General features: G+C 62.3%; 40 protein-coding genes. 11 read left to right on the top strand and 29 right to left on the bottom strand.

Translation table 11 applies throughout. The features are described from left to right. The 15 genes from BFP93_RS17915 to BFP93_RS17845 all read right to left on the bottom strand — a co-directional run. Positions 1-878, bottom strand: an 878-nt coding sequence (locus tag BFP93_RS17915) for a filamentous hemagglutinin N-terminal domain-containing protein (protein ID WP_141687943.1), incomplete at its 3' end; no start/stop codon positions are given. Positions 879-909: 31 nt separating this feature from the next. Beyond that, positions 910-2,619: a ShlB/FhaC/HecB family hemolysin secretion/activation protein gene (locus tag BFP93_RS17910; protein ID WP_065894073.1), complete on the bottom strand. Its 1,710-nt coding sequence runs from the start codon at positions 2,617-2,619 to the stop codon at positions 910-912. Between the two features lie 535 nt (positions 2,620-3,154). Beyond that, complete coding sequence (gene pgaD, locus BFP93_RS17905) at positions 3,155-3,637, bottom strand: poly-beta-1,6-N-acetyl-D-glucosamine biosynthesis protein PgaD (protein WP_065894072.1); 483 nt, start codon at positions 3,635-3,637, stop codon at positions 3,155-3,157. A gap of 2 nt (positions 3,638-3,639) precedes the next feature. Continuing rightward, positions 3,640-4,980 (bottom strand): poly-beta-1,6-N-acetyl-D-glucosamine synthase, encoded by a 1,341-nt coding sequence (pgaC, locus tag BFP93_RS17900; RefSeq protein ID WP_065894071.1) that lies wholly within the window; start codon positions 4,978-4,980, stop codon positions 3,640-3,642. A gap of 2 nt (positions 4,981-4,982) precedes the next feature. After that, on the bottom strand, positions 4,983-6,980 hold the full coding sequence (gene pgaB / locus BFP93_RS17895) for a poly-beta-1,6-N-acetyl-D-glucosamine N-deacetylase PgaB (protein ID WP_065894070.1): 1,998 nt from the start codon (positions 6,978-6,980) through the stop codon (positions 4,983-4,985). Between the two features lie 12 nt (positions 6,981-6,992). After that, positions 6,993-9,473 carry a poly-beta-1,6 N-acetyl-D-glucosamine export porin PgaA gene (pgaA, locus tag BFP93_RS17890; RefSeq protein WP_065894069.1) on the bottom strand — a complete coding sequence of 827 codons (2,481 nt, stop codon included), beginning with the start codon at positions 9,471-9,473 and terminating at the stop codon, positions 6,993-6,995. 739 nt (positions 9,474-10,212) lie between these two features. Then, the gene (locus BFP93_RS17885; RefSeq protein ID WP_065886635.1) at positions 10,213-11,709 is read right to left on the bottom strand and encodes a YdgA family protein; all 1,497 of its coding nucleotides are present in this window, start codon (positions 11,707-11,709) and stop codon (positions 10,213-10,215) included. 253 nt (positions 11,710-11,962) lie between these two features. Beyond that, positions 11,963-12,595 carry an NADH:ubiquinone oxidoreductase subunit N gene (locus BFP93_RS17880; protein WP_065894068.1) on the bottom strand — a complete coding sequence of 211 codons (633 nt, stop codon included), beginning with the start codon at positions 12,593-12,595 and terminating at the stop codon, positions 11,963-11,965. A gap of 81 nt (positions 12,596-12,676) precedes the next feature. Then, positions 12,677-14,119 (bottom strand): efflux transporter outer membrane subunit, encoded by a 1,443-nt coding sequence (locus BFP93_RS17875; RefSeq protein ID WP_065886633.1) that lies wholly within the window; start codon positions 14,117-14,119, stop codon positions 12,677-12,679. Further along, the gene (locus BFP93_RS17870; protein ID WP_065894067.1) at positions 14,116-15,006 is read right to left on the bottom strand and encodes an efflux RND transporter periplasmic adaptor subunit; all 891 of its coding nucleotides are present in this window, start codon (positions 15,004-15,006) and stop codon (positions 14,116-14,118) included. Before BFP93_RS17870 ends, BFP93_RS17875 begins: the two co-directional genes overlap by 4 nt. Continuing rightward, positions 15,003-15,212 (bottom strand): DUF1656 domain-containing protein, encoded by a 210-nt coding sequence (locus BFP93_RS17865; protein ID WP_065886631.1) that lies wholly within the window; start codon positions 15,210-15,212, stop codon positions 15,003-15,005. The genes BFP93_RS17870 and BFP93_RS17865 overlap by 4 nt, the downstream gene beginning before the upstream one ends. Then, positions 15,209-17,287 (bottom strand): FUSC family protein, encoded by a 2,079-nt coding sequence (locus BFP93_RS17860; protein ID WP_065894066.1) that lies wholly within the window; start codon positions 17,285-17,287, stop codon positions 15,209-15,211. Before BFP93_RS17860 ends, BFP93_RS17865 begins: the two co-directional genes overlap by 4 nt. Then, complete coding sequence (locus BFP93_RS17855; RefSeq protein ID WP_065894065.1) at positions 17,284-17,703, bottom strand: MarR family winged helix-turn-helix transcriptional regulator; 420 nt, start codon at positions 17,701-17,703, stop codon at positions 17,284-17,286. The genes BFP93_RS17860 and BFP93_RS17855 overlap by 4 nt, the downstream gene beginning before the upstream one ends. Positions 17,704-17,790: 87 nt before the next feature. Next, positions 17,791-18,438, bottom strand: coding sequence for a hypothetical protein (locus BFP93_RS17850; RefSeq protein ID WP_128875910.1), 648 nt, complete (start codon positions 18,436-18,438; stop codon positions 17,791-17,793). 91 nt (positions 18,439-18,529) lie between these two features. After that, a complete protein-coding gene (locus tag BFP93_RS17845) occupies positions 18,530-19,453 on the bottom strand; it encodes a hypothetical protein (protein WP_130138986.1) in 924 nt (307 codons plus the stop codon). A gap of 350 nt (positions 19,454-19,803) precedes the next feature. Here BFP93_RS17845 and BFP93_RS28930 point away from each other — a divergent pair, with 350 nt between their 5' ends. Genes BFP93_RS28930 through BFP93_RS17830 form a run of 3 tightly spaced genes read left to right on the top strand, consistent with a single transcriptional unit; the run spans position 19,804 to position 23,783 of the window. Beyond that, positions 19,804-22,632 (top strand): hypothetical protein, encoded by a 2,829-nt coding sequence (locus BFP93_RS28930; protein WP_176717573.1) that lies wholly within the window; start codon positions 19,804-19,806, stop codon positions 22,630-22,632. Next, positions 22,629-23,270, top strand: a complete 642-nt coding sequence (locus tag BFP93_RS17835) for a tail fiber protein (RefSeq protein WP_205901652.1) — start codon at positions 22,629-22,631, stop codon at positions 23,268-23,270. The genes BFP93_RS28930 and BFP93_RS17835 overlap by 4 nt, the downstream gene beginning before the upstream one ends. A 60-nt stretch (positions 23,271-23,330) precedes the next feature. Continuing rightward, positions 23,331-23,783, top strand: coding sequence for a hypothetical protein (locus BFP93_RS17830; RefSeq protein WP_065886625.1), 453 nt, complete (start codon positions 23,331-23,333; stop codon positions 23,781-23,783). Here the strand turns inward: BFP93_RS17830 and BFP93_RS28570 are convergent. The 5 genes from BFP93_RS28570 to BFP93_RS17805 form a co-directional block, all read right to left on the bottom strand. Beyond that, positions 23,780-24,886: a glycoside hydrolase domain-containing protein gene (locus BFP93_RS28570; RefSeq protein WP_122463611.1), complete on the bottom strand. Its 1,107-nt coding sequence runs from the start codon at positions 24,884-24,886 to the stop codon at positions 23,780-23,782. The two genes, BFP93_RS17830 and BFP93_RS28570, sit on opposite strands and share 4 nt — an antisense overlap. Positions 24,887-24,970: 84 nt before the next feature. Then, positions 24,971-25,546: a hypothetical protein gene (locus BFP93_RS17820; protein ID WP_065894062.1), complete on the bottom strand. Its 576-nt coding sequence runs from the start codon at positions 25,544-25,546 to the stop codon at positions 24,971-24,973. Positions 25,547-25,555: 9 nt separating this feature from the next. Then, positions 25,556-26,215 (bottom strand): hypothetical protein, encoded by a 660-nt coding sequence (locus tag BFP93_RS17815; RefSeq protein WP_065894061.1) that lies wholly within the window; start codon positions 26,213-26,215, stop codon positions 25,556-25,558. After that, positions 26,212-26,877, bottom strand: coding sequence for a hypothetical protein (locus tag BFP93_RS17810; RefSeq protein ID WP_065894060.1), 666 nt, complete (start codon positions 26,875-26,877; stop codon positions 26,212-26,214). The genes BFP93_RS17815 and BFP93_RS17810 overlap by 4 nt, the downstream gene beginning before the upstream one ends. 120 nt (positions 26,878-26,997) lie before the next feature. Next, positions 26,998-27,612 (bottom strand): hypothetical protein, encoded by a 615-nt coding sequence (locus BFP93_RS17805; RefSeq protein ID WP_065894059.1) that lies wholly within the window; start codon positions 27,610-27,612, stop codon positions 26,998-27,000. Between the two features lie 575 nt (positions 27,613-28,187). On the opposite strand from BFP93_RS17805, the gene BFP93_RS17795 reads away from it, so the two are divergent. Together BFP93_RS17795 and BFP93_RS27650 are read left to right on the top strand one after the other, a co-directional pair. Then, positions 28,188-28,460 (top strand): antitoxin of toxin-antitoxin stability system, encoded by a 273-nt coding sequence (locus BFP93_RS17795; RefSeq protein ID WP_065894057.1) that lies wholly within the window; start codon positions 28,188-28,190, stop codon positions 28,458-28,460. Positions 28,461-28,462: 2 nt separating this feature from the next. Further along, positions 28,463-28,756 (top strand): type II toxin-antitoxin system RelE/ParE family toxin, encoded by a 294-nt coding sequence (locus BFP93_RS27650; protein WP_083203129.1) that lies wholly within the window; start codon positions 28,463-28,465, stop codon positions 28,754-28,756. Between the two features lie 117 nt (positions 28,757-28,873). Here the strand turns inward: BFP93_RS27650 and BFP93_RS17785 are convergent, their stop codons facing one another. After that, complete coding sequence (locus BFP93_RS17785; RefSeq protein WP_065894055.1) at positions 28,874-30,454, bottom strand: glycosyltransferase family 39 protein; 1,581 nt, start codon at positions 30,452-30,454, stop codon at positions 28,874-28,876. A 191-nt stretch (positions 30,455-30,645) separates the two neighbouring features. Here BFP93_RS17785 and BFP93_RS17780 point away from each other — a divergent pair, with 191 nt between their 5' ends. From BFP93_RS17780 to BFP93_RS17760, 5 genes are all read left to right on the top strand, one after another. Beyond that, a complete protein-coding gene (locus tag BFP93_RS17780; RefSeq protein WP_065894054.1) occupies positions 30,646-32,808 on the top strand; it encodes an outer membrane assembly lipoprotein YfiO in 2,163 nt (720 codons plus the stop codon). After that, on the top strand, positions 32,805-33,509 hold the full coding sequence (locus BFP93_RS17775; protein WP_065894053.1) for a DUF3142 domain-containing protein: 705 nt from the start codon (positions 32,805-32,807) through the stop codon (positions 33,507-33,509). The genes BFP93_RS17780 and BFP93_RS17775 overlap by 4 nt, the downstream gene beginning before the upstream one ends. Before the next feature lie 70 nt (positions 33,510-33,579). Beyond that, entirely contained in the window at positions 33,580-34,269 is a 690-nt protein-coding gene (locus BFP93_RS17770) for a hypothetical protein (RefSeq protein ID WP_065894052.1), read from the top strand. A 14-nt stretch (positions 34,270-34,283) separates the two neighbouring features. Then, positions 34,284-34,970 (top strand): hypothetical protein, encoded by a 687-nt coding sequence (locus tag BFP93_RS17765; protein WP_083205689.1) that lies wholly within the window; start codon positions 34,284-34,286, stop codon positions 34,968-34,970. Further along, the gene (locus BFP93_RS17760) at positions 34,967-35,575 is read left to right on the top strand and encodes a serine/threonine protein phosphatase (protein ID WP_065894050.1); all 609 of its coding nucleotides are present in this window, start codon (positions 34,967-34,969) and stop codon (positions 35,573-35,575) included. The genes BFP93_RS17765 and BFP93_RS17760 overlap by 4 nt, the downstream gene beginning before the upstream one ends. A gap of 122 nt (positions 35,576-35,697) precedes the next feature. Here the strand turns inward: BFP93_RS17760 and BFP93_RS17755 are convergent, their stop codons facing one another. From BFP93_RS17755 to BFP93_RS17720, 8 genes are all read right to left on the bottom strand, one after another. Then, a complete protein-coding gene (locus BFP93_RS17755; protein ID WP_065894049.1) occupies positions 35,698-37,140 on the bottom strand; it encodes an efflux transporter outer membrane subunit in 1,443 nt (480 codons plus the stop codon). Beyond that, positions 37,137-38,195 (bottom strand): HlyD family secretion protein, encoded by a 1,059-nt coding sequence (locus BFP93_RS17750; RefSeq protein ID WP_065894048.1) that lies wholly within the window; start codon positions 38,193-38,195, stop codon positions 37,137-37,139. Before BFP93_RS17750 ends, BFP93_RS17755 begins: the two co-directional genes overlap by 4 nt. 15 nt (positions 38,196-38,210) lie before the next feature. Further along, on the bottom strand, positions 38,211-39,746 hold the full coding sequence (locus BFP93_RS17745; protein WP_065894047.1) for an MFS transporter: 1,536 nt from the start codon (positions 39,744-39,746) through the stop codon (positions 38,211-38,213). Between the two features lie 222 nt (positions 39,747-39,968). Then, positions 39,969-40,898, bottom strand: a complete 930-nt coding sequence (locus BFP93_RS17740; protein ID WP_065894046.1) for a LysR family transcriptional regulator — start codon at positions 40,896-40,898, stop codon at positions 39,969-39,971. A 60-nt stretch (positions 40,899-40,958) separates the two neighbouring features. Beyond that, positions 40,959-41,825: a TauD/TfdA dioxygenase family protein gene (locus BFP93_RS17735; RefSeq protein WP_065894045.1), complete on the bottom strand. Its 867-nt coding sequence runs from the start codon at positions 41,823-41,825 to the stop codon at positions 40,959-40,961. A 229-nt stretch (positions 41,826-42,054) separates the two neighbouring features. Further along, positions 42,055-43,419, bottom strand: coding sequence for an HlyD family type I secretion periplasmic adaptor subunit (locus tag BFP93_RS17730; protein ID WP_065886609.1), 1,365 nt, complete (start codon positions 43,417-43,419; stop codon positions 42,055-42,057). Continuing rightward, complete coding sequence (locus BFP93_RS17725; protein WP_065894044.1) at positions 43,409-45,565, bottom strand: type I secretion system permease/ATPase; 2,157 nt, start codon at positions 45,563-45,565, stop codon at positions 43,409-43,411. The genes BFP93_RS17730 and BFP93_RS17725 overlap by 11 nt, the downstream gene beginning before the upstream one ends. 40 nt (positions 45,566-45,605) lie before the next feature. Further along, a complete protein-coding gene (locus BFP93_RS17720; RefSeq protein WP_368943714.1) occupies positions 45,606-46,958 on the bottom strand; it encodes a TolC family outer membrane protein in 1,353 nt (450 codons plus the stop codon). A gap of 343 nt (positions 46,959-47,301) precedes the next feature. Between BFP93_RS17720 and BFP93_RS17715 the strand changes: the two genes are divergently transcribed. Beyond that, the coding region (locus tag BFP93_RS17715) for a retention module-containing protein (protein WP_141687988.1) at positions 47,302-48,715 on the top strand (1,414 nt) is incomplete at its 3' end.

The following is a 48,715-nucleotide window of genomic DNA, read 5'->3' as shown; positions in this document are numbered from 1 at the left end:
GCCAGGGTGCCATCGAGCTTCACGCCCACACCGGCTTCGGTGCCCACCAGTTTGATCGCGCCGGCGTACATGCCGCCCAGGGCCGACGAGTCGATCGCAAGCTCGGGTTTGGCGCTGCCGTCATCGGCGCGGGCGGTGGTTTTCAGGCTTTGTGCATCGACGTCGTTGCGCCCGGCGATGACGTTGAGTTCGCGGGCGTTGATTTGTGCATTGATCTTGGCCGAGCGGGTGATGATGTCGAAGCGGTCGACGTTGCTGGCGTTCAGGCCTTCGCCATCGATGGTCACGGCGCCGCCATCGACCTGGTAGCTTTTCAGCTGGCCGGTGGGGTCGATGATGGGTTTGCCGGTGGTGAGGGTGACGTTGGGCGTGTTGATGAAGCCGCAACCGGCGCAGGTCACGCCGTACGGGTTGGCCACGATGACCTTGGCCGACTGCCCCGCCACTTCGGTATAACCGCGCAACTGACTGGCGCTGCCGCCGTTGACTTCGTTAAGAATGACGCTGGCCGCGCCGCCCTTGAGGTTGGGGTTGCCGACAATGATCCCGCCCAGTTGGGTGTTTTGCAGCGCGCCGTTGGCGTTGTTGAGAATCACGCCGTTGGGGCCGACGTTGTACTGCTGGAACTGGTTATGGGACAAGCCTGCGCCGTTGGGCGTGGCGATGTTCACCACCGGCACGCCATTGCCCGCCGCGCCCACAGTGGTACCCGGCGCACTGACCACGATGCCCTCGGCCTGGGCCAGCAGCGGTTGCCAGAACAGTGCGTTGGCGAGGATCAACGCCAGCCCGCGTTTGGGCAGGCCGAAGAACGCGTTTCGCGGTTTCAGGGTGGCGGAAGGTTGGCGGGCCAGGAAGGCAAATTGTCGAACGTCCATTTTCAGTTTCTCGCTGCGGCGCAACGTTGAATTACAGGAAGAAATCCAGGCGGAAGTAGATCGGCGCTTCGCGCTCGGTGACGACTCCGGGTCTTTCCAGCGAGTTGGCAAAGGTCACGCTGGTGCTGACGTTCTTGCCTCGGGCGAACAGCTCCAGGGAGTTGCTGGACACGCGGCCATGAACGTTGTCGTTGTAGCGGTCGTTGCGGATCACGCCCTGGTCGTAGCCGACGCTGGCGCCGTATTCGAAGAAGGCCGGGCGCATCCAGTCGAGGGTCACCGGGCGCGCCCAGCGCACTTCGTTGCGCCAGTAGCCGCCGCTGTCGCCGGTCAGCAACTGGTCCTTGAAACCGCGCACCGAAGCCGAGCCGCCGAGGCTCATGCGCTGGGGCGAGAACAGCGGGTCTTCACTGCGTTGACCGGTGGCCAGGCTGCTGAAGCTGAACGACTCGCCCCACAGACTGAACGGTTGCAGGTAGCTGACGGTGGCGGTGTATTTGCGGTAGCGCGAGTTCGGCTGGCGGCGGCCGAAGGCGTCGCGCTCTTCCTGGGACTGGGCGTCGAGCAGGCCGATGCCGTTTTGCATGCCCAGGTCCAGGTTGACGAAGGCCGTGCCGATACGCCGACCGTGGTTGACGCCCAATTGCAGTTCGCTGAGGCGGTTGCTGCTGGGCGCAGTGCGCACGTCGAGGATGTAGTTGTTGGTGCGCAGGTGCGCGAGGCCGACGTTGACCGAGGTCTTGCTCACGTCGTCGCGGTGGATCACTCGTTCGGCGCGCAGTTGGTGGTTCTGGTTGTCGCCGTCCTGCTTGTATTTGAAGTCGTCGGTCACGCCGAAGGTGCGGTAGTCGCTCTCGCTGTAGGTGTAGCTGAAGTTCCACCAGCCCCAAGGCACGTTGTAATAGAGCATGGTGTTTTTCGAGGTTTTTTGGTGGTCGCTGATGGCGTCATGGCCGCCGCGCAGAATCAACTGGTCGCCCAGGCCCAGCGGGCTGTCCCATTCAAGGCCGGCGCCCCATTGCTGTTCGCCGGTGCTTTTCTGGCCGTCGTTATTGCGCGACAGGCTGGCGCGCCAGGGCTTTTGCGCGGTGTTCTTGACCACCACGTCGCTGCCGCCGACTTGCTTGCCGGGGGTCAGTTCCATTTGCGCCTGTTTGGACGGCAGGCGGTTGAGCTGGTCCACCAGTTGCTCGATTTCACGCAGGTTCAGCGCTTCGCCGACCTTGCCGGGAAACGCCATGGCCAGTTCGCGTTCGGTCACGGTGCTGCCTTCGGCGCTGCGCAAGGCTTCGAGCTTGCCTTCCACCACCAGCACTTGCAGGTGGCCAGTGGACAGGTCCTGCTGCGGCAGGTAGGCGCGGCTGGTGACGCGGCCTTTGCCGAGGTAGTAGTCGGTGATGGCCTTGAGCAGGTCGTTGAGCTGGGACACGCCCAGGCATTGGCCGACGTAGGGCTTGAGCAGGCGCTCGCGCTCGGAGGCCGGCAGGCTGTCGGCGCCTTTGAGTTCGATGTCTTTGATCGGGAAGCAACGGGTGTCGGCGGGCGCGGTGGGCGCCTCGGGTTTGGCCGCTTTGCCGGGCAGGTCCTGAAGTTCCTGGAGACGCCGCTGTTGCTCTTCAAGCAGGCGGTTCTGCCGATCGCGGATCAGGTCCTGGTCCCCGGGCGTGGGGGCAGCGAATGCAGTGTTCAAGCTCAGGCAAGTGAGCAGGAGGGTGCATAGTAGAAACCGAGTCCGTGGCATTGGCATGTTCGATCCGTCGAAAATCAAGGGCCGGGAAGCTAACATCGAACGTCCGGCCGTCCTAGATGCGGAGGCTGTCGGGTGTTCGAGCGTGTTTCCGATTAACCTAATGATTAGTAACAAAAAATAATTATCGAACAGTGACCGGCCTGATTACTGAGACGTTTAATCCGACCGGCGGCAACTGTTTCGAGGGCTGTTCGACTGCCACACAGTGATCGCCATTATTTAGCCATCAGGTTTCGTCGAGTTAGGGTTAGTGCCGGGGATCGGAGGAAAGTTCGCGGCGGTTTTGTGATTTGGGTCCCATTTATCGGAAATCCAATCAGATTTTTTGAACCCGTGCGCACTCACAGCGCTGGAGATGATCGTTCCCACGCTGTGCGTGGGAATGCAGCCCGTGACGCTCTGCGTCACCTGTACGTATTGAGTTGTCGTCGGGACGCGGAGCGTCCCAGGCGGCATTCCCACGCGGAGCGTGGGAACGATCAACGATCAAACCACATCCACATTGGGTAGTGCAGGGCTGAAGATATCAGCCAAGGCCCTTGTCTTTTTCCGAGCCGGGCACCAGGGCCAGGCCGGGGCGTTCGACGTCGCGAGAGACGTGGGATTTGATTTCCCCCACGCCGCCCTCTTCGTCGTTGTGAATCACCAGCACGCCGGGGCGGCGCAGTTGTTCCAGGTCGCCCTCGCCCAGGTTGAAGCTTTCACTCAAGTGCTGGTCGCTGAGGGCATTCGCCTCGGCGCGACGCTGGGCGAATTTGCGGCCTTTGCGTTGCTGGTAGCGCGCCCAGGCAATCAGGATCACGGCGTTGAACAGGGCGATCCACAGGTAGATTTGCAAGGTGTTGAGCGCAGCGAAGATCGGCGCTTCCAGGCGCGGGCCGCCGTGGGTTTCGAGCATGGCGTTCATGCCCCGGGCCAGCAGCCAGACCAGGCCGGCCCAGGCCAGCAGGGTAAGCAACACATCGATAATCCACATCGCCAGGTTCTGGCGGGTTCTGACCAGTTTCATCGTCACGCCTCCTCTTGGGCAGGTTTGATACCACGGTCCGGGCTGACCCAGCGGGCGCGTTTCTGGTGCTGGTTGAACAACACCTTGGGAAAGCTGACCAGGGTGGTGAACAGGCTCACCAGCCAGAACACCATCGGGTACCACACGGTCCAGAACAGGGTTTTCCACAGGTCTTTTTCGTAGCGCCGGTCAATCAGGATGCTCACCGCGAACTGCAGCAGGCACACCATCGCCAGCACCAACCCGGTAAACGCCGGCGGCACCAAGGAGTCGACGGTAATCGCCTGCGGCAACACCATGAATTTGCCCAGGCCCCAGAACACCACCGAGAGCAGGAAGGTGAACGCCCAGCCGGTGGACAGGCAGTATTCGAACAGCAGCGGCCACAGGTAGCGATGGCGCCATTGCCAGATGCCACGGATATTCTTGAACAGCACCTCAGCGCCGCCCTGGGCCCAGCGCAGGCGCTGCTTCCACAGGCCGCCAACGGTTTCGGGCATGAGAATCCAGCACAGCGCACGCGGTTCGTAGAAGATCGCCCAGTGATCGAGTTGCAGCTTCCAGCTGACATCGATGTCCTCGGTGATCATGTCGGTGCTCCAGTAATCGATGCGGTCCAGCGCCTTCTTACGGAACGCCACCACCACACCCGACACCGTGAAGATCCGCCCGAATACGCGCTGGGTGCGCTTGATCAGGCCGATGATCGAAGAGAACTCGCCCACTTGTACCCGCCCGATCAGGGTCGACCGTGTGCGCACACGCGGGTTGCCGGTGACGGCGCCGAGGCGCGGGTTGTCGAGCATCGGCGCGACCATGTAGGCCGCCGCGTTTTTGTCGAGCAACGCATCGCCGTCGATGCACACCAGGTATTCGCTGCGCGCCGCCACCGCGCCCATGCGCAGGGCCACGGCCTTGCCCTGGTTCTGCGCCAGGTGCAGCACGCGCAGGCGTGGGTGTTGCAGCGCCAGCGCGTCGAGTACTGCGGCGGTGTTGTCGCTGGAGCCGTCGTTGACCGCGATCACTTCGATGTTCGTGTACACCTGGGCCAGGGCGGCCGCCATGGTGTCGGCGACGTTATCGCCTTCGTTGTAGCAAGGGACGATGATCGAGATCAGCGGGTTGCCGGCCAGGGTCGGCGCCGGCGTGTCTTCCTCCCACGGCCAGTGGCGTTCCCAGTGCAGCCAGAAGTACAGGCCGCCGGCGATCCACAGCGCGGACATGAACAGCGGGTAGAAAAACACGAAGTCCATCAGGAACTGCCCGGTGACCAGGAAGATCAGGCCCAGGGGCACACCCAATACCAGTGCCAGCACGAATATAGCCAGGATTCTGTCGAACATGATCAAGGGTTCCACTGGTTGGAAAGGGCCGGACGTACAGTCTTCAGGTCCGGGGAGTTTTCCAGGAAGTTGTCCGGGTAATAGCCAAAGCTCTTGACCCCCTGGCGTTTGAGCACGCCCATCCATTGCGCCAGTTGCTCAGCGCTGATATCCGGTGCGGCTTTGGTGCGCCAATCTTTGGCTTGCAGCTCGAAAACGGTTTTTTCCATGGCGCCGGGGCGTGCCTTGATTGTCGCCACCAGTTTTTCCAGCCAGGCATTGGAGGTCTTCACTTCCTGGCCTTCCATCAACGGCATGGCCATCGGCGCGGTCCAGTCATAGGCCTGCAGGAAGTCATCGAGGTTCTGCGCGAACCAGGCCTCGCTGTCCGGGTTGAGCATCGGCTCGGCGAAGATATTGCGCGCGGTCTGCACCTGTGGCCCGGCGATGGCGCGGACCTTGGTGGTCAGCTCCTGGGTGAAGTCGATCAGGTAGCGGCTCTTGAAGCGGGTCCAGCGTTGCAGCGTGGCGGGATCGGCGCGCAAAGCGGCGATAGTGTCCGGCAGACCATTGGCCGCGTACGCCTTGAGCGCGGCGGGGCTGGCGTCTTCGAAGTCCGAGAGCACGGCGTCGTCGTGGTACAGCACACCGTCGATGGCGCTGTTGCGGGCCAGGTCCTCGTAGATCTCGCCGATGATTTTGCGCACCTGCGGGTCGAACGGCGACAGGCGTTTGTACTGGTCAGGGTCAGGCCCCAGCCTGGCGGTTTGCGGGTCCCAACGGGTCACGCGTGGCAGCTTGGGGTCGAGGGCGAAACTGAGCACGGGCATCCAGGCATACACGGCGGCGTGGGCACGGGTGTGCAGTTGCCAGGCGACGCGGTTGAACAGGTCGGCGCGCACCGGCAAGTGACGGTTGGGGAAGTAGAGCGAGTGCACCAGGCCGTCACCCTTGGGGTCGGCGAAGGCTTGCAGGAATACGGTGCCGGCGCCCATGTCCACCACGCGCTGCACCAGTACGTCGAGGTTGCGCGCCTGCTGGGCCGGGTCCGGGTCGTAGACGTTGTCCAGGTCCACATGCAATACGCGCATCGGTGCCGGGGTCTGTGCGGCGACGATGCTGTTGGCGAAATGCTCGCCGTCCGGGTCGGACGCCACCAGGAAGCGCGGGCTGTTCATCAGATCACTGGCGCTGTCGAGGCCGTCTTCCAGGGTCAGGGCCATCTGATAGCCCTGCTCGCTGACGACGGCCAGGGAGGTGCCTTTGGCCGCGCCGTATGGCCATACCCATACCCGTGGCGCCTTGCCGGTCACTGTGCGGATTTTTTGCGTGATGGCCGCGACGTCCGCACGCATCCGCGCCTGGAATTGCGCGTCGGTTTCATAGCGTTTGGTCGCGGGGTCGTAGCGCAGCGAGGTCGCCGCCGGCTCGAGGTTGCCCTGGGGGTTGGCCAGAATACCGGTGTGGCTGGCGTCGGTGTGCGCGGCGATTTCCACCAGGCCCGACTGGGACACTTCACGGATCTGCTGCCAGGTGAGGAATTCTCCACGCGGGCGCGGTGAGCCGGCGAAGTCCACCGGTTTGTTCAGCGGCGTGTCGATCCAGTAGCCCACCGGCGCCAGTAACGCCGGCCAGTGGTAGGCGCGCAGTATCGGCATTACACGGGTGTAGAAGCTTGTATAACCGTCGTCGAAGCTGAGCATGATGGCTTTGGGCGGCAGCGCCGGGCCGCCGTTGCGCGCAGCCAGGATCTGGTCGACGCTGACCGCCTGGTAGCCGTTCTCGCGCAGCCAGGCCAGTTGCTCGATCAAGCGTTCGGTACGCACCGCCACCACCGCCTGATCCGGGTCGCGATCATTGACGTCATGGTAGGCAATGCCCAGGAAATGGTTTTTCGGCCACGGCGCTTCGTTGAGCGCGGTTGGCCGCTGCGCGGGTGGGGTATAGGGCGCGGGTTGCTGGGCGCACGCGGCGGCCAGCATTAGACCCAGGACCAACAAGCAACGGCTGAGGACGGTCATGGTCAGGCTCTTCTAGAAACGGTAAGTGAGGTCGACGAGCAGACGCAGATCGCGTTCGCGGTCGCCGTCATAAGGTCGGCTGATCAGGCTGAGGTTGGCGCCCATTTCCAGTACGTCGTTCCAGCGAAAGCGCTGGCCGTAACCGATAACGCCGATGCCGCCGGTGGAATAGTCGCGCTGGCTGTAGGTGCCCGCGCCGATCTGGAACTGCTGGCTCCACTGGGTCTCGTAGCGGTGATAGAGCACGTGGTTGACGTTGATCACGGGCAACACCGTGAAGTCCGACTTCGGGTTGAAGTACGCGGTGTCTTCCTTGCTGTTGCGGCTCGCGCCGACTTCCAAGCCCAGGTCGACTTGCACATGGGGCGAGCTGTAAAGGCCCTCGCGGCCGCTGAGCAGCGCTTCGACGCGGTCGTTGCCGTCACTGAAGTGCGACGGGCTGAGGGTCAGTTTCCACTCGCGGCTTTCATTGGCGCGCCAGCGGATAAAACCACTGCCGCCATTGGCCGTGACGCCGTCGTTCAAGGCGCGCAGCGGCGTGGTGGTGAGCAGGTAGCCGACGCTGCCGCCGTACTGCCAGTGGTCGTTGATGTCGCGGGCAATCGACACTGCCGCGCCTTGTTTGGCGCCGTCGCCGTAGGAGTGATTGGACACCTCGGCTTCGATCGTCATGTCGCGGGTGCGACGCTCCACGCCCACGCGCTGCCAACGGTGCTGGCCGGTGCCTTCGCTGAAGTCGGCGGTGGCGTAGCCGGCACCGGCGAACAGGCGCCAGTCTTCGTCGATGGGCGGCGTGTAGATCACGCTTTCAATTCCCCAGTCGCGGCTGCCGGCCACGGCGCCTGCGTCGTTGTTGTTGCCGCCGCCGTAGCTCTTGCCGGTGTAGGCCTCGACGCGCAGTTCGGCCATGTCATGCACATCGCGCAGGCGGTTGAGACGTTGCACCTGGCGGTTGTCCGGGTTGCGCGCGACCACGTCGTCGGTGAGGGCGTCCATCTGGCGCCACTCCTGCAGGTCCATGGCGGTGTAGGCCTGGGACACTTCCAGGCCGATGTCGCGGGGCGCCTGGGCTTCGGTTTCCTTGAGGGTGCCTTCGGCGCGGCGCGGCCAGTCACGGGCGCGGTACATGTCGGCCTGGGCGATGCGCAGGCCGATATTGCCTGGCGCCTTGGCCACCAGCGCTTCCAGGTTGGCTTCGCTGCCCGGCAGGTCGCCGCCGAAGGTGCCGGCCTGGGCGGAGAGTTGCTGCGCGTCCATCCAGTTGTCGTTGGGGTTGCCAATCGGCAAGCCCTTGAGTTCGACGCGGGGCTTCTGTTCTTTGGCCAGGGTGTCGGCGACCTGGCGGGCGTCCTCGACCTTGTCACTTTCCAGCAGGGCGTAGAACAACGCGGTGCTGTCGTCGACGCGGTAACTGGCGTCGGCATCCGGCGCACTCAACACCTGGCGATACAAGGGTTCGGCTTTTTCCGGCTGGCGCTGGTCGAGGTACGAGGCGGCCACCCAACGCAACGCGTAAGTGGGCAATTGCACGCCTTCAGCGTTGAAGGTCTGGTACTCGCGGATCACCTCGGCGGTACGTGCCCTGGCCTTCAGTGCGCCCAGGCGGTCGATGCGCCAGCGCACCACGTCGTCATGGGCGCCGGCGTCCGGGGTCCAGCGTGCGATCAGTCGGTCGTAGTCATTGAGCGCGCGGTCGGCGACCACGTAGCGTTCTTTTTCGGTACGCGTGGCGAACTCGGCGATGCGCACGCGCTCGGCGGCCAGGTCGCCTTCCAGGCGGCGCTGGGTCACCGCGTCCACCAGGCCCGGACGCCTGGCCGACAGGCGCAGGGCAGCTTCCGGCAGGCGGGCCTTTTGCAGCGCGACGATGTATTCACGCGCCACGTCGGGCTTGTCGCCGGCACGGATAAAGGCCTGGTCGAACTCGAACAGTGCGTCGTAGTTCAGGCCGGCGCGGGTCAGCGCATAGCCCAGGGCCATGCGGCGGTTGGGGTCATTCGGTTGCGCCGCCACCAGCGCGCGCAGGCGTTGCACCGCCTCATTGGCCTTGCCGCCATCGGCCTGGGTGAGCGCCAGGCCCAGTTGCAGGTCGATATTATTCGGTTCGCGCAGCAGCGCCTGGCGATAGACCGCCTCGGCCTGGGCCCACTGCTTTTGATTGCGATAGGTGCGCGCCACCGTGGCCAATGCCTGGGTGGTCAGGTTGCGATGCTTGCCCTGTGCCTCATACACCTTCACCACTTCCGCGTCCTGCCCGGCCCAACCGGCAATCACCAGGTGATCGCTGACCTGGCCTGGCGTCTGGCGCTCGGCGGACAATTGGCGCAGTTGGGTCAGTGCCGGCGTGAAGTGACCGTTGCGCGCCTGGATGATCAGGGCGTCATAGGCAGGGTCGGCCACGGCATAGGCAGGCATCAGCAATTGGCTGCACAGGCCTGCTGCGATGAGCAGCCGCAACCGGCCTGAAGCGCTGAGTGGAGGGATTGGCAACATGTCGTCGGCTTCCTTACAAGGAAAGCCGCAACGATGGGTGATCCTGAGCGATGTGCATCAGGGTGTCGGCGTCTCGGGACCCGACCTAGCTTTCCTGGGGCAACTATCTCTTAGCCAGGCAGGGGCAAGGGCAATTCAGAACAATTGTTCAGAATTGGCTGACACAGATTCTTTGCCAGGCACAAAACAACTGTGGGAGGGGGCTTGCCCCCGATAGCAGTGGGTCAGCCACAGATAAGTTGACTGACACTCCGCCATCGGGGGCAAGCCCCCTCCCACATTGTTAACTGCATTTCAGGGTTATTGCGCGCCGCCCATTGCACCGGCTTTGGACATCACGAAGCTGATGAACTGCTCGTCGGCCACACCGCTGACCGGCTGACAGGGACTTTTGCCAGGCACAAAACAACTGTGGGAGGGGGCTTGCCCCCGATAGCAGTGGGTCAGCCACAGATAAGCTGACTGATACACCGCCATCGGGGGCAAGCCCCCTCCCACATTGTTAACTGCATTTCAGGATTATTGCGCGCCGCCCATTGCACCGGCTTTGGACATTACGAAGCTGATGAACTGCTCGTCGGCCACACCGCTGACCGGCTGACAGGGACTTTTGCCAGGCACAAAACAAAATGTGGGAGGGGGATTGCCCCCGATAGCAGTGGGTCAGCCACAGATAAGCTGACTGATACACCGCCATCGGGGGCAAGCCCCCTCCCACATTGTTAACTGCATTTCAGGGTTATTGCGCGCCGCCCATGGCACCGGCTTTGGACATTACGAAGCTGATGAACTGTTCGACGGTCATCTTCTGGCCGTTGAAGGTCACTTCGTTGTTGGCGTAATGCAGCTTGGATACCACGTCGGTGCCCACCAGGGTTGCCAGTTGAGTGCCCACGGCCACGCCGCTGACCATCTCGGCCGCCATTTGCGATTGCTGTTCGATGGCTTTAGGGTCAGTCACGCCGCCGACCTGGGCTTGCAGCGCGGCCACGTCGCTGATCATCGGTTTGGACAGGGTGAGATTGGCGTCCAGCAGCGCAATCATCTGCTTGCCCAGCTCAACCGGTGGCAGTTCCATGGAAGCCGGCTTGGCCAGGTCCAGGACAAGGTTGAACTTGCTCTCGCCATGGGTAGTTTTCAGCGACAGGTTTTCCACGGCCACTTGCGGCTTGGCGGCCAGCACCTGGTTGACGTTGGCTTCAGCCAGGGTCTGTTCGGCCTCGGTCAGTTGCAGCTCGGGCGCGGGTTGACCGGCAGCGGCGGCGGCTTGCACCGGCTGCATCTTGTCCTGGTAGAGCTTGGTCAGCACCAGCATTGCCGGGATGTCGACGTTCTTCATACTGACGGCCATGGCGGCCGAGCCCACAGGCTTACCCTGATAACCGATCTCGTCGATCTTGTAGTCGACGCGGCCGGCCAGGTTGTTGTCCTTGGTCTCGCTGGAGTCTTTCTGCTCGAAACCCTTGAGGGTCAGCACAGACTTCTGCGGGCCGAAGGTGACCTTGGTGTCGGTCAGTTCGATGGTGTTCTGGCCGGTGTAGAAACCGAACGTGGATTTGGCCAGGTTGCTGGCAACGGTCAGGCCGGCCAGTTCAGCTGCGAACGCGTCGCCATTGGCATCGACGGCCGCGACCTTGAGGCTGTTCATGTAGCCGTCGGCCTTGACCTTCTGGCCTTCGGCGCTGCTGTCGAATTCCAGGTTGGCGCCGGAGAAGCTCACCGAGGACTTGTCGTCCTTGAATTCCAGGGGCAGCAGTTCGACGTTGCCGTTGACCGAACGGCTGTAACCGATATTGGCCACGCCTTTGAGCGGCGACACGTCTTTGGCGGCGGCGAACCATTGTTCGGTGGTGGCGTTCTTTTCCAGTTCGTAGTGACTGGTGGCCATCACCGGCAGCCATTTCAGGGTAACCAGGCGCGAGAACGGCAGCGGGCCGTGTTCGATATGGTCGACGAACAGCAGCTCGGGGTTGGGGTTTTGCTCGCCGAACACACGGCCCTGGCCTTTGAGGCGGTAATGGGCGGTGCTGCTGAACACACCACGGTCCAGGGAGACCAGCTCCAGGGACACGCTACCGTCCACGCCGGCCATGGAGGTCTGCAGTTCCTTGTTGGCGTTCTGGATCGCGGTTTGCAGGACCGGCTCCAGTTGTTTACCGGTGTACCAGGCGCCGCCTGCACTGACGACGCCAACGGCGACAACAAAACCCAAAAGAACGACTGCTGGCTTATTCATGAAGTGACCTGATCAAATCCTGTGAGAAGTGGGCTGTCTTCCTTGAACCCCGGAGGGGTCCTTGTAGGAGCGAGCTTGCTCGCGAAGAACTCATAGGCACCGCGTTTATTCAGAATGCACGCGTTATCGTTGAGGTTTTTCGCGAGCAAGCCCGCTCCTACAGTAGTGGCCCGTGTGGCCGAAAGGCTGGGGAAGATTAGCACTGGCGGGCGCAAACGGCCCAGCCTTTCAGAGGGATCCGTTCATCAGGAGTTCAGGAGTACTCCAGCTCTATTTCATCCAACTGGTGATCAAAACTCTTCAGGCGCGCCGTCCAGGTGTAGACCAACACCTCGAACTCACGGTGTATCACCGCGTTGCCGGGGGTGTCGGTCTTGGGGTCGCAGAAATCCAGCTGATAGCGCTCGCGGGCCATTTGCGTGGCGACATCGGACAATTCCCGCGCGTTATTCAGCCAATGCCTGCCGTCAGCGACCTGTCGATCCAACACGACGCATTGCGTCTTCAGCACTTCGAGGCTTTTTTCCAGGGGCGTGCCGGTGAGGTCGCCCATGACTTCCTGGAACGTGCGACCGGGTTGCCAGTAGCTGCCCCAGAAATAGCGGTCAAACACGGTTTCGACACGGCGCAGGGCCACCTTGGTGTCCCAGATTGCGACGCGGGTCTTGCCTTGTTCCAGCAACTTTCGCTTCACCCGTTGGTTTTGATAGGAGGCCCAGGCCACCACGCCGATGGACAAGGTGCCGATCACCAGGCAGGCGCTGTCGAGAAAGACCATAGCCTTGTCGAGTTGGTGGGCGAGCATGACCCCGTAGAAATACGCGGCCGATAACAGCACCAGTGCGAAGAGCACGCACCAGAAAGCGGGAGCATAAGGGTTTTTCATTATTGGAATCCCCATGAGCAAACGCGAGCAGTGTCGAGTGAGGCTTCACGACGCCTCACCTGACAAAGCATAGCTATCACCTCACGGTTTGCCGGGTTTTATCCCTTGCGTTCGTCCGCTTTCCCAGCCGCCGCCCAGCGCGAGGAACAGGTCGATCTGGCTCATCGCAACCTGGGTGTTGGCCGCCGCCAATTGCGCGCGCATGGCGGTGTAGGTGCGGGTCGCCTGCAGGTCGGCGAGAAACGACTCGCGCCCGGCCTGGAAGAAGCGGTGAGTCTGGTCCGCCGCCTCGCGCGCCGAACGCTCGGCGTCGGCCAGCGCTTCACGGCGCTGCAGCATCGCGGTGTACTGCGCCAGGCCGGTCTGGGTTTCGCGGATAGCGTTGAGCACCACCCCATCGAAATGCGCCAGGGCGCCCTGGGTCGCGGCTTCGGCTTCGTGAATGCGCGCGCGGGCGCCGTTGGTTGGCACTGTCCAGCTGATCATCGGGCCAAAGCCCCAGCGATTGGTCGCAGGCTGGCCGAGGTTGTCGAGCAGGCCCACCGTGCCCACCGTGGCGCCGATGGCGATGTCCGGGTACAAGGCGCCGGTGGCCACGCCGATGCGCGCGGTCGCAGCGGCCAGTTGGCGTTCGGCCTGGCGCACATCCGGGCGGCGCTTGAGCAACGTCGCACCGTCGCCCACCGGCAACAGCTGGGCGATGTGCGGCAACTCGGCGCAACTGCCGGTGCCGGCCGGCAATTGATCGAGGGGCTTGGCCAGCAGCATCGACAGACGGAACAACCCGGCCTGACGCGCCGCTTCGTAGCGCGGCATATCGGCGCGCAGGGATTTGTATTGGGTTTGCGAGCGCGTGACCTGGGTTTCATCGCCACGGCCGGCATCGCGCAGGCGTTGCGTGAGCTTGGTGCTTTGAGCTTGCAGGTCGAGGGACTCGTTGGCGATGGCCAGTTCTTCGTTGGCGGCGCAGACCTGGGTGTAGGCACGCACCACATCGGCCACCAGGGTAATGCGCGCGATATCCGCGGCCGCCTGGGCCGCATCGGCGTTGGCCTGGGCGCTTTCGATGCCGCGCTGCAAAGTGCCGAACAGGTCGAATTGATACGAGGTGGTGATGCCTACGCTGCCGATGTTGCCCACCGGCACTTTGTCCGCCAGCAGGAAGGCTTCGCCGGACTCCTGCAAACGCTGCGCTTCAGCCTTGGCCCCGGCACTCCAGCCGCCGGCGGATTCGGCCTGCTGGGTCTGGTAGCGCGCGCGTTGCAAGTTGGCCGCGGCCACGCGCAGGTCGGTGTTGGAGGCCATGGCCTGGCGCACCAGTTCATCCAGGCGCGGGTCTTTGTACAGCTTCCACCAGTCCGTAGGCACGGGCGCCGACACCACGTTATTGCCCTCGCCGGCGATGGCACCTTGCAGGTCGTCACGGTTGACGGCAGCCGCGTCCGGCAGCTTGTAGTCCGGGCCTACCGCCTGGCAGGCCGACAGCAACACCCCCAACGCAGCGGTGGCCAGCAGTTGCTTCATGGCGGGTCTCCGGCGCTGGCCTTGTCGTCGATGATCGACACGGTCGCGGTACGCCCGGCGATCATGCGGAAGTCCGCCGGCACGTCATCGAAGGCGATACGCACCGGAATCCGCTGGGCCAGGCGTACCCAGCTGAACGCCGGGTTGACGTTGGGCAGCAGGTTGGAACCGCTGCTGCGGTCGCGGTCCTCGATACCGGCGACGATGCTCTGCACGTGACCATGCAGGCGGGCGTTGTCGCCGATCACGCGGATATCCACGCCCATGCCGACATGGATGCCGTCCAGTTTGGTCTCTTCGAAATAGCCGTCGATATGGAAGGAGTTGCTGTCCACCACCGACAGCACCGGCCGGCCGGCGGTGACGAATTCCTGGGCACGCGGCGCGCGGTCGTTGACGTAGCCGTCCACCGGGCTGCGGATCACCGAGCGGTCGAGATTGAGCTGGGCCGAATCCACCGTCACCTGCGCCTCGGCCAGGGCCGATTGGGCACGGGCCACGCGGGACTGGCTTTCTTCCAGTTGCTCGCTGGGCACCAGGTTGCCCAGGCCACGGTTACGCTTGTACTCGCGCTGGGCCTGGGCCAGGGTTTCCTGGCGGTCGGCCACGGCGGCCTGGGCCTGGCGCAGGGCCAGCTTGAAACGGTCCTGATCGACGGCGAACAGCACCTGGCCTTTGCTCACCAACTGGTTGTCGTGCACATCGACACGCTGGATCAGCCCGGACACGTCCGGGGCGATCTGCACGATGTCGGCGCGAATGTGGCCATCACGGGTCCAGGGCGCAAACATGTAGTACATGACCATGCGCCACACCACGACGACCGCGAAGCTCACGATCAACAGCGTCAGGACGACACGGCCGATAGTCAAAAAAGGTTTTTTCATGTCATCAGATATCGACTGAGTGAGTCCACCGCGCCCAGCAACAGCGCGTACAGCCCCACATTGAACAATGCCCGGTGCCAGACCAGGCGATAGAAGTGCATGCGCGTCAACAGCCCGTGCAGCACCAGAAACAACACATAGGTAATGCCCATCAGCACCAGCAGCGTGGGCAGGAAGACGCCGCTGATATCCAGGTCACCGATCATAGGGGCGCTCCATCCGGTAACGGCGCTTCGATTTCCGTGCCGCCAATGAACTCCACGCCGGGCAACAGCGCCAGGCGCAGGCCAGCCAGGGCATGCAGCAGGTGCAGGCGCGTGTCATCGGCGTCTTGCAGGCCCTGGCCGTTGAGGGCGCGGCGCGTGCGGTCCAGGGTCATCAGCAGACCGCTGGGCGCGGGCAAGCGTTCACCGGCCTTGAGGCAGGCCTTGAAATAACCGCCCACACCTTCCACCACCTGGTTGAGCAGCACGCGCGGCACGCCGAGGATGCGCGGCGAGTAGGCGAGCAGATCGAGCAGGTTCAGCGCCACGCGCAAGTCGCGCAGGGCGGTGCCGGTGTCCTGGCCCGTGAGGCCCAGGCGCGGCAGGTGCTGCATCAGGCGGTCGAGCATTTGGGCGGCCATGTGCCGATGTTCGGCCAGGGTGGCGGGCTCGGTGAGGCTGACGATGTCGCGCCAGCTGAAACGGGTCAGGCGCTTGGCCGCCAGTTCGGCGCCGAAGGGCCGTGCGATCAGGGTCCATACGAAGGCAAACAGCAGGCCCACGGGCCCGGCCAGATTGACGTTGGCAAAGTTGAGGAAATCCGCGTCATAGGCGCCCTGGATGCTGATGAACGACGAGGTGTTGACCAGCGTCAGCAGCATGCCCAGGTAGAACCGTGGCTGCACGGTGAGGGTGCCGATGCAGATGAACGGCACGGCGAACGCCAGCACCAGCATGGGGAAATCGTGCAGGTTGGGCAGCACCAGGAACAGATAGAGGCTGGCGAACAGCACCGACATGGCGGTCCAGAAAAAGAACCGATAGATCTGCGGCGCGGGGTCGTCCATCGAGGCGAAAAAGCTGCACGCCACCGCCGCCAGGATCACCGCACTGCCGCCGTCGGTCCAGCCCAGCAAAATCCACAACACCGAGGCGACGATGATCGCGGTGACGGTGGAAAACGCCGAGTAGAACATCAGGCCACGATCCAGAAATGGCGTGAGCCGGCCCAGGCGCCAGTGGCGGTAGACGGCGCGCCAGGTGTCCTGGCTTTCGCACTGAATGGCGGCTTGCAGGCTGCGGCAGTCCTGCCACAGGTCGACCCACTCGCCCAGGCGGTACAGGGCGTTGGAGAACAGCAGCGTGTGGCGGTCGTCCAGCGCTGCGCCCTGGGGTTGCGCGGCGTCGATCTTGTCACGCAGCACGCGCCAGCGTTCCAGTGGCGCGGTTTCGGTGGTGCTTTGCAGCCAGGCGTTGGCGGCTTGCAGCAACGGCGTGAGCCGATCGAGAAATTGCGGCGCGCGATGTTCGATGGCATACACCGCATCGTCCAGGGCATCAATCACCGGCAACAGGTGAATCATGCGCCCGCGCAATTCCTTGGTGTTGCGCACCGTCTGCGGCCGCGCGCCTTCGTGGGGCAACTGGCCGATCATCAACTCGAGGGTGTTGAACGTGGCGACCATGCCGCCGCGCAGGCTGCTGACGGCTTCAGGCTCCACATCGCGGGTGAGAAAGCGCTGGCTGTAGACCTGGGCGTCGGTAAACCACTTGGCAACCGAGCCATCGAACACCGGCATCAGGCGACGCGGCCAGAACATCGCCCCCACCACGGCCGCCACGGCGATGCCGAGGAAGATTTCCTCGGTACGCGCCTCGGCCACATCCCACACCGCCAGGGGGTTGTCCACCACCGGCAGGGCAATCAGCGGCAAGGTGTAGCCGGCCAGCATCAGGGCGTAGCTGTTGGCCGTGCGCAGATGCAGGGAAAGGAACAGCAAGGTGCCCGTCCACAGGGCGATCACCACCACCAGAATGTAGGGTGACTGCACGAACATCGGCACAAAGAACACCGCCGCCGCCGCGCCCATCAAGGTGCCGATTGCACGGTACAACGCTTTGGAACTGGTGGGGCCGACAAACGGGCTGGAGACGATATACACCGTAGCCATCGCCCAATACGGACGCGGCATTTGCATGAGCATGGCGATGTACAGCGCGATCATCGACGCGGCGAAGGTACGCACCCCGTAGAACCAGTCGCGAGCAGGCGGAAAACCGGTAAAGAATCCGTTCAAGGCGCTGCCGCCTCGGCCGCCTCGAAGGCGCGCAGCACGCGCAGCGCGGCTTCCAGATCGGTGGCGGCGATGTCCACCAGGACTTCCTTGCGCAGGCGCACCAGTTGCGCTTCCACCGCCTGCACCAGCTCACGGCCGCGCTCGGTGAGGCTCAGGGCCTTGGCGCGACGGTCATGGATGTCTTCGGTGCGGCACACATAACCGTCGCTGCACAGCCGGTCGAGCAGGCGCACCAGCGACGGGCTTTCCATGCCTGAAGCCTGGGCCACTTTGACCTGATGCACACCGTCGCCCAGGCGGCCGATCATCAACAGCGGCACGGCGCAGGCTTCAGAGATGCCATAGCTCACCAGCGTGGCCTGGCAGATTTTGCGCCAGTTACGGGCGCCCACCACCATGCTGCTGCTGAGGTTCATCTGGAGTTGTTCGAGGGATTGGGACACTGGATAGTTCGCATACAGTTAGTTTGCTAACTATTAATATGGTGGATGCGTCCGAATGCGTCAAGTTTTGAAACAACTTGGCGGATGGGTGGTGGCGGCCCAGACATTGTGCGTGTCCAGGCTATAAGCCTGCTCATAAACCCCGTCAGGAAAAACCACCTCGAAACTGTTGATGTTGGCGGCGATATCCACCACAGCGCCCAGTTCAATTTCGTCGCACGCGGCGATCCAGTACTTGGGCGCGTTGTTCTCGAGTTTGAATGAGGCGGTCAGGTTCGGCCCGGTCGGTGTGAGGAAGGCATCTCTGCCGTCGATGGAGATGCCCACCACGAATCCTTTCTCCTGCACGGATGTGTCGCTGTGGATGACCATCGAGCCCGTCGGGCTGCCTGCAACAGGTTTGCTGAAGACGGGGGTGTGGTGCAATTCGGAAAACGTGACGGTGTTGTGCTCCTTCAAATCGCCAGGCATCTGACCCTCGGCGCTGAATTTGACTCCTCCAGAGAGCACTTCGTGCGCTTGCCACACGAACCCGTATTCAATCGTCCAGTTGAGGCTGACTTCAGCACCCGGTGCCACGTTGAAGGGGGTGACGTACCAAACCAGCGAAACGGTAGCGTGGTGCTGTTCGGGTAACGTCGGGTAGATATAAAACATCCACGGCATGGAGGATTTGTTGTGCAGTGTCAGCGTGTAGGACATTGTCATGCGGGTCTTTCCCCTGTGCCATTGAGCGTGCGTATGGGCCAGTATCTACAGCTATCGCAGCACCGCGACCATTACAGCGCCTTACACGGCATTACAGGCCGCGGTGTGCCGTTGCCAGGCAGATGCGGTGAGTGGATCGGTCAGCCGTTGAGAAAAAATAGCGCTCCAGGCCGGTGCAGATGGTCTGGGCCACATCCTGCTGCAACGCGATGCAGGGCTTGGTGTGCCGGTCCAGCTGTTCGGACCAGGCGATCGAGCCGGTCGCGGCATTGATCAGACGGACCGAAACGCGCATCAGCGCCCCCTCGATACGCACGCTACCCTCCAGCAGGTGGCTGGCGAAGGGCGCTTGGCTCTGTTCGTCACTGGTCTTTGCAAAAGAATAGGTGACGACCTGGTTGCCAAATTCCTTGAACAGTTGGCAGCTCAACTCTTCGTTCAATCCCGGCGCGAACAGCGTACAGGCGAAATCGTCAGTGAGATTCTTCAGGGGTTGAACGGCAAGGAGGTGGCGTGTTTGTGCGCGTGCCACAGCGTCATCGGCGCGTCGTATCAATGGCATGTAGCTTCCGATCGGGATGGAAATGACCACACTGCCGCCGCCGCCGGCGTCCCTGGAATAATAGGTTTTGAGCTTCTCCCGCAGGCGGCCGGCCTGCACGCGCACGATCGGGTCGTCTCCCGTGCTGTAAAAGGCCGGGTCGCGGTCGAAAACATCAATGCCGATCCCATATTCGGTGGTGTCCTGGAGCGTGTCGCTCAAATACCGTTCGACCAGGAAGCGCAGCAGGCGGCTCAGTCGGGGGGCCTTGCAAAACAAGGGGTTGGCCAGCACCTGTAGCAGCGTAGCGCGGATTTCTGCCTTGTCCGGCGGCGCACCCAGCGTGGTCGAAGGTGGTGTCGGCATGGCATCCGGGAGCATGGGGCGTTTTCTCGCGGTGCGGGTGCTGAAACCAGTGACGTTCTCCCGAAAGGCAGCCACAGGGTATTCGCTGGAATCGAGTAAGTCTGACATGGGTCTTACCTTCTGCATGTCTTCCGTTCGTGAACTTGTCCCTGTTAAATCGGACACCCTATTTTTGTGTAAGTGATGTCTGCAATCTAAGCACAAACTCCCTGGACCGGCGTTGTTTCGCAGGTACTTTAGGGCAACAGGCCATCACCCATAAGTATTGTTACGGTAACGTCGGGTCGCCTGTTACGTGGTGATACTTATTGCATGGCAGTGGCTGCAACTAGATTGCACGCTGGAACCGCAATCCGTATCCACGCCTGGGATGTCTTATGGAAAATGCAGCGGTAGCACACAGGGAAACTCCCAAGGGTGCGCTCAGTTTTGCCAGTGAATGTGAGACGAGTGCGGGCGTGTTGCTCGCGGTCAGGGTGCGCATCAGCCGGATCGATCATCCAAAGCAAGGTGATGTCATCGTCATTGAGTTCGATGCCGACGAGGCTGCGGGCGTGTCGATGCCTTTCAACATCCGCTTTGCTGGCGGTTACCTGGCCTATGGCAAGCTGCATTTGAAGCGCGAAGCGGGCACTGAAAGCGCTGTGGCGGTTCTGCGGGCGGAGGTGACACAGGGGGCCGAGGATGCAGCCGGCAAGACCAGCCATGTCGAGTTGGCGCGCTTTGCGGTAAACCGCCCCCAACCATCACCCGAACCGGAACCAGGGCCAGGGCCAGAACCAGAACCCAAACCACCCAGGCCGACGCCCGAGCCGATCAGGCCGCATGCGCTTGATAGTGCGCTCTTCCCCTATTTGTACATTCGCCAATGGCCGCTTATCAGTGCGGCCCAGAAACAACTGCGTTTCCTCACGTACGTGGTGCCGCAAAACGTGCCGGCCCAGAGTTTTTACGCCCAGTTTTCGGCCTGCTCCAATCGAATCGAGATGGACAGCCTGGCCCTGGGCTTTATTCATGGCGTAACGCCGTACGAGAACCAGTTTGTAACGCAGGCGGATCTCTGCACCGGCACTTATGCGCAGTTATCGCGCCTCAAGGAGACGGTGCTCACGTCGGATTACGATCCCTATACCGTCAGCACCTGGATCTCGGCCAACATGGCCTCTGGCGGGAGCCTGCCGCCCGCTTATGGCGCGGATGTGGAGCGCCTCTGGGAAAGTTATTTCGCCTTGGTCGTCGCGCCGTGGAGCGAGCCAGGGTTGCTGCCGCACCTGTGCGGGTCGCTGGTCATGTCCCATCTGCTGGATTATGTCTACGCGCCGCCGCCCGGTACGCCGCCGCTCACGTCAGCGGCACTGCATGCGTTGATGCAGGCGTCGATCACTTTGCCCGAAGGTTTTTTTGCGCCACCGCCCATCAATGACCCGCCTGTGCAGGCGTCGCCTTCGGCCAAGGACCTGCCGCAAAGCGTAGGCGGCTGGATTGAGCCGTGCTCCATCGGCGACTTGCAAATGGTGCGTCAGCGCCTGCTGCGCTATGTGCCCGGCGAAATCGCCGCCATCGAAAACCTGATGCGCGGCGAGCGCAAAGACATCAGCCGACGGCGCACCCGGCGCCAACTGGATGTCAGCCTGGCGCAGACACTGGATGAGCAGGTGTCGGACGACAGTGCGGTCGACACCCGCGATGATTTGCATGCCGAGACCATCCGCACCATCGCCGAAAAAACAACCAATAAAACCTATACCAACCTGACCACCAGCTACGGGCCGCCGACGTTGGCCATCGTCAACGGCGGGCCGGTAACGACCACCGTGCAGCAGGGTCCGAACAGCGATGACGAGACCCGTTTTGCCCGTGAAGTACTGAACAAGACGGTCAACCGTATCAGCCGCAGCGTGGGCAACCTGCGTGGCAGCAGCGTGATGCATGAAACGGCCGAGACCATCACAAGCACCATCGACAACAGCGCCGGCGCCGGCAGTCGCATTTACGTGCTGCGCTGGGTCAATAAGGTCTATGAAGCGCGCGTGGTCAACTACGGGCGTCGGCTGATGGTCGAGTTTGTGTTGAGCGCGCCGGCCGCAGCGTATTTTCGCGAGGTGACACCGGGCGAACGCGTGGCTTTCGGCCCGCCACGGTCACTTGAGGAACAGGGGATCGATAGCTTCAAGCGGATCACGCCCGAGAACTACGCGCGCCTGGCCGCTGAATATCGCAGCACTGCCATCAGCCCGCCGCCGGAAGCCCGGCGCGATGTCTCGGCGTTACTGGGGGAAGGCGAGTCGACACTGGTTGCCGTGCCGCCTGGATATCAGCCGCAAATTGCCACGGCCCGGGCCTTGGCCGCGCCCGGGGTGACCTGGCCTTTGGTCATGGTTGGGATCAAGACCCTGGAAAGCCCCTACACGCCGGTGGTCATACCGTTCGGCTCTGGCCATAGCCTGGTCATCGCAGTAGGCACCGCGCAGACGGTCGCCTCGCCGCAGGCTGAGAAACCGGTAGTACCAGTACCGGTGCCGGTGCCGGTGCCGGTGCCAGATCCAGCACCTGCGCCAACGCCCATACCAACACCTGCGCCCGCGCCCGCGCCCGCCCCAGTACGGGTGAATGTGATCGTCAAGTGTGTGCCCACGACCAGCGCCATGGACGAATGGCGTATCAAGACCTACAACGCTCTGCTCGAGGCCAGGCAGGCGCTGTGCGCGCGCGGCGACGGCCTTGATCTGCCGGCCGCTCGGGAGCGCTCGGCCCTGGCGGCACGCCGGGTCGAACGACGGGCGCTGCGCCGCGGTTGCCTGGACGTGCTGCAGCGACGTTGCGCCGAGTTGACCGGCGACCTGGACCCGTCTGCGCCGACGTTCGCGGGCGGCACCCTGGCGGGGCCGGGACGCGTGCAATTTATCGACGATCTGTTCGAATGGGATGAGATGAATATTCAGTTCTATCGCCAAGAGGACGGCGCGCATTATCCGTTGGCAGTCGACGATGACGGCGAGGCTCTGTCGCCATTGGCGGCCTTCCAGGCTGCCGATCTGGCCCGGGTGCTGGTGCCGGCCCGGCCGCGCAAGGCCTTGTCTGTGCTCTACCTGCTATCTTCCGGCCAGCTCTGGCAGGCGGGCGATGACAGCGTACCGGTCGAAGCCCACGACGTGGCCACCGTCAACGCGCTGAAGTCGAGCGAGACAGCGCACGACGGCGCTCAGTGCGTCGGCCAACCCTGGGAGATCCTGGTGCCCACGGCGATGCAAGTGATCGACGGCGTTTCCCTGGAGGGCATTCTATGAGCAGACGTCACGGCGCGTGGCCGATGGGCCTGGTGTCGGACGGCAGCTTGCCGGTCGGGGCGGTGACCGCCTTCGCGGGGGCTGTGGGCACCCCGGTGCCGAATACCGCCAAACCCGCAGACGTAACGGCGGACAGCAGCCTGCTCCCGATTGAGGCATGGGGCTGGATGTTATGCGACGGGCGCGAGCTTGAAGTGAGCGTGTACGAGGAGCTGCACGCCATGCTGGGTTACCTGTACGGCGGCAGCGGCGCGACCTTTCATATCCCCGATTACCGTGGCACGTTCCTGCGTGGCAACGATTGTGGCGCCCTTAAGGACCCGGACACCGCGATACGCACCGACCCCACCGGCAGCGCTAAGGTCAAGGCGGGGATCGGCTCGCGCCAGACTGCCGCGATGCTGACTCACGAACACACCTATCAAACCGTGCCCGTGGCCGTGCAGATCGTCGAAGCCGGCTCGGCAGACAGCGCCACGCCTGGGCAGTCGGTGACATCGGCACCGACGGACGCCCAAGGCAATGTGTTGAGCGCCGGTGTCAGCCAGTTTGAGACACGCCCCAGCAACATTGCAGTCAACTACTTGATCAAGTTCACCAGCGGCGCTGGCTCCCCTTGGGCACAGTTGTGGCTGTGAGCGGCATCGACAGCGTTTTCCCCTTTCATTCGATACTTGGCATTCTGAACGGCGGACACCATGGGCAATTCAGCAGAACCGATAACCGACACGGATGTTGCGGCGCGCCAGGAGGCGCTGCGCCTCGATTTTGCGGTGAGCCTGAACGAGGAACACGTCACCTTGCAGGTCGCGACGCAGGTCGCATCAATCGCGCTGGGTGAGCGCACCCACCATTACAGCGTGCTGGCGCTGGCCAGGCATCGCTTGCGTGACGCCGAACGCGGGCTGGACCTCTCCAGCCAGGGATGGATCGAGACGGCGGAGCTGGCCCAAAGCCTGGGCATCGACGAGGCGCACTTGAATATCCACATTTTTCGCGCCCGCACCCAGTTCCGAAGGGCCATCGCGGCCACCGGCCAGGCACCCGAGCTGATCGAGCGGCGGCGTCGCGAATTGCGCATTGGCAGCCTGTACTTTCAGATCACGCGGGGTTCGGCACTGGAGGGCCGCTTCTGGCCGTCAACCCACTAGGATGGGAGCAGGGCGGGCCACAATTGCGGGTACCCGCCCTTGTTATCGGTGGTCGCATAGTTCGAATCAATCGCTATCGGCAGCTTGCTCGAGACTGCTTTGGGCGGGATCGACTGCACCATTTGGTAGCCGCGCCCCGGAATGTCCGGCACGCTGCTGATGGATTTCCAGTAGGCCTGGAACGGCAATTGGTAGAGCTGCTCGCCGCTCAGTCCGCTATTGGCGCCGACATAGAGGCCGGGCGAGTAGCCCGCGTCTTTCACAGCCAGGAACCAGGCATTGCAGTAGTCAATCACCGCCTGCGCCGCGCTTTTGATATTGACGTTTTCCAGGTCCATCCAGACGCTGACGCCGTGGGGTATGCCAACGGTCTGGGCGTGGGCCACGGCGTATTGCCCATACTCTTTGCCCAACGCGCCGGTCGGCGACCAGGGGTAGAAGCGCACGTGCTGCACCGGCATCAGCCCGAGGCCGTGTTGTCGGATAAGCAGCGCTTCGTCGGCACTCAGATCGCCTTTGTTCGCGTTGTCCTCATGGGAAAGGTAACGCAGGCAAAACCCGTAATGACGCGAAACAAACTCCAGCACCATCTTTTCATCCAGCACGCTATCGGTATCAAAACCCTGGAGCGGTGGCGGCACGGTGGCCTTGCTGTTGCTCGGGGCTGGGTGGCCGCTCAGGTGCTCTGCAGCCCCCAGGCAGCGAACGCCTTTGGTGCGGTCGGCATAAATGCCGTTGCAGCCGGTTTTGATGTCGGTGAGTGTCGAACTGCGATTTTTTGCCTGGTTGAAGTATTGCTGTATGCCGGCCCAGATCGCGGCGGTGCCGCCCTTCAGTTGGCCGCCGGTACACGCATCCAGGCTCAAGGGCGCGCTGCGGAGTGCGCCGCTCAATGTCGAAAACGTGGCGGCCTGGATGGCCGCCAATTGGTCGAGAGTGCCTGGCAGGCTGCAGTTGAAGTGAGCGCACCAGGACGATCCGTCACTCATCCGCGCAATCATTCCTACGCCAATCGAGCAGTTATCGGTACCGATGGAATGCCCGTAAGGGACTTGGCTCAGCGCCCCCTGGACGACGCGTTGGTTCACGGCAATAGCAGGCATGTGCGTTCCTCGTACGGGGGATCGGGGCTGAACCCTTGGAGCAGGTTGCGCGCCAGCCAGCCGGGCTGGCGGCGCCCTGGCCGTTTATGCCGGCACTCCTACCACCAGGCTGGTATAGCCCATCTTTGTCAGCCGCTGGGGCAAGTCTGCAAGCACCAGTCCCAATTGCACGACACCGATGTTGGAGTCGTAAGCGGTATACGTTAAGGGCACATCCGCTCCGGGAGTGGTTGAGGGAGTAATCAGAAAGCCCAGCACGTGCACATTGTTGCCGGCCCAAATCTTGGTTCCTGCTGGATACGTTGGCAGTGCTGTAACGAAGGCGGCAGGCAGGACGACGCTGGCGTTGGCGATAGACAACTGCGCTTCCTTCGTTTGACTGTCCAGGCCCAGCAGTGTGATCAGTTGCCCGGCTGCTGTGATCTTGACGGCGTCGACCAGGTTCGAGAGGCCGTAAACCTGCGGGCTGTTTGGATCGTTGAGCCAGTAAGTGGTCAGCAATGAGCAGAATTGATTGACGTAAAACCAGTTGGAGCCGGGGGGCTGCGTCTGAATGAGGTACTCCACCGCGTCGGGGTCCGTGGCATCCAATGTGGCCATGTCGACGAAGAGCGTGGGATTTGGCGTGGTAATGGCGCCGATGCTGATGTGATTAGTCATGTTTTTTCCTTATTGAGCGGGACGGTAGCGATCAATGCATGGCGGGGAAATCCCGCTTTTGGCGCCTGGGTGCCAGTGATGGTGTTCATCCAGATAAAAACTCAGCGCGTAGACGTCAGCGGGAAAATGGACCCTCAGCGTCGGGTGGTGGCGACTGTGGTCGACCACGCTGGCGGCGCCGACATGGTTGGCGGCCGCTATGCAGTAAGCGGGGGTGAAGTCGTATTGCCGGGATGTCATTGCAGTGCTCACCAAAGTACCGGCACCGTCCATGCAGGTTCCGATCAGGTAGGTGTGGTCGGGCACGTTGTCCTCGACCGCGATGGTCCACGGACCCGGCGCCACCGCGCGGGTGCACGACTCAAAACTGGGCGCGTTGTTGTCCAGATTGAACAGCACGCCATGGTCCACCCCCAAGTCGACGACGCACTGGCCGCTGGCGGTAAAGGGCATGGGCGACGGGTGCTGGGAATGGGTCGACCAGATGAAACTGGGCTCGGCGTGCCACATCAGCAGCGCGTGGGAACCGGCCGGCACCAGGCTGGGGCTGGCGATCCATACCAGGGAGGCGATGCGCTCGTCCTTCGTGACGGCAGCCTGGTAGACGAAGAAGGTCCAGTCGCGGTCGGAGGCGTTTGCCAGGCGCAGGCTATAGATCGGTGCCTTCATGGCTGGTTCTGCCTGAACTGATTGGGCGACGGTTCACCGGTACTGAGCGTCCACTCGTTTTGCGCATCCAGGACCGCCGTCATGGTGCAGACCTGATCAGGAAAGCGTATGCGTGCCGGCAGGTTGAACTGGGCTGGATGCAGGGGCGCATTGGGTTTGAGGTCATAGGCACCGAAGCTGATCCAGTAGGCCAGCTGCGCCTTGCGCGCCGGCGTAAATACAGTGGTGATATTCGGGCCGGCGTTCACACTGAGTGTGGCGCCGCCGTGCATGCCCAGGCCTGCGCCTGGAGCCAGGGTGGCGATCAAGCTGCGGTCGCCCTGGATGATCAACTGGCCACTGGGCGCGGGTTCGGGACGCTCGCGAAATTCGTAACCAAAGTGCGTTTGGGCAAGTATTACAGCACTTCCCATCTCGGGCTCGGCGCTGGCGAATTGGCAACTGCTGGTGGCCTCGCTGTCATCGAGCCAGACAAAATCGTAGTCCAGACACCACTCAAAACAAACCACCACCCCCGGATTGGCCCCGGCGACGCGCCACGCATGCTGGCGCACGCCCTGCTGATTACAGGCGGCGTTGGCAAGGTCGTGATACAGGCACGCTTGGCCACTGCGTAGTGATTGATTGACAAACCACAGCGTGTAGTGGGGGTTGCTGGGCATAGTGTCTTTTCCGAAGCTGAGGGCGTAAACCGATCACGGGCAAGGCTGGCGCTACGGCCAGACCCGCCCGCCACCGGCGACGGCAGCGCCAGGGCTACCCGAACGCCGCCGCAATGCCGCTTAGGCGCTCACCCAGCGGTTGTCCGTACCCAGGGCGTAGGACAGCGCATAAATGTTGTCAGGGAAAATCACTTGTTGGGTCGGATTCACCGTAGTGACATCGAGAACGGTACCGACTTTGACTTCGAAACCGGCAGCGATGTAGTAGGTCGGCGTCGGGGTGAAATGGTGAGTCAGGTTCGGGCCCGCCTCCATGACGAATGCAGCAGAACCGCCGACGCTCATGCCCACCGTGAATTTTTTGTTGGGCACTGAGTTGTCAGCGGTGATCACCAGCGAACCGGAGGGGCTGCCTTTGGCCGGAGAGCTGAAAGACGGCGTGTTGGCGTTGTTGGAAAACTTGATCGTGTTGCTGTCGACCAGGTCGGCGCCGACGCAATCCGAAGCGTTGAAGGTTACGCCTGGCGTCACCTCGCCGACCGCGCCCCATACGAAGCCGTAGTCGATCGTCCACTCGAAAGTGATTTGAGTGCCTTGAGCGATAGTGAAGGGGCTGGCGAACCACGCCAGCGAGAAGATGTTGCTGGCGGACTGATTCGGTACCGTCTGGTAGACGTAAAAAGTCCATGGGTTCACAGAGTTGTTTTTCAGGGTCAGCTGATAAGGGTTAGCCATGTTGATCGTTCTCCACGTGTGCCATTGAGGGTACGGCCGCTGGTCGCGGTGATGGTCCGTGGGAGGAGTATTGGCAGGTTGAGGGGGTGGGGGTATTACAGGACATTACATCGCATTACAGGGAGCGTGCGGCCGACCCGCAAAACATCAGCGGCTGACCGATCACTCTCTCGTGATGGACTGCCGGCCTCAGGCCTGCTGCGCGGCCGTGACCAAGTGATGGAGGTTCTGGCTGTGCGTTTTGGCGGTAAGGGTTTCCAGCAGCTCAGTGCCGATACGGATGCGGCTGCGGGCTGTTTCGTGGAGCAGGTGCGAGGGGGCGAAGGTGTTGAAGGCCAGGACAGGGACGCTGGTTCGGTTGGATTTGAGTCGAGTGAACTGTTCAATTGGGTAGATGTACGGATCGCCAAATCCGATTGCCGATGTGCGGCGACGAGGCGGACGTTAGGGTGATGATTGGGGCTGTGCAACCGGCCTGATGATTACGACCGTCAGTCACCTCACTTCATGTCGCCCCACTCATACGTAATGACGATGTATATACTTCGTCCATACAAAATTGGAGGGACTTGTACATGTCCAAATTAGCCGTCTTCACACTGAAACTCGAATCGGAGTTGCGCGACCAATTCATGGCGGAATGCGAAGCCTCTCATCGCCCGGCATCGCAAATCGTGCGCGAAATGATGCGTAAGTTCGTACAGGCGCAACAGGAATCCAGAGAATATGACGAATTCTTACAGCGCAAAGTCGATGCCTCGCGCGCATCCATACAAGCGGGCCGAGAGATTTCCAATGAAGCTTTGGAAGCTGAATTCGCGGCAAGGCGCGCTCAAGTAGATAACTAGGAATGAGGGTCGCCTGGACACCCGAAGCAGGGCAGGACCGTCGAGATATCTGGGATTTCCTATTCGATAAAAACCCACAGGCCGCTGCCGATATGGACCGGCGTTTCAGTATTGCAGCGGCTGGCTTGGCCCACAATCCGGAAATTGGCCCCTTGGGTCGGATCTCGGGCACACGCGAAGTCATTCCTCACCCGAGCTACCGCCTGGTTTATCAACTTGAGCCAAGCGTGGTGAGAATCGTAGCTCTGGTGCATACCGCTCGCCAGTGGCCTCCCGAAAGTGACACGCCTGATTGATGCCTTAAGCGCACGGGAGCTGAATGCTCCCTGGTCCGCAGTGACGGCGTGAGGAACCGCCAGCCGATCAGCATTTTTTACGCCACCGCCAGACACTCCAGACCTTCACGCCTTCGTCTAGCGGCAGCCTTCAGGCTGCGGCGCCGGCACATTGCACAACACAAACAACCGCGCCCTGGCACCACCGCCGTCCTGGCGACTGAGTTCGCGCCAGCCGTTCGGCAGCGGCGCGAATTCATCCGGCGCTTCGTTGCTGCTGATCAACCATACCCGCCGCGTTTGGACAGGCAGTGCTGACAGGCGATCCAGATAGATGCGCCCACCGTCCTGGTCCACCAGCGTGCCGAAGCCATAGGCATTCGGTCGCGTCGAGGTGCCGTCGGATTTGGGCGGGGTGTAAAGCTGCAACTGCGCGTCGGTCTGGTCGTAATACACGTAGCTGAGGTACCACATCATGTCGCTGAGGACGATGCGATCATCCTCCTGGTAATTTCGATTGACGAACTCCACCGGCACGTTGAATTGATCCTGCTCATCCACCTCGAAGTTGTTCTTCAGGCCCAGCAGTTCCATGCCCACAAACAGCACCAACAGCGCTGCGCCCAACCATGACAGGCGTGACGGCAAGCGGTCGATGGCCATCGCCAGGACGATCGGCAAACCCAGGGCGTACACCGTGAGATAGCGCTCGATAAAGACCGGCGAGATAAACGACACGCCATACACCAACAGCAACGGCAGCAGGAAAAACAACGCAGGCAAACGAGCCCCGGGGTTGCGCCATGCCGTCACCCAGACCACCGCTCCCAACAACAGCGGAAAGGTCCAGAACAGCGGCGCCCAGAAATCAACGCCTTCATCCTGCAACACGAACTGCCAGATCATCGAGGGCAGGGACAGCAGGTTGACCGGCTCTTCCCAACCAATGTCCCCGCCTACCTTGAGTTGTTCGACGTGCTGCACCAGGTCCAGAAGGTTCGGCAGCCAGGGCAGGTACAACACCACAATCGTGGCGTTGGCCACCCACCATGCCGGGCGCGTGATCAGACGCGGGCCTGGCGAGTGCAGCCCGAGGTACGCCCAGTGCACCACCACACACAGCGCGGTGAAATAATGGGTGTAGAAACCGGCGCTCATCAACAGCACATAAGCGGCCAGGTAAAGCGTGCGCTCGGGCTGGCGCAGCCAGTAGACCAACGCCAGCGTCGCCCCCAACAGCCATACGCCGAGCAGCGAATACATGCGTACTTCCTGGCTGTAGCGCACCGCCGTCGGCAGCAGCGCCAGCAGGATGCCGGCCAGCAGCGCGGCGCGACGGGTGGACAGTTGCCGCGTCAGCCAGATCCCCAGGCCCACCACGACGGCACCGGGGATGGCGCTCATGCTCCTGATCGACCAGATGCTGTCGCCAAACACTTCGATCCAGCCGCGCAGCAGCACAAAATACAGCGGCGGATGCACATCGTGGGCGGCGTGAAACCACAGGTCGGCCAGCGCATATTCGCTGAGCAAGAGGCTCGAGCCTTCGTCACCCCAGATCGCCGCCGACGTCAGGTGGTAGAACCGCAGGACCATGGCCAGCGCCAGGATCGGCACCCACCAGAGGCGGCTGAGCCACCCGGCGCCGTCCCGGGTCAGGCGATTGAACGCAGGCAAGACCCGGACTTTTTCATTTTGCTCTACCACCGACCGACGCATATCGACTCCGTTACGACTGCCCTCTACAGGACAAACCCTGCGCATGCGCAAACACCGCCACTTTAGGCCAAAAGCGGTGGGCCCGTTGCTGGAATCAGACAAATCAACAATTTGCGTAGGCCTTCACCGAAGCACTCGTAGGATCAGGCTATGATTGCCCTCCTCCACGGACTCAGGATCAAGGAAACGTTATGCGCATCGGTTTGCTGTCACCTCTGGCTCTGGCCTTGCTGGCCGTTATTCCCCTGGCGGCCCAAGCCAGTTCCGACGACTCGTGCTACCCCGACTGGCGGGTCTCGCGTGACAGTCTCGAACCGTGCAGCAACCAGCCTTTCCTCAGCCCGGGCAACGATAGCCGGGTCAACCTGCGCCTGTTGCTGGCCGATAAAAAAGCAGCGCCGCTGACGCCCAATGCCTTGGGCGAAGACGACTTGGCCCAAGGGTTCGGCCCGGTGCCGTTTCCGGTGTATCGCCTGATGCCGATTCCAGCCGCGAGCGATGAGCCCGATAACCAGGCGGACGATTCACGCACTGCCGAGCTCGACACCCTGCTCCAGCCGCTGGGCATCAAGCGCGATGAATACAAAACCGCCGGCGAAGCCTTCCTCAATGGTGAAGGCAGCCGCTGCCGCAGCAACAATGACGACAGCGCCACGGCGTTTATCAGCCAAGTGATCAAGGCCGATATGCCGCCGGCTGAGCGCGACGTATTGGTCAAAGCCCGTTTGCAGCTGCTGACAACCTGCGACTGGGACGGCCAGGTGGTGGACGCGCAGTTGACGCCCTCGGCCAACGCCCAACTGTTTCGCACTTATTTGCAGGCCGCCGCTGACTTCTACAGTGGCCGCTTCGGTGACGCCGAGCGCGGTTTCGCCGCCGCCGCGACCAGCGATGCACCCTGGCTGAAGGAAACGGCGCTGTACATGACCGCGCGCACTTCGCTGAACCAGGCCCAGGCCCAAGCGTTCGACGAATACGGCATGCCGCAGCGCGAGCAGGTGGACAAGCCCGCGTTGAACCACGCCGAACAAGGCTTTCTCGCTTACCTGAAAACGTATCCACAAGGCGATTACGTGGCCTCCGCCCGTGGCCTGCTGCGCCGGGTGCACTGGCTGGCGAACGACGATGCCAGGCTTGCCGAAGACTTCACCTGGCAGCTGACCGAGGCCACCGACGCCCAGCGCAATGTGAGCGTGGACGAATTGGTCGAAGAAGCCGACCTCAAATTACTGATGGCCGGCAACACGTCGACGAACAGCCCAATGCTGCAGGTGGTCAGCGACCTGATGGCGATGCGTGCCCACACCCCGCCCCTGTTGAGCCGCGCAGACCTCGACAAGCAAAAGAGCACCTTCGCCAACGAGCCGGCATTGTTCGACTACCTGCAAGCGGCGTATGCCCTGTATGTCGAGCATCAACCCGACACTGCCCTCAAGCATCTGCCGGCGGACGTGCCGTCAACCCTGGACTATTTCGCCTTCAGCCAGCAAACCCTGCGCGCCCTGGCCCTGGAAGCCAAACAAGACTGGGCAGGTGCGCAAGCCCTGTGGCTGCAACTGCTGCCGCTGGCCAGGCAACCGCTGCAACGCGACCAGCTGGAGCTGGCCCTGGCGATGAACTACGAGCGCAGCGGCCAACTGGCCAAGGTATTCGCCGCCGACTCGCCGATCAGCGCCAAACAGGTACGTTACATCCTGCTGCGCAACGTCGCCGGCCCCGACCTGCTGCGCCAGCAGATCGCCAATGCCAGCGACCCGACCGAACGCCAGAGCGCGCAATTCGTGCTGCTCTACAAAGACCTGCTGCACCGCCAGTTCGCGACCTTTGCCGACGACCTCAAGCAAGCCTCGTTGTCCGAAGACAAGCTCGGCACCAGCCTGGGCTACACCTACACCAGCGGCCAGACCTTGAAGCTGTTCCAGTGGAACGGTGACAAGGCCGAATCCGGCTACGCCTGCCCAGGCATCGCGCAAACCGCCGCGACCTTGCAGGAGGATGCAAAAAAAACCCACGCCCTGAACTGTTTCGGTGAGTTCATCCTGCGCAACGGCCTGGACGGCATGCCCCTGGAACAACCTCGCGCCGCCGGGAGCCTGGGCAGCACCGCCTCGGACTTCAAGGGTGAGACCTTCTCGCGCCTGGACGGCTACAAACAGGTGATCGCCAACGCCAAGGCACCGAAAACCGACAAGGCCTACGCACTGTTTCGCGCCATCAACTGCTACGCGCCGGCCGGCTACAACAGTTGCGGCGGTGAAGACGTGGCGCCGGCCGTGCGCAAAGGCTGGTTCCGCCAGCTCAAGAGCGGTTACGCCGACACGCAGTGGGGCAAATCGCTGCAGTACTACTGGTGAAGTCGCTGTGGCTGGGCTTGCTGTTGCTGGCGAGCCCGGCCTTCGGCGCCGTCGACGCCCGTGACTACGACGCCTTCTGGTTGTGGAGCGGTGTCACGCCCCAGCCGGTGCTCAAGCAGGCCAAAACCCTGTACATCCTCCAGGGCCAGATCAACTCCACGCGCCGCGCACCGCAACGCGGCGTGCAACTGATCGCCCAGGGCATGAGCGTGCCGCGCATCACCCAGGGCACTGTCTGGGTGGTCTACCGCGCCCATACCTTGCACTGGCCGGAACCGGTCTACACCCAACTGCTCGGCCAGGTGCAACGCTGGCGTGACGCGGGCAACCCGGTGGTCGGCATCCAGATCGACTTCGACGCCCGCACCCAATACCTGCACGAATACGCCGCCTTCCTGCGCGACCTGCGCCAGCGCCTGCCGGCCGACCTGCGCTTGAGCATCACCGGCTTGATGGACTGGAGCAGCAACGCCGACCCGGCCGCCATCGCCCAACTCAAGGGCGTGGTGGATGAAGTGGTGGTGCAGACGTATCAGGGACGCCACAGCATTCCAGACTATGCGGCCTATTTGCCCCGGATGAACCGGATGGGCGTGCCGTTCAAGGTCGGCTTGATTCAGGGTGGAGAGTGGGAGGCGCCGGGGTATTTGCAGGGGAGTGAGTGGTTTCGGGGGTATGTGGTGTTTTTGCAGAATCGTTGACACGTCGGTTAAATTTATGCAAGAAAGTGTCCTCTGTCCGCGGACAGAGGACACTAACTTTTGGGGCCATATGAAAAGTCAAGACATCGTAGTCCTGTTCAAACTGATCAGCCTCGAATTACGGGCCAAAGGGGAGCGGGTAAAAAAACGGGTGTTTTCTGTGGAGAAAGACGCCGCGGCCCTCGGTTTTCAAAGTCTTGCGGCCTATATTGAAAACTTCGAAACCGTTCAACTTTCAACAATGGATGACTGGCGCGGGTGGGATGACGCAGACGAGGATTCTGAAGAACACGCTTCGCAAAACTACTCTGTGAGAGCGCTGTCTTCAGCTTTGGGTCTGAGCAAAACCGAAGTGTCTTCATCCCTGAATCGTTGCAGGGAAATCGGCTTGATTTATACGAGGCAAATCGATGGAATCCCGCTGGTAAGAAGCACAGCGCTGCTGGATTTGGTTACGCACAGCATTCGCTATATTTTTCCGGTTAAGCCTGGCGCTATCGTCCGAGGCATTCCAACGGCCTTTGCCGCACCGGTATTGGCAGGCAAAGTGATGAGCGGAGGCGACCTTATTCCCGTCTGGCCAGATGCCTACGGAAAAAGCAAAGGGCAGGCAATTACACCGTTGTACAAAACCGTTCCCGGCGCCGTGAAGAAAGACGAGCTTCTCTATCATTTCCTGGCCCTCGTTGATGCCATCCGCATCGGCGGACCGCGTGAGACCAAAGTCGCCGACGCCATGCTGCGGGAGTGGATACTGTGACGTCCAACCGAGCAATGATGCTGCAAATGCTTGAGGAGGTTGCCGAGGCCCTGGGCGAAGAGTTATGTGAGCAGGTTGCCTTTGTCGGTGGATGCACCACTGCCTTGCTTATCACTGACGAATACACCCTGGAGTCGATTCGCGGTACCGATGATGTGGACTTGGTCATTCATCTGACAGGCACCGCTGATTGGTATCGGCTGGAAGAAAAACTCAAACATCGAGGTTTCAAAAACACTGGCCAAGACTCGGTAACTTGCCGTTTACGACTGGGCCAGTTGAAAGTCGATTTCATGCCGACGCAGGAGAACGTCCTAGGCTTCGCCAATACTTGGTTCGTGGGCGGGTTGGAACGCGCCATTGGCTGCACCTTGCCCAACGGAACACGGATCAGAGTGTTCGCCGCACCCTGGTTCCTCGCAGCCAAATTGCAGGCCTATCAGGGGCGCGGTCATGGCGATGTACTGATGTCCAACGACATTGAAGACATCATCGCCCTATTGGATGGCAGGGAAGAACTCATCGAAGAAGTGAAACAGGCGCCTATCGAACTGCGGCATTTCGTGAGCGAACAATTTACGGCACTGCTTGCGTTACCCGCATTTGAGGACGTGATCCAAAGCACCGCCCAGGATCCAGCTCGTACGGCGTTGATTCACGAACGACTGACCGCGTTGATTGGATTCGGAGCAACCGCTTGATCCTGCAATTGAACTTGAGTCGGCAAGGAACCGGCAGGATAGAGAACCGCGATGTCAGCGGCTCGGCACACAATGCTGGCACACACCTCTACGTGATTGCCGACGGCACTTCAAAACCAAATAGTGGCGAATTGGCAAGCGCTTTGAGTCACCACCTGCTTGAGTGTTTTCGCCATGCGCACCCTGTTGTGGTGTCTTGTCCTGAACACGCCCTGATGCTGGTGCTTACTTCCCTCGACGAAGTGCATTCAAACATCTGTCCAGACTTTCCATTGGCGTCCACCAGCTACCTTGTATTGCTGGTAGTTGGTCACACAGCAATCTCCATTCACGCAGGTGATTGCTGCCTGGGCCATCTGGAGAAGTCTCAACGCCTGAACTGGGTGAACTCACCTCATTGCGGCCCAAACTGGAGAGGCGATCTGAGCCATTCGCTCATCGCCAACTCTCCAGCCCGCAAAACACTAGACACGACATGGATCATGGCGACAGATGGATTCTGGGCCGAACTCTCAGCCGAAGATCAGTTCAAGGCCGTCGTAGAACGTACCCTTGACGGGTGCGCAACCGAAGACGACGTCACGTTCATGTTATTGCGTACGTAAAAAAGCTGTTACCAAACGTAGGTTACGCTCGACACCACCTTTGGCCATTCGTCGTAGCAGCAATCCAAATTACTGGAGCACAGCGAGACGCGGGTCTTGTGGGTACGCCCGATTTCCTCCGATCACTGAACAGCCTGCAACGGATACACCGACTCCCACCCTCCTCCCAACGCCTTGTACAAGCCGACCATGGCCAACGACACGCCCGTGGAGCTTTCCACCCACTGTTCCTGGGTCGCCAGCAGCGCGCTTTGCACGGTAAGCACATTGACGAAATCCGCTACCCCTTCGACGTACTGGTGTTGCGCGGTGGTGAGCGCGATCTGGTTCTGGCGCACGGCTTCGGCGAGGCTGTCGCGGCGCAGTTGGCTGGCGTTGTAGCGGGTCAGTTGGTCGTCGATCTCATGCCAGGCGCGCAGCACGGTTTGCTGGTAGGCCAGCGCCGCTTCCTGTTGCTGGGCTTCACGTAAATCGACCATGCCTTGCAGGCGCCCGCCGTTGAACAGCGGCAGGCTCAATTGCGGGCCGAAGGCGAAGGCGCGTGAGCCCCAGGAGCCGAAGTCCGAGAGTTGCAGGGCCTGGGAGCCGAGGCTGCCGGACAGGGTGATGCGCGGATAGAAATCACCCTTGGCCACGCCGATGCTGGCAGTGGCGGCGTGCAAACGGGCTTCGGCCTGGCGGATGTCCGGGCGGCGCTCGGCCAGTTCCGATGGCAGGCCGATGGCGACCTGGCGCTGGGTCTGCGGCACGGCCGCGTCCTTGGACAGCTGCGCGTGCAGGGCTTGCGGCGGCTCGCCCATCAGCAGGCTCAGGGCGTTGATCAACTGATCCTGGCGCTGCTGCAGATCGGGCAGGCGTGCTTCGATGGCGGCGACCTGGGCGGCGGCTTCGGCCACGTCCAGGTCGGTCGCCACACCGTCGGCCAGGCGCAGTTGCGAGAGCTTGAGGCTGTGGCGGGCGACGTCGAGGTTTTGCTCGGTGACGGCGCGGGTGTTCTGTACGCCGCGCAGTTGGATGTAGTCCTGCGCGGTCTCGGCCAGCACCGACAGCAACACGGCGCGGCGGTCGTTTTCGGCAACGTCCAGGGTGGCGTCGGCGGCTTCGATCTCGCGCTTGACCCGGCCCCAGAAGTCCAGCTCCCAGGCAGCGGAAAAGCCCATGTCCCACTGGCTGAAGGCCGAGCGGCCGTTCTCGCCGGAAGGGTCGTTCAAGCCTTTAGCGCTGTTGCGCTTGCGCTGGTAGCCGCCGTTCGCATCGACGTCAGGGTAGCGTTCGGCGGTGGTCACCTGGCGCATCGCGCGGCTTTGTTGCAGGCGGCTGCTGGCCAGCTTCAGGTCGAGGTTATCGCTGAGGGCGCGGCGCGTGAGCGCTGACAACTGCTCGTCGTGGAACACGTCCCACCAGCGCTCCTGCAACGGGTCGCTGCTGGCACGACTGGCTGCCTGACGCCCCTGGGGCTCACTCCATTGGGCCACCTGCGGGCCTTGCGGCGGTTGGAAATCCGGGCCGACGGTGCAGGCACTCAGGCTGATGAGGCTCAAGGTGAGCCAGGCGAACTGTCTCATTGCTGGGCCACCTCAGGGTGGGGCGCGACCGCCTGTGTGTCGACACTGGCCTCCACCGACATACCGACGCGCAAGCGCTCGGTCAGCGGCTGATTGGGCTCCAGCACGATCTTCACCGGAATACGCTGCACCACCTTGGTGAAGTTGCCGGTGGCGTTGTCCGGCTTGACCGCGGCGAAGGTCACCCCGGTGGCCGGCGCCAGGCTTTCCAGGTGACCGTTGAGCACCTCGCCGTCGAGGCTGTCGACGCGCACTTGCACGGTTTGGCCGGCATGCATGTGGGACAGTTGCGTCTCCTGGAAATTGGCCACGACATAGGCCTCGGCCAGCGGCACGACCGCGAGGATCTTGCTGCCCGGTGTCACATAGGCGCCGACCCGTACCGCCCGCTCACCGACCATGCCGTCCACCGGCGCGACGATACGCGTGTAGGACAGCTGATAACTGGCCATTTCCAGTGCGGCCTGGGCGCGCTTGAGCCCGCCTTCGGCGGCGTCACGCTGGGCCGTGAGGATTTCCACTTGCTTGCGTTCGGCGGCCAGCACTGCCGTGGACTTGGCCAGTCGCGCGGTGGCCTGGTCGATGCGGGTCTTGGCTTGCTGGGCGTTCTGCACGGTGCCTGCGCCGACGCCGGCGAGGTGGTTGTAGCGGTTCAGTTCGTGTTCGGCAAACGCCACTTCGGCACGGTCCGCCGCCACGGTGGCCTGGGCCTGGGCAATCACCGAACTTTGGCGCTCCAGGGTCGCGCTGGCGTTTTTCAGTTGGGCCTGGGCGACCAAGGTGTCGGCGTCGGCGGCCTGGGCGGCGGCGCGAAAGTCGCGGTCATCGATCAACGCCAACAGCTGGCCGGCTTTGACGCGCTGGTTGTCCTGCACCAGCACTTCCTTGATGAACCCGGCCACGCGGGGGGCGACCAGGGTGAAATCGGCGGCGACGAAGGCGTCGTTGGTGGTCTGGCGCCGGCTGCCCAGGAGGCCTGGCGCAACCAGGTACACCAGCACGCCGACGGCAAACACAGCGATAACGGAGACGGCGATTTTGTCTTTGCGTTTCATGAGAAATCCTTGGGGTCAGGTCGGTGCGCGAGGCGGAAAAATCCGCGTAGGCATCCAGAAAATCAGCAGGATCAGCGCCACCGCGACACCGGCCATGACGACATACAGATCCGAAGAGGTGAGCACCACGACTTGCGCGTGCAGGCGCTGCGCCAGGCCCGGCGCGTCGCCGTCGGCCAGGGGCGAATTGCCCAGGCGGTCCACCAGCATGGTCGAGTGAAAATGCCCGCGCTGGGTGGTCAGCGTATCCAGCACAGCGGTGGCGATCACGGCGGACAGGCCCTTGACGGTGTTGAACCAGGCCGAGGCGAACGGCCCTTCGATGGGCTGGATACTGCCGGTGGACAGCATCAGCAGCGGCAGCACAGCCATCGGTTGGCCGAAAATCTGCAGCAGGTACCAGCCATAAAAATCATCGCGAATCCACGCCGACGTCAGGTGCGAACTGCCGATGCAGCCCAGCACCAGCATGCCCAGGCCTATCCCCAGCACCCAGCGGCAATCGACCCGGCGCAGGTTGCACAGCGCGGCCACCAGCGGCAGCGCGATCAGTTGCGGCAGCGCCATCAGCAGCATCACCGGCGCGGTTTGCAGGGGGCGGTAACCCTGGACCTGGGCGAGAAAACTCGACGGGATGATGATGACCGAGGTCAACACCATCAACACGCCGGCCAGCACGATCAACGCGAACGACAGGTTGCGCAGGCCGAGCATCTGCAACTTGAAGAACGGCAGCGGCTGCGACCATTCGTTGAGCATGAACAGCACCATCAGCAGCGTGCCGCCACTGAGCAGGAAGGTGATCAGGCCTGACTCGAACCAGTCCAGGCGATTGCCTTGCAACAGGCCGATCACCAGCATGCAGATGGCCGGGAAGCCCAACAGCAGACCGCGCCAGTTGAACTGCTTGAAACGCTCCAGGCGCAGCGGATCCTGCGGCAAGCCGTAGGCCACGGCGGCCATCGCCAGCAGGCAAGGCCCGACGATCTGCCAGAACGCCCATTGCCAGCCGACGTATTCGGTCCACAACGCCGCCAGCGGCGTGCCCAGGCTCGGGCCGAAGGTGGCCGTCAGGGCATAACCGGCCAAGCCGTATAACTTGACGTTGGCCGGCAGGAACCGCAGCGCCACGGTCATCAGCATCGGCGGCAACGCGCCACCGGCCAGGCCTTGCACCGTGCGCAGGAGCAGCAGGCTTTCGTAGTTCGGTGCGAACGGGCACAGGATGCCGAGCAGGGTAAACAGGCCGATGGCACACAGGGTGAAACGGCGCAGCGAGAGCGTCACCGCACACCACGGCGCGAACGCCATCGCCGCCACGGAGGTGGCGGTGTAGGCCGCGACCAGCCAGGTACCTTCGTCAAAGCCGATGTACAGCGCACCACGGATATCGGCGAGGGCGACCTTGGTGACCATCTCGTTGAGGCCGGACACCAGCACCGCCAGCAGCACGCCGACCAGGCCGATGATGATGCGCGGACCGAATACCGGTGGGCTGGGCGCAGTGGGTTTGGCTGCAGCCTCGAAGGCGGGGGCAGCGAGGGAGGTCATGGACAGGTAACTCGGAATAAAGAAATACCCGAGCAGTTTAATCAGGCTCTAGCATGACAAAAAGTTACTTGTTGTCAGCTTATAAGTGCGTCAGACGCAATCCATGATTGGAGGGGCCAAGCCCTCATGTAGGAGCGAGCTTGCTCGCGAAAAACTCACAGGCGCCGTGTTCATTCAGGAAACAGGCGTTATCGTTGACGTTTTTCGCGAGCAAGCTCGCTCCTACAGACTGGCTGAGGGCTGGGCTTCGAGCCAGGTGGCGTGGCAGCTTTCGCGCATGGTTTCGCGCAGCCATTTGTGTGCCGGGTCTTTGTCAAAGCGTGGGTGCCAGGATTGGGCCAATACCAGCGTCGGCAATGAGATTGGCAGCGGGAATGCGCGCAACGGCAGCTTCAGGCGCGTAGCGCTCAGGAGCGCTTCCTTGGGCACCGGCAGCAGCAGGTCGGAGTCGGGCAGCATGAACATCGCACCGTGAAAGCCCGGGGCGATCATTGCCACGCGGCGCTCCAGGCCCTGGGCATTCAACGCGGTATCGATCGGCCCACGGGCGATGCCGCGCCGCGAGATGCTGATGTGGGAATAACTGGCAAACCGCGCGGCGGTGATCTCTGCGTCGAACAGCGGATGATCTTCCCGCGCCAGGCCGACGAAGGTGGTCGAGAACAGGTTCTGCACCTTCACTTCGGGGCTCGCCGGCAGGGTATTGCTCACGCGCAAGTCCAATCGCCCTTCGCGCAGCGCTTCGTCGTCGGTGTCGCCTTCGGGCACGAAGCGCAGTTCGCAGAACGGCGCCACGCGCTGCATGGTGTCGAACAAGCGACCGCCATACACGCCGATGAAAAAGTCATTGGCGCGCACGCTGAAGCGGCGGCGCAGGGTGCTCAAGTCCACTTGATCGGCCGAGCGAAACAGCAACGCCGCCTGCTCCACCACAGTGCGCACTTGGCCTTGCAGCTCCAACGCCTTGGGGGTCGGTACCAGGCCGCGACCGGCGCGTACCAGGATCGGATCGCCGACCGCTTCACGGATACGCGTAAGGGTGCGGCTCATCGCCGCCGGGCTCAGGTTCATCCGCCGCGCCGCGCCCACCACGCTGCCTTCATCGAGCAAGGCGTCGAGGGCGACCAGCAGGTTCATGTCCGGTAGTTGCATGCCAAGCACTCGTGATCGATCGGGAGTGAACTGGGCGCAATCCTATCAGGCTTTACCGGTTCAGAACGGCGCATCGCCCTGGATGGTGGTGCGCAACAACTTACGGCGCAGGTGGCTTGGGCAACCGGCGGCCAGGTGGATCAGCGAGCGGTTGTCCCAGAACACCAGGTCGTGGGGCTGCCACTGGTGGCGGTAGATGTTTTCCGGCAGCACGCTGTGGGCGTAGAGCTGGGCCAGCAGGTCGCGGCTTTCGTCATCCGGCAGGCCGACGATGCGGGTGGTGAAACCTTCGCTGACGAACAGCGCCTTGCGGCCGTTTTCAGGATGGGTGCGCACAATGGGATGCACCACTTCGGCCACCTGGGCGAGCTGTTCAGGGGTCAGGGTCGGGCGCCAGTTACCTTCGAATTTGGTTTCGCTGTAACGCGCGGTGTAGGAATGCGCGGCGCGGCGCCCTTCGACGGCGTTGCGCAGGTGCTCAGGCAGTTGCTCCCAGGCCTTGTGCATGTCGGCAAACAGGGTGTCGCCGCCTTCGGACGGCAGTTCCTGGGCATGCAGCATCGAGCCCAGGCTGGGCAGTTCCTTGTACGACAGGTCCGAGTGCCAGAACTTGCCCGCATCGCCCAGGCCGATGGATTGGCCGTTTTCGATGATGTTGGAGACGATCAGGATTTCCGGGTGGTTGGCCAGCAGGAACTGTTTGAGCACGTGGATCTGCAGCACACCAAAGCGCCGACTGAAAGCGATCTGTTGTTCAGGGGTGATGCGTTGGTCGCGGAACACGATGACGTGGTGGTCCAGGTGCGCGCGGTGGATGCGGGCGAAGTCCTGGTCGTTGACGGGATGGGACAGATCCAGGCCGACGATTTCGGCGCCGACACTGCCGGGGAAGGGGCGGATGTCGAAGGTTTGAAGGGTGGCGGGCATTGGGTTCACTTCCGGCGGACAGGGCAGTGAATTTATAGGCCTGAGAATGGAAGTTTAAATACTGTTAGGGCATATCCATATGCATTGGTGATGCTGAGGGCCCTATCGGGGGCAAGTCGAATCGTCGCACCGCCCCTCCCACACTTGATTTGTGAACACATTTAAAATGTGGGAGGGGCGGTGCGACGATTCGACTTGCACCCGATGAGGCCGGAGCAGGCGATAGAGATCAGCGCTCGTGCAACGCCTCCGCCCGCGCCTTGATGATCGGCTTGAGCAGGTAGCTGAGGATGCTTTTCTTGCCGGTGATGATGTCCACCGAGGCGACCATGCCGGGGATGATCAGCAGCGGTTTCTCATCGGTGCCCAGGTGGCTGCGGTCGGTGCGCAGGGTGATCATGTAGTAGGTGGTTTTCTTGTCTTCATCGGTGATGGTGTCGGCGCCGATGCGTTCGAGCTTGGCCTTCAGGCCACCGTAGATGGTGTAGTCATAGGCGGTGAACTTGACCACCGCTTCCTGTCCAGGGTGCAGGAAGGCGATGTCTTGCGGGCGGATCTTGGCTTCCACCAGCAGGGTGTCGTCCAGCGGTACGATTTCGACCATGTCGCTGCCCGGCTGGATGACGCCGCCGACGGTGTTGACCAACAACTGCTTGACGATGCCGCGCACCGGCGAGGTGACCAGGGTACGGCTGACGCGGTCTTCCAGGGCGCGGCCGGTGGATTCGGCCTTGTTCAGTTCGGTGCGCGCTTCGTTGAGTTGGGTCAGGGCTTCGCTGCGGAATTTGCCACGGGTCTCGTCGATCTTGCGCTGCACTTCCTTGATCGCCGATTCGGCGCGCGGGATCGCCAGGGTGGTGGCGTCCAGTTGGCCCCGGGTTTCCATCTCGGCGCGCTTGAGGCGCAGCACTTCCACCGGCGACACCGCGCCCTGGGCCACCAGCGGCTCGGACATGTTGATTTCCTGGCGTTGCAGGGACAACTGGCTGCGGTACTGGCTTTGCTTGGAGGTGAACTCACGCAACTCCTGTTGGCGCTGCACCAATTGCTCCTGCAAACCGCCGACTTCGTCTTTCAACTGCTGGCGGCGGCTTTCATACAGTGAGCGCTCGTTGGCGGCCTGGCTGGGCGCGGCCTTGAGCACATCGTCGGGAATCGTCAGCGGGCGGTCGTCCACCTGCGCACTCAGGCGCTCGACGCGCAGCTGCATGGCCAGGCGCAGCGCTTCGGTTTCCCCGGCGTTGGACACGAACCGCGTGTCGTCCAGGCGAATCAAAGGCGCACCGGCCTCGACGATCTGGCCTTCCTTGACGTACAGCTCGGCGACGATACCGCCTTCCAGGTTCTGGATTTTCTGCAGCTTGGACGACGGAATCGCCTTGCCGTCGCCTCGGGTCACTTCGTCGATTTCGGAGAAACCCGCCCACACCACCAGGAACACAAAGAACGCGATGATGGCCCAGATGGTCAGGCGGATGACCCGCGGCGCATCTTCGATCAGCGCTTTGTTGACCTCGGGCAGCGGCTGGCCCTGCAGCGAGTCGGAACCTTTGAAGTAGCGCCCGACCGCGCTTTTGATGGAGTTAAGCGACACTGATCTGCCCCTTTTTCAACGCTTCCATGACCACGGCTTTCGGGCCGTCCGCGAGGATCTGCCCACGGTCGACCACCAACAGGCGGTCCACCAGGGACAGCAGCGAGGCACGGTGCGTCACCAGGACGACGGTCTTGTTTTGCACCACGGCATGCAGGCGTTGTTTCAAGCGTTCTTCACCGGTGTTGTCCATGGCGCTGGTGGGTTCGTCCAGCAGCAGGATGGGCGGGTTGAGCAGCAATGCACGGGCCAGGGCGACGTTCTGGCGCTGGCCGCCGGACAGGTTCTGCCCACGCTCGCCAACCTGCAGCTCATAGCCTTGCGGGTGCAGGCGCGCGAATTCGTGCACGCCGGCCAGTTCGGCGGCTTGCAGCACCATCTCGTCTTCAACGTAGCGCGCACCGCTGACCAGGTTGTCACGCAGGGTGCCGGCCAGCAGTTGGATGTCCTGGGCGACGTAGCCGATGTTGTGGCGCAGTTCGCTGACGTCGATCTGGCGCACGTCCACACCGTCCACCAGCAACGCGCCGGAGTCGGGTTGATACAGGCCGACGATCAGTTTGGCCAGGGAGCTTTTGCCCGAGCCGCTGCGACCGATGATGCCGATCTTTTCCCCTGGCTTGATCACCAGGTTGATGTTTTTCAGCGCCGGATTCTGTTGGTTCGGGTAGGTGAAATTCAGGCCCCGGCACTCGATGGCGCCTTGCAGGGTGCGACGGCTCATGGGGCGCTCTTCGAAATTGCGCTCCTGGGGCAGCTCCATCATCTGGTCCACCGAGGTCATGGTGACCTTGGCCTGCTGGTAACGCGTGAGCAGGCCCGACAGCGAGGCCAGCGGGCTCAACGCGCGGCCGCTGAGCATGTAGCAGGCAATCAGGCCGCCCATGCTGAGGTTGCCGTCGATGATCTGGTACACGCCGAACACGATCATGATCACGCCGGCCAGTTGCTGGATCAGCAGGGTCATGTTCATCGACAGGCCCGACAGCAATTTCACCCGCAGCTCGAGCCGGCTCAAAGTGCCGATGGTCTGTTCCCAGCCGTACTGGCGTTCGCTCTCGGCATTGTTGACCTTGACCGCATCCAGCCCGGCGAGGGTTTCGATCAGGCTCGACTGGCGTTCGGCGGCCAGGGCCATGGTGCGTTCCATGGTCGCGACCAAAGGTTTTTGCAGGGCGTAGCCGATCCCCAGCGCAATCGGGAACGCCAGCACCGGAATCCACACCAAATGGCCACCGAGCAGGGCGATCACCAGGAAGATCAGCAGCGTGAACGGCAGGTCGATCAGGCTGGTGAGGGTCAGGGAGGCGAGGAAGTCGCGCAGGCTCTGGAACTCATGGATGTTCTGCGCAAAGCTGCCGACGCGCGCCGGGCGGTACTTCATCGACATGCCGACGATGCGCTCGAACAGGGTGGCGGAGATGATCAGGTCGGTTTTTTTACCGGCCAGGTCCAGGCACAGACTGCGCAGGCTCTTGAGCACCAAATCGAACAGATACGCGCCGCAGATGCCCACGGCCAGCACCCACAGCGTAGAGGTGGCCTGGTTCGGCACCACGCGGTCGTACACGTTCATCACGAACAACGGCGCGGCCATGGCGATGATGTTGATCAGGAAGCTGGCGGCGATGGCATCGGTATACAGCCAGCGCGAACGCTTGAGCGTGTCACGAAACCAGGATCGGGCCCGGGGAATCAGCGTGCCGTGGTTAACGTCGAATTTGTGCTGCGGCTGGGCAAAGAAGACTTTGCCGGTGTAGTCGTCGACCAGCAGCTCGCGCTTGATCAGCACTTCACCGCCATCGCTTTCGCTGAGCAGCACCCGCGCCTGATCATCGCCTTCCCAGCCGAGCAGCACGGTACTGCGCCCGTCCTTGAGCAGCAGCAGCGCCGGTAATGCGATGGCCGGAATCTGTTCGAGCCTGCGTTGCAGCAGCCGCCCCTGCAGGCCGGCCCGCGCGGCGGCACGCGACAGCAACTCGGCACTCAGGCGCTGCGAAGGCAGCGGCAGGCCGGTGGTGAGCATGGCCGCGCTGGCCGGTTTCTGATGCAGGGCGCAGAGTGCCAACAACCCGTCGAGTAACGGGTCGTCGTGCAGCGTGCGTGGATCATGACTGAGGTGAACTCGACTGACTTCGGATTCCACGCGGTGCACTCTCGACTAACAGATGGGGCTATGGGGTGACTCAGTTCATTCCAGGCAGTTGAACTTTGGGCTTCACATCGTTTTGCACGACGGAGGCCATTGGAGCGACGACGCCTTGGCTTTTGAGCAATTCGCCCATGGTCGCCTTGATTCGGTACTGAGTAAATAACTGAATATTCTTGATCTCTTCCAGGCGACGCGAAGCGGTGAACAATTCGTTCTCGCTGTCGAGCAAGTCCAGCAGGGTACGTTGGCCCAGGCTGAACTGTTGCTGGTAGGACGTGCGCACGCGGGTGCTGTGGTCCACGTACTGCTGGGCCACCGGCAGTTGCGCGTTGGCGTTGTTCAAGGCGTTCCAGGCCAGGCCCAGTTCTTCATTGAGCTGGCGCAAGGCGTTGTTGCGGATGTCCAGGGCCTGGTTGGCCTGGTATGACTTCGATTGCAGGTCGGCCTTGTTGCTGCCGCCGGCAAACAGGTTGAAGCGCATGCGCACCATGGCTTCCCAGCCGTTGCTGTGGTTGGCGTCACCGGAGACGTTGTTGTCGGCGTTGGTGCCCAGCTCAGCGTCAAAGCGTGGATAGAAGCTGGATTTGGCGGCCGCGTATTGCTTCTCGGCGGCGGAGATGTCCGACTCGGCCGAGCGCAGCACCGGGCTGTTGTCGAGCATCTGGCGCCGCGCTTCATTCAGGTCGGCCGGGAGCATGGCCATGAACGGCGCCGGGCGCTCGAGCTGGTCGGGCATCTCGCCAACGGCGCTGAGGTAGTTGGTTTGCGCATCCGCCAGGTTGGTCTGCTCGGTGATCAGGTTGTTGCGGGCCTGGGCCAGACGCGCTTCGGCCTGGTCCTGGTCGGCGCCGTTACCGACGCCGCGCTGGGTGCGCAACTTGATCTGATCGTAAATGCGTTCGTGGTTGCGCAGGTTTTCTTCGGCCAGGCGCACGAACTCGCGGCGGGTCAGCACTTCCAGGTAGACCTGGGCAACGGTCAACGCGGTGCGCTCGGACGTACCGAGCAACGAATAGGCACGGGAGTTGACGTTGGCCTGTTGACGCCCGACTTCGCTGGAGGTGGCGAACCCATCAAAGATCATTTGCTGCAGGCGCAGGCTGGATTCACCGCGATTGAGGGTGTCCCAGTGGTTGCCGCCCGTGCCGTTCGCGGCGCGGGTGGAAGCGTTGTCGGTGCCCGCACGGCCATAGCCGGCATTCAAATCGACACGCGGCAGATACCCACCCTGCGCCGCACGCAATTGGTAATCGGCGGCGATGCGGCTGTTTACACCCGCTTGAATTTCAGGATGCACATCCATTGCCTGCTGCATGGCTTGAGGCAGCGTCTGGGCTTGTACAAAGCTGGCGGCGAGAACGAACGGTATTGCCTTGAACAGGTGCAGACGCATTAAAAATTCCCCAGGACTTCTTGTCTCAAATCACAGCGATTGGCGCCGCCGCGTCGGATAATGGCTAGCGTAATGACCGTACGTCGGAAAGTTCAAAAAGCGGAACTGCTTCACACATGTAGGACGGTTCGCCGCATAAATATCAATGTGACATTACGGGGGCGATTGTTTAGGATGGCGACCATAAGGTCAATAGTTTGGCATAAACTAGATAGCTAAAAATTCTAGCCAATAATTTGACGTCAGTAAGTGTTCAGACTACGCCCCCTCCAGTTTGGCCCTCCCTATTGAGCGGCCACATGGAATCATCAGAAACGGATCGCCGGAGAAATATTTAATGAGCAATGTTGTTGCCATCGTCAAAAGCATTGTTGGTCAAGTGTTCGTTATTTCTCCGGAAGGGGCACGCCGTGTTCTGGTTGAGGGTGATCGCCTGTTTGCGGGCGACCAGATTGATACGGGCCTGTCGGGCGCAGTGAGCCTGGAGCTGGCTGACGGACGCACGCTGGACCTGGGCCGCGACACCCAGTGGAGCGCCGACATGCCGGACTCCACCGCCGACCTGGCCGCCGCCACCGAACAGGCCGCGCCGTCGGTTGCCGAGTTGCAGCAGGCCATCGCCGCCGGTGCCGACCCGACCACCGAACTGGAAGCCACTGCCGCCGGCGCCACCGCTGCCGGTAATGGCGCGGCGGGCGGCGGCCACAGCTTCGTGGTGCTGGACGCGACCGCCGGGCGTGTCGATCCGACCATCGGCTTTCCCACCGCCCCTATCGGCCAGGGCACAGCAACGCTGAATACCTTTAATGGTGCTCAAGCTTCTGCAGGTAACGGCAACCTGGCGCTGCAGCCTTCGACCCTGAGCCTGAGCGCCACCCCGAGCATCACCGAAGCCGGGGGCGTGCTGACGTATACCGCCACCGTGACCCAGGCCGGCACCAGCGACTTGACCATCACCCTGTCCAACGGCGCGGTGATCACCATCCCATCCGGCCAACTGACCGGCACCGTCAACGTGCCCCTGGCGCCTAACGACAGCCCGTACCTCGACGCCAGCCAGATCAGCGTCAACGTCACCGGCATCACCGGCGGCAACAACCTGGTACTGACCCTCGACCCTAACCCGGCCGTGACGCAGATTACCGACACCATCGACACCACCACCGTGACCTTGACGGCTGGTTCGAACGTGACTGAAGGTGGCCAGATCACCTACACCGCGACCTTGACCAACCCGGCACAAACCCCGGTGAACGTCACCTTGAGCAATGGCTCGGTGATTACCATCAAGGCGGGGGAATCGACGGGTACTGTGGTTGTCGATACCCCGGCCAATGACGTCTACGTTAATGGCTCGACCGTCAGCACCACTATTACAGGCGCTACCGGCGGCAACTTTGAAAACCTGGTGCCGAGCACGACGCCTGCGGTCACCACCATTACTGATGTGGTCGATACCACCACTGTCACGCTGACGGCCGGTTCCACCGTGACCGAAGGCGGTCAGATCACCTACACCGCGACATTGACCAACCCCGCGCAGACGCCGGTGAGCGTTACCTTGAGCAATGGCTCGGTGATTACCATCAAGGCAGGTGAGTCCACAGGTACTGTTGTTGTCGATACCCCGGCCAATGACGTCTACGTTAATGGCTCGACCGTCAGCACCACTATTACAGGCGCAACCGGCGGCAACTTTGAAAACCTGGTGCCGAGCACCACGCCTGCGGTCACCACGATTACTGATGTGG

It is taken from the genome of Pseudomonas sp. 44 R 15, from assembly GCF_900004965.1.
Taxonomy (GTDB): Bacteria; Pseudomonadota; Gammaproteobacteria; order Pseudomonadales; family Pseudomonadaceae; genus Aquipseudomonas; species Aquipseudomonas orientalis_A.
Note: the sequence above shows the minus strand (reverse complement) of the source record. Positions and strands in the feature narration are given on the sequence as shown.

Coding starts and splice junctions, on each gene's coding strand:
- BFP93_RS28570 (WP_122463611.1), bottom strand. CDS start 24,886: ATGCCTGCTATTGCCGTGAACCAACGCGTCGTCCAGGGGGCGCTGAGC.
- BFP93_RS17740 (WP_065894046.1), bottom strand. CDS start 40,898: ATGCAACTACCGGACATGAACCTGCTGGTCGCCCTCGACGCCTTGCTC.
- BFP93_RS17780 (WP_065894054.1), top strand. CDS start 30,646: ATGCGCATCGGTTTGCTGTCACCTCTGGCTCTGGCCTTGCTGGCCGTT.
- BFP93_RS17865 (WP_065886631.1), bottom strand. CDS start 15,212: ATGATCGGTGACCTGGATATCAGCGGCGTCTTCCTGCCCACGCTGCTG.
- BFP93_RS17910 (WP_065894073.1), bottom strand. CDS start 2,619: ATGCCACGGACTCGGTTTCTACTATGCACCCTCCTGCTCACTTGCCTG.
- pgaB (WP_065894070.1), bottom strand. CDS start 6,980: ATGACCGTCCTCAGCCGTTGCTTGTTGGTCCTGGGTCTAATGCTGGCC.
- BFP93_RS17875 (WP_065886633.1), bottom strand. CDS start 14,119: ATGAAGCAACTGCTGGCCACCGCTGCGTTGGGGGTGTTGCTGTCGGCC.
- BFP93_RS17845 (WP_130138986.1), bottom strand. CDS start 19,453: ATGTCAGACTTACTCGATTCCAGCGAATACCCTGTGGCTGCCTTTCGG.
- pgaC (WP_065894071.1), bottom strand. CDS start 4,980: ATGTTCGACAGAATCCTGGCTATATTCGTGCTGGCACTGGTATTGGGT.
- BFP93_RS17765 (WP_083205689.1), top strand. CDS start 34,284: ATGATGCTGCAAATGCTTGAGGAGGTTGCCGAGGCCCTGGGCGAAGAG.
- BFP93_RS17795 (WP_065894057.1), top strand. CDS start 28,188: ATGTCCAAATTAGCCGTCTTCACACTGAAACTCGAATCGGAGTTGCGC.
- BFP93_RS17870 (WP_065894067.1), bottom strand. CDS start 15,006: ATGAAAAAACCTTTTTTGACTATCGGCCGTGTCGTCCTGACGCTGTTG.
- pgaD (WP_065894072.1), bottom strand. CDS start 3,637: ATGAAACTGGTCAGAACCCGCCAGAACCTGGCGATGTGGATTATCGAT.
- BFP93_RS17830 (WP_065886625.1), top strand. CDS start 23,331: ATGGGCAATTCAGCAGAACCGATAACCGACACGGATGTTGCGGCGCGC.
- BFP93_RS17735 (WP_065894045.1), bottom strand. CDS start 41,825: ATGCCCGCCACCCTTCAAACCTTCGACATCCGCCCCTTCCCCGGCAGT.
- BFP93_RS17880 (WP_065894068.1), bottom strand. CDS start 12,595: ATGAAAAACCCTTATGCTCCCGCTTTCTGGTGCGTGCTCTTCGCACTG.
- BFP93_RS17850 (WP_128875910.1), bottom strand. CDS start 18,438: ATGACAATGTCCTACACGCTGACACTGCACAACAAATCCTCCATGCCG.
- BFP93_RS17820 (WP_065894062.1), bottom strand. CDS start 25,546: ATGACTAATCACATCAGCATCGGCGCCATTACCACGCCAAATCCCACG.
- BFP93_RS17835 (WP_205901652.1), top strand. CDS start 22,629: ATGAGCAGACGTCACGGCGCGTGGCCGATGGGCCTGGTGTCGGACGGC.
- BFP93_RS27650 (WP_083203129.1), top strand. CDS start 28,463: ATGAGGGTCGCCTGGACACCCGAAGCAGGGCAGGACCGTCGAGATATC.
- BFP93_RS17750 (WP_065894048.1), bottom strand. CDS start 38,195: ATGAAACGCAAAGACAAAATCGCCGTCTCCGTTATCGCTGTGTTTGCC.
- BFP93_RS17855 (WP_065894065.1), bottom strand. CDS start 17,703: ATGAACCTCAGCAGCAGCATGGTGGTGGGCGCCCGTAACTGGCGCAAA.
- pgaA (WP_065894069.1), bottom strand. CDS start 9,473: ATGTTGCCAATCCCTCCACTCAGCGCTTCAGGCCGGTTGCGGCTGCTC.
- BFP93_RS17815 (WP_065894061.1), bottom strand. CDS start 26,215: ATGAAGGCACCGATCTATAGCCTGCGCCTGGCAAACGCCTCCGACCGC.
- BFP93_RS17885 (WP_065886635.1), bottom strand. CDS start 11,709: ATGAATAAGCCAGCAGTCGTTCTTTTGGGTTTTGTTGTCGCCGTTGGC.
- BFP93_RS17770 (WP_065894052.1), top strand. CDS start 33,580: ATGAAAAGTCAAGACATCGTAGTCCTGTTCAAACTGATCAGCCTCGAA.
- BFP93_RS17745 (WP_065894047.1), bottom strand. CDS start 39,746: ATGACCTCCCTCGCTGCCCCCGCCTTCGAGGCTGCAGCCAAACCCACT.
- BFP93_RS17810 (WP_065894060.1), bottom strand. CDS start 26,877: ATGCCCAGCAACCCCCACTACACGCTGTGGTTTGTCAATCAATCACTA.
- BFP93_RS17785 (WP_065894055.1), bottom strand. CDS start 30,454: ATGCGTCGGTCGGTGGTAGAGCAAAATGAAAAAGTCCGGGTCTTGCCT.
- BFP93_RS17805 (WP_065894059.1), bottom strand. CDS start 27,612: ATGGCTAACCCTTATCAGCTGACCCTGAAAAACAACTCTGTGAACCCA.
- BFP93_RS17755 (WP_065894049.1), bottom strand. CDS start 37,140: ATGAGACAGTTCGCCTGGCTCACCTTGAGCCTCATCAGCCTGAGTGCC.